Raw genomic sequence first — 57671 nt, 5'->3', positions numbered from 1 at the left:
TGAATCTGCATTTGCATCAGCGATTTCCTTGTTCAAAAACACGAAAGACTTTTTCGAGCAGGATGGCAAAGCGAAAATGCGTGAAGAACTGGAAAAGCGCATGCAAGAACCAGTGAGCGGGTATGTAGAAATCGGAAACAAGCAGTTGGATGAGCAGTTTTCTACGCTGTTCCAAGAGCTGGTGGCAAGTGAGCGCAATCGCGTCATCGACCAGATCAACGAGTACTTCACAGGTCTGTTTGCGGCTCTTGAGATGAACGTCGATCTCGATGAGTTGGCGGCGAAAGTAAGTCGTGTGGCGGCTGAGTTGGAATAGAGAGGTTTGAGGGTAACAAATGAAAAGGGCAGTTCCCGGATCTTGTAAAGACCAGGGGATTGCCTTTTTCATTTGTTAGATAGAGCATGTCACACTTGCCGTTCCATTAAAAAATGCCCCAAAGAACTTTCAGCTCTTTGGGACATTTGATTAATGACAATTATTCAATTCTCCTTACTGGTCACCTTATCGAATCTGCCGCATGCTAAAGACTGCTTCGAGGGAGAATAGGATGCGCCCTGCTCAGAACAGTGAATTGACTTGTAAGCGCCATTTTGCAAAAGGGGCTGTAGGGGTGGAACAGGAAGTTGTTCTGGTGCAATGACCAGGAAGCTCATTTTTCCCCTCATAGCTGATCGTCTAAATGAATGACGGTTGATTTTGTGCGAATATCCACGTGTCTGGTGAAAAAACCTATGAGCCAAACTGCGATCCAAACGAGTATCGTACCGGCCACGGTGATTATAAAATGACCACCTGTATGAATGAACAAAACGACAAGACCAATAAAGCTTAGGGACGAATGTATTTTTCTCATGATCTGCGTGCGAACACGTCGGATAAGCCAACCATAGACAGCCAATACAAGTAAAATAAGGAAATAGGCAATTCCATTCAACATTCCTTTATGTGTGAGTTGTTCCGTTAACAGATAATAACTGCCATGTAATATACCAAATACTAATGCTGTCCATCCTGTAAATAGATGAAGATGGTAGATTGCTTTTGACATATGTTTGACGAGCGGGGATGGAGAAGAAAGAAACTTTTTAAAGCGAATCCAGGAAAAACTGATCACACCGGCAATATACGAGAAAGTTCCAAGTAAATGAAAGATTTCTCGATAACCATCGCTCGCCATATTCGGATGACCACCACCAGCAGCAGGAACTTGGTGCATTTTTTGTGGTGTGGTATAGAGTGAATAAAGAATAAGCATTGCAATAACCATTAGGAAAAGGATCGCGGGTAGCCAAGGTTTTAATTTTTTCACAAAAGTCACCTCTGTATTTAAGTTAGATAAATAGTAGCGAAGAAAACTTAACAAATCCTTAAGTTACGAGGATGTGAATTTTAAGGAAGAGTTAAGGGTTGTAAGACATAATTGAAGCAGTATGAAAACAGATGTATAGATGTGGGGTGAAGCGGATGTTGCGGTTGTTAGTTGTAGAAGATAATCTCCCGTTGAAAGAATCGATTATTCAAATATTAGTGGATGAGTTTAAAGTAGATGGAGTATCTGAAGGGGAGGAAGCACTCTTTCTAGCAATGCAAAATATTTATGATGCTATTGTGCTAGATGTGATGATACCAGGAATGGATGGCTTTCAAATTATAGAAAGCATGCGCATGGAGGGAATTAAAACGCCAGTATTATTCTTAACAGCGAGGGATTCATTGGAGGATAGAGTGCAAGGTCTGGAGTTGGGAGGAGATGATTACCTGACCAAGCCTTTTCAAATGGCTGAATTAAAAGCACGCATTCGAGCGCTGTTAAGAAGGAGCGGCAGTTTGACGACTGATCATACCTTAAAGTACCGGGGCATCGAGTTAGTTGGTAAAGAACAGGAAATCCTGGTAGATCAGGCGCCTGTAAAATTGACAATAAAACAATACGAATTATTGGAATACCTCGTACAAAACAAGGGCACCATTCTGACAAAAGAGCAGATTTACGATCGCATATGGGGATTCGAGTCAGATACAACAATATTAGTTGTTGAGGTTTTTGTGCATCATCTTCGAAAAAAGCTGGAGCCCTTCGGATACCATAAAGATATTCAAACCATTAGAGGCGTTGGGTATATGTTAAAAGAACAGTAAGGGGAAGAATATGTTCAGACGAACGCATATGCGGCTTACCATTATGAATTCAGTTGTTTTCATAATGCTTATCGGTTTGCTAGCTACTGTGATCTATTTTTTCACCTATGTACAATTGTATAAGGATGTTGATCGATCCTTGCTAAAAACAGCTGAGAAGTTAAACCCGCAGCTTAGGCCTGGAAGAAGCGATGAGCCTAGGAGTAAGCCCGAGGGTGGGCCTGGAGCTGGCGCAAAGAAAGGACCTGAAAAAGGACCCGCTCTCGAGGAATTCTTGTTTGAAAATGATCCGCGTGTCATTACGCTTGTCTGGAATGATAAAAATGAACTGATTAATACGGGCCCAGGAGTAGATTTCTTTCAAAAAGCGAATTTCGTCAAGAAGCCAAGGCATTTTGATGGTGGAGAGATTCAGGAAATTCATGTTGATCGCTTTGCTTTTCACGTGAAAACCATGAAAGTTCATTCCTCGAGTGGGGTAATAACGGTACAGTATCTCCGCAATGTAAATTCAGAGAAGGAGCTTCTGGACAGATTGCTCGTCATTATTATCATCGGAAGCTGTATCGGGGTCATATCGGCTGTGATTGCCGGTTATTTTCTTGCAGGTCGAGCATTGGTCCCAATACAAAATTCCTGGACAAAACAACAACAGTTTGTTTCAGATGCTTCTCATGAATTAAGAACACCACTTGCTGTCATACAAGCAAAAACAGATTTATTATTTCGCTCACCTGCTGCAACGATTCAAGAAAAAAGTATTGATATTTCCATGATTTCAAATGAGTCTAGAAGATTATCCAAACTGGTCACCAATTTACTTACCTTAGCGAGATCTGATTCCAATCAGATGGAAATGAAGAAACAGCCCTTTTTGCTTGATGAAGTTCTGCGAGATATTGTAGCTAACTATGAAGAAATTGCTATATATCAAGAGAAAGCGATCACTCTTCATACGCCAGTAAATATCAGTTTCACAGGAGATAAAGAAAGGGTCCATCAGTTGATTCTTATTTTCTTGGACAATGCGATGAAATATACAGAAGCAGGAGGCGAAATCTCACTTATATGTGAACAAACTGCCTCCACAATTAAACTGAAGGTGAAAGATAACGGGATTGGAATGGACGAGAAAGAAATTCCAAACATTTTTGAGCGGTTTTACCAAAGCGACAAAGCACGGACGATGGCAGAAGGTTATGGTTTGGGGCTTTCTATTGCCAAGTGGATTATTGACAAGCATCATGGAAAAATTACGGTCAGCAGCAAAGCAGGGGAAGGAACCTGCTTTGAAATTACGTTCCCTAAGAATCAAAAATAACAAAGCATTGGGTACCGATTCCATTGGTACTCTTTTTTCTTTTTTCCGGCTCTTGTTGTTCTTAAGGAAAAGTTAAGACTGGAGGTCCATAATCGTACCTGTAAACAAAACATCTCATCATCGAAAAAGGAGGAGAATGGATGGAAGAAAAAAAAAAGAAGCGGAAAATCTGGAGGTGGCTGATCGTTGCTACCGTTTCCGCTGTCATTCTTGCTGTTGGATTCCGGGCTTTACATGCAACAGGCTGGATGAATAAGGAGATGCTCGCTTTTCCACATGTTCATCAAATCTTTGTAAGCATGCAAGACAGAGGCGAGAAGGAATTGGTAGGACAAAGAGAACATTCGGAGCGATTTCAACCCAAATCTGAAGGAAGGCGATTCCACAAAGAGGATATCAAACGAGAACACGGTGAGCGAAGACATCAAGCAGATGGTTGGATATTCTTCCTGATTGCAGCAGGTCTTGTCATCAGTGGTTGGTTTGTTCGCAAACATGCAAATGAGAGTATCTGGAGAAAATGGACAGGCTGGCTTCTGATCTTTGTTGGGGTTCTTCCCATCCTGCCATTACTTGTCATCGGATTCGTCATTTACTGGTTATGTATACGAATCAGAACGCGTAAAGGGAATATCGTTTTTGTTGAAGTACCACTTCACTCCCCATATGCAGGAGAGAATAGGAATTCAGCCATTTTAGATAACTGGGAAAAACAGATGTCAAAGGAGGAAAAGTAAGATGGGTATTTTTAAACGGGTAAGAGATATTGTTGTGGCAGATGTGCATGAGGTATTAAATAAAGTAGAGAATCCAATCACTTTGTTAGATCAATATATAAGAGACATGGACAATCAAATCGAAAAAGCCAACCAGGCACTTTCCTATCAACTCTTTCTTGAGAAAAGGTATGATCTTCTCATCGCAGAAGAAGAAGCAAACATAGAAAAGCGCGCGAAACAAGCCAGCCTTGCTGTTGATTGTAATGAAGATAACATGGCAAAGCTCGCTCTACAGGAAAAAGTAATTCATGAAAATAAGCGCAATCTGTACCAGGATCAATATGACGCGACAAAAAAACAGACTGCGATCCTGTATGAACAAATAGATAAACTTAAAAACACCTATCAAGAGTTCCAATTCAAAAAGCTGGTGTTAACATCCAGAGCCCACGCTGCAAAATCTATCAAGCAAGGACAGGAAATGTTGTCAGGGTTTCATAGCGACTATGCAATGAAAGGATTTGCGAGGGTAGAAGAGTTTGTCCAGAAGCTGGAAGCTGAAGTAGCTGCGAGTTCATACGTTTACGGTACGAAAGCTGTCGACAGGAAGCCATATATTGATCATCTTCTGGCAGAAACAGTGGAGGCGCAATTAGCAGAGCTGAAAAAAACGAAAGAAGTGAAATAAGAGGATGTGAAACGCAGACAAACTCCCTTTTTTGTTCAGATAGAAGGGAGTTTGTTTTTTGCGGTACCCGACAACCGACTGAACAGACTTCCGCTGCTGCATGATAAATGGCACCAACAAACACATAGCTCTTTCGTTCTGCATTCGACTTTTGGACGGTGATATCTTCCATATTGGGCATACAGTTTCCTCGTATAGGGAGTTCCCTATACAGATGGAAGATGCTCATGTTAAAAACAACCGTTATTCAAAAGTCTTATTTCCGATCTCCCATTCCTCCCGCAATATCCCCATCTTAATCGCATCGTAATATTCACCGCGAACAATCCTTGCTTTGCGTACCCGCGCTTCTTCCACCATTCCCATGTGAGCAGCCAGCTTGATCATCCGTTCGTTGCCGGACCACGTACCAATCCCTAAACGTACCGTATCCATGTGGGTAAACAAGTAGTCGATCCACATCCGAAACGCTTCTCGGCCATAGCCATTTTGCCAATAGCGGGAGTCGTAAATCACGATTCCGATTTCGCACCAGTTCGTCTCTTCGGATACCCAATAGCGACCGACACTGCCTTTTAGCTCCCCGTCAATCTCAATCATCAGCTCGGTTCTTGGTGCATTTGTCCCGACGAGAGCGAGAGACTCCTGATGGCGCGGGAGGGCACGATACTCTTCTCTTGTGTAAGGATCAAGCGGTTTGTAGGGGCCATTCCAATTGAGATGTTCACGATCTTCTGCTTCGTATTTCCAATAGTAGATGGTATCTATATCTTCTGCTCGAATATCACGTAGAATGACCTTTTCTCCTTGCAAATGAATACGCATGATTGGTTCTCCTTTCGTGTGGGTAAATCTGGTACAATCATTGTAAAAGAGAACTGCTCCTGTACATAGTGACAGTTTGGTAGAATTGGATGGGTACAGAATGGGGGCCGCTGATGGAGTACATGCCGATCGTGGATGCACAGAGCAAAGAACCTTTATATCAGCAGCTATACAAGCAATTGAGCAAATGGATTGCATCAGGAGAGATACCGTCTGGAACGAAGCTGCCGTCGATCCGTCAGTTGATGAAAGCAAGCGGCGTCGGAAAAAATACGATTGAGGCAGCCTATCAGCAACTGCTCGCAGAAGGCTACATCGTGAGCCGGGAGCGAAGCGGATTTTTTGCTGCCGAGATCGAGAGATGGTCAGAGCCAGTAGATCAGGATGAGGAGATTGCCCTGTACTCGTCCATCTTGAAAAAGAAAAAAGGAGAGCACCTCTCTTGTCGATACAATTTCCACGGTTCTGTCATTGATACGGAGCACTTTCCTTACGCTGCATGGCGCTCGTGCATGTTGGAGGCGCTGGATGTCTATCCCGAGGATTTTGCCTTTTACGGGGATGATCAAGGCGAATGGGAGCTGAGAGAAGAGCTTAGCGGATATTTACGCAGAGCCCGTACGCTCATTTGTCGGCCTGAGCAAATCATTATTGGGACCGGATTACAGCAGGCTCTCAGCTTTCTATGTCTGCTCTTGGCGGATCGGCATCATGTGGTTGCGATTGAGGAACCTGGGTATGCAGATGCTCGAATCGTTTTTTCGCATCACGGGTACGAGGTCGTGTCGATACCGTTGGAAGAAGAGGGGCTGTCCATTGAAGCCTTGGAGAAAAGCAACGCAACTGTCGTATACACAACTCCGGCCCATCAATATCCGTATGGGATGGTCATGCCAGTCGGTCAGCGCCAACAATTGCTGCAATGGGCAAAGAGAAAGAACGCAATCATCATCGAAAATGATTACGATGGCGAATTCCGCTACGATGTACACCCTACGCCATCTCTGCAAGGAATGGATCGGGATGGATGTGTTGTTTATATCGGCAATTTTTCCAAAGCATTTTCTCCAGCACTTCGCTTGGATTATACGGTACTTCCGAGGCAATTGCTCGGGCGATATTTGGAAGCATTTCAGGCGTATCCTTCTCCGGTTTCCCGCCATTTGCAGCGGAGCATGCAGTTGTTCATGCAAAAGGGCTACTGGGAAAAGCATGTCCGAAAAATGCGTACCGTCTATCACCGCAAGCACGATGCTCTGCTTCGTGCGATACAGACGTACATGCCACGGGAAGTACGAGTATTGGGGCAGTCAGCAGGGCTGCATATTTTGCTGGAGGTGGATACTTCCCGAATGGAGAAGGAGCTGATCGAGCTGGCGCGTGGGGTCGATGTCTGCGTTTATCCGAGCGGCCATAACTGGGCCAATGATCCAACGAATGCACGGCCGCGAATCATTGTTGGATTTGGTGGAGTGGAGGAACAAGACATTGCGGTAGGAATCAGGCGTTTGGCAGAAGCTTGGTTTTCGTTATGATCTGCGCTTTTGCCGAATCTTCTCGTTCTTATCCTTGTCGTCACCTTCCTCTTCCTTCGATTCTTTTTTCTCGATCTTTTGCTCATGGAATTCGACTGGTGTTTGCCCGAGCACGCGATCTAGCGGGGTGTAGTAGTGCTCGACCGGTTTCTTTTGGATAAAAAAGCGGTAGCAAGCCATCCCGAGCATGCCAAAAATCAAAAGGGATACGCCAATAATCAAGCCAGACATCATCATCATCTATTTTTTGTCCCTCCTTTTTATGAGGTTATGGATGATTTACGATGAGGGTTCCAAATAGTTTCAACAGAAAAAAGCAGCCTATGGCGTGGGACAGGGCAGTTGTCCAGCGCATAGGCTGCTTGGCTTTTTCAGCAAGGATTATTTCATGCTTTTTTGGTACTCATCAAACTGAGCGGTTACCTCATTCGAAGGCTTGCTGGTCAAATGGCTGACAACCACGATGGCGAGCAGGCTAATGGCAAAGCCGGGAACCATCTCGTAGAGGAAGTCCTTCAGCACATCAAAACGAGTCCAGATGATAACGGTAAGTGCGCCAGCGACCATACCCGCGAGAGCGCCCCATTTGTTCATACGCTTCCAATAGAGGGAGAGCAGGATGACAGGCCCAAACGAAGCACCAAATCCGGCCCACGCATATCCAACGAGATCGAGGATCGTGTCATTTTTATTCAAGGCGAGCAAAAAGGCAACGACAGATACAAGCAATACGGACAAGCGGCCAAAGGTGACCAGCTCTTTGTCGGTTGCAGAACGCTTGAAAAAGGTTTTGTAAATATCTTCGGTCAAGGAGCTGGAGGTGACGAGCAGCTGAGAGGAAATCGTACTCATGATCGCTGCCAAAATCGCCGCAAGCAAAAAGCCGGTAATGATCGGATGGAACAGAATCGTTCCCAGCTGGATGAAGATCGTCTCAGGATCGCTCAACGTCCATCCTTGCTTGGAGAACAGGGCGATACCGACCAGACCTGTCAGCATGGCGCCAGCGACGGAGAAAATCATCCAGCCCATACCGATGCTGCGTGCTTTTTTGATCTCACTCGTGGACGTAATCGCCATAAAGCGAACGATAATGTGCGGTTGTCCGAAATAGCCGAGTCCCCATGCAAACAAGGAAATGATGCCGAGCAGGCTCGTCCCTTTAAAAATATCGAGCAAAGAGGGATCAACAGCGTGAATCTCGGTAAATGTTTCTCCCAATCCTCCTGCTGTAAGAACGGTCACGAGCGGGACGAGAATGAGCGCAATAACCATGATGAGTCCTTGCACAGCATCCGTCCAGCTTACAGCGAGGAAGCCGCCAAACAATGTGTAGGCAATGGTGACCAATCCGACAATCCATAGTCCCGTTTGATAGCTCAAGTGGAAGGTGTTTTCAAACAGCACGCCTCCAGAGACGAGACCGGATGAGACGTAAAAGGTAAAAAAGATCATAATAACAAGGGCCGAGACAAGACGAAGCATCCGAGATCCATCCCCGAAACGATTTTCCAAAAAAGCAGGAATCGTAATCGAGTTGTTGGCAACCTCTGTATACGAACGAAGGCGGGGAGCGACATACAGCCAGTTGGCATAAGCCCCGAGAGTCAGACCGATGGCAATCCAGGATGCGCTAAGACCTTGGGCAAACATGGCGCCAGGCAGGCCCATCATCAGCCAGCCACTCATGTCGGATGCACCCGCGCTGAGAGCGGTTACAGTTGGACCCAGCGATCGACCACCAAGCATATAGTCGGTCAGACTGGAGGTACGCTTGTAGGCGTAATATCCGATTAAAAGCATACCTGCCATGTACACAATAATAGACGCGAGCAGCATATTCATTATTGGCAGCACCTCTTGTTATGTTTAGTATTTATGAACTTTATATGAACACTTTACACATTATCATGCCCATATATAAAAATCTATAAGTAAAAACAGAAAATTTTGTAGAGACTCAATAAAAAGTTTTTTATAACGCGAAAAAGCCCGCGAGGATTGATCGCAGGCTTTTCCTGAAATGTTTTCCAAATTACTGAACTTGAACCTGACCGTTTCCGTCGAGTGTTACTTTGAATTCCTTTACAACAGTAGGCTCCGCACCTTGGTTGTTCAAATCGTGCTTAAGCACTTTGAAAGTACCATCGGCAGAGAGCGTGCCTGTATATTCAACACCGAACATGTCAGATTTGTAAAAGCTGAAGTTCGCGAGCTCGGTTTTTTGCAATTCTTCTGCGAGCAGCTGACCATCTCCACTGAACATGGCATTACGCAATGCCTCAGAGGATTCGTATTTTTGCTGGAGATATGTTTGCAGCTGTTTGGCGACCTCAGACTCAGCCAGTTGCTTGCCGGCTTCCAGAACTTGTTGGCCAGCTTCGACAGCCTGTTTGCCTGTCTCAATCGCTTGCTGTCCTGTTTCTACTGCTTGCTGGGCGGTTTGGACTCCTTCGGATATATCGGAGCAGGCAGTGAGCAGCAGCGCGCACGCAACCATCCATACTTTTTTCATGTAGTTCACTCCTTTCTGGCGTGACGATTCTTACTTTATTTATTTTACCGTATATCCACTGACTTCGCATCCGCATATGATGGGGTAAGCGTAAGAGCTGCACTGATTACAGGGAGGAAACACAATGATTCAAGGGAAAGTAAAATGGTTCAGCAAAGAAAAGGGCTATGGGTTTATTGAGCGCGATGGCGGACCTGATGTATTCGTACACTATTCTGCGATCACGGGGTCAGGTTACCGGAACTTGGAGGAAGGCGAGCAGGTGGTTTTTGAGATCGTGAATGGACAGCGTGGGCTGCAAGCCGCCAATGTGGCGAGGCAAAGCGTGTAAAGCTGGTAACATCCCCTAAAAACACATGACGAAGGACTTCCTTCGATTCAAAAACGCCGTCATACCTGTAAAAGGCAGACGGCGTCTTATTTATGTCACGTAGCGCTCGGGATGGATTAAAGGTTGTTGTAGAGGAAGACTGACAATGCAATGACCAGGGCGATCGTAATGATGCCGTAAATGATCAACAGATTTCGGGAGCGTTGTTTAAAGTCCCGAACTTTGGATTCGGATGGGTTTATTCCGATTTTTATGGTAACGACGAGACCTATAAGAACAAGTACAATAATAGCAATAATGAAAGGCAAAATACTCATAACAGCCAGTCCTTTCTGTATGGCCCAGTCATCCTGCTGGATATACACGAGGATGCATACGGTAGCTTACTTCGATCATATACCGACCACACAAAAATGTTGCCATCCACTTTGGGATTATTTTGCCCATCCACTTGCTATGAACGCATCCGCTAAGCGCGAGACTGCCTCGGGGATCTGATCCAGAGTAGCTCTGCCAAAGGTGAAGCGGACATATCCTTGCTCTGCACCGAAAAGATGTCCCGGAACGAAGACAACTCCCCGTTTGACTGATTCTGTGAGAAGTCGCTCGCCGCTCCATTCCCCATTAAATTTACACCACAGGTGAATGCCTCCCTCTGAACCGATTATTTCTACTTGATCACCGAATTTGTCTTGGAGCGAGGAGACAAGCTGATCATGCCGTAAGGACAGCTCTGTTCGTAAAAGATCGATATGACTCGCGAACTGCGGCGATCCGAGAAAGCGATTCGCCAGCCATTGCGGAAAAATGCTGTGTCCAAAATCAAACTGCTGTTTCGCATCTGCCAGTCTTTCCATGACAGTAGCGGGTCCTACGATCCAGCCGATTCGCAGACCTGAGGCTACGATTTTGGTCAAAGAGCTGATGTAGAGTACTGTTCCATGTTGATCCAGCGATTTTAAGGTTGGGACGTGCTCTCTTGAAAAACTGGTCAAGCTGTATGGATCATCCTCGATGATTGGAATCCCGTTTTCATAGGAGAATGCGAGCAGTTCCTGGCGCCGCTCCAATGAAAGCAGTGTCCCGGTCGGGTTTTGATAATTCGGATTGAGAAAAACCATTTTGATGCGGTGCTGGCGGTGGAGCTGGGCCAAGTGCTTGGGGTAGATTCCGTCCCGGTCGACCGGCAGAGAGAACGTACGCAAGCCAGCAGAATGAAAAAGCGGCAGGGAATAACAATAAGACGGCTTCTCAATGGCAACCGCATCTCCTGGCTTTAACAAGCATTGAACGACGAGATGAAGAGCTTGCTGCGCGCCTGACGTAATCATGATCGAGGTAGCGGGTGCTTCGATGCTTCGCCATGTTTTCATATGGAGACTCAATGTCTCTCGCAAAGCCCAATTGCCCTGCGGGTGTTCATAGCCGAGATGAGCCGGGAAGTCATCGAGGGTCATGAGCTGCTTAAGTGCTTGATTAGGAACGAGATCGGTCGAGAGCTCGCCACTCGCCAAATCGATCAAGTCATTTTCCTGTGTTTCACGACGGATTTTCCGGATCAACGGTAAATTCGGGCGAAACGAACCTGATTCCGTCAAATGACGCCAGTTCGGAACGCGGGTCCGTGCCAGTCCCCAAATATCTTGGCTGACGATGGTGCCACTTCCTTGTATGCGTTCGATTATACCCGCTGCTTGCAGCTCATCGTACGCAGCGACGACGGTCGATCGGTTGACGCTCAGTTCTTTGGCCAGCGTGCGCTCCGAGGGCAAATAGCTGCCAGGACCGAATTCACCACTGCTGATTCTTTGCTCGATTTGTTCTGCTATTTGTTTATATAAGGGCTTTGTAGCTCCAGAAGATTTGCCATCCATCAGGAATCCCGCTTTCTACATTTATCCATTTATTATATCATGACATTCCGATCTTTCCTTTTCGTCTGGGTCAGGTAAAATAGATGAGATGGAAGGAGAGATGGACGATGAAACAATACCTGGATTTGTGCCAGCGCATTTTGAATGAGGGTGTCACAAAAGAGGATCGGACAGGCACCGGAACGACCAGTGTTTTTGGGCATCAGATGCGTTTTGACTTGAGTGAAGGCTTTCCTATGGTCACGACGAAAAAGCTGCATATGAAATCGATCATCCACGAATTGCTCTGGTTTTTATCAGGCGATACCAATGTCCGCTACTTGCAGGAAAACGGCGTGCGGATCTGGAACGAATGGGCCGATGAAAATGGAGATTTGGGACCGGTATACGGAAGCCAATGGCGTTCCTTTACTGGACGCGACGGCAAAACAGTGGACCAGATTCAATGGGTCATTGATGAGATCAAACGCAATCCGGACTCTCGCCGCTTGATCGTTAGCGCATGGAACCCGGCTGAATTGGACAAGATGGCATTGCCGCCTTGTCACCTGCTGTTCCAGTTTTACGTAGCGAATGGCAAGTTGTCCTGCCAATTGTATCAGCGCAGTGGCGACACATTTTTGGGTGTGCCGTTTAATATCGCTTCCTACGCGTTGCTGACCCATATGGTGGCGCATGTCACCGGGCTTGAAGTAGGCGATTTTGTTCATACGATTGGAGATGCACATCTGTATCTCAACCATATTGAGCAGGTCAAGCTGCAGCTCACTCGCGAGCCGAAGCCACTGCCAAAGCTCGTGCTCAATCCAGAAGTGACTTCGATTTTTGACTTCAAATACGAAGATATTGAAATCGTCGGCTACGAATCTCACCCGCATATCAAAGGCGAGGTGGCCGTATGATTAGCCTGATTGTTGCCTATGCCCGCAACCAAGTCATCGGAAAAGATGGCGACATGCCGTGGCACCTTCCTGCCGACTTGAAAAATGTGAAGGAATTAACGACAGGCAAAACGATTGTAATGGGACGCAAAACGTTCGAATCGATCGGCAAGCCGCTGCCTAACCGAAAGAATGTCGTCCTGACACGCAGCCAGGACTTTCACCCTGAAGGCGTAGATGTCGTCCATACGAAGGAAGAAGTGCTCGCCATGGGTGATGTCATCATCTTTGGCGGCTCGGAAATTTATCGCCAGTTTCTCGATGTCGTTGATCGTCTGTACATTACGGAGATCGATTTGGAAACAGAGGGCGATACGTTTTTCCCAGCATGGGATCGCGATGCTTACACCTTGGTGGACAAGCGTGAGGGTATCGTGGATGAGAAGAACGTTCATCCGCATGCGTTTTATGTGTATGAGCGAAAAAATAGCTGATAAGCAAAAATGCCTCGTTGCTGAGGCATTTTTTTTGTTCTTTTTTTCCCCCCTTTTGCTAGGTCGTTCGTCATGTGAATACTCGACATATGTATGGAACCAAACGCATATATAACGATAGAAAATAGCAGGGACGAACCCAAGGAGGTGATCGGGTGAAGGTAGATTTTCACGTCCATCTGGAGGAAGGGCCGTATTCGCTGGACTGGTTGCTCAAGCAAGCGGAATCATTGCGCCCCCTCGTGGAGCATGCCGAAGTGAAGGGGAGCCGAAAATGGGCAAGTATGCTGACCAATGGGTTGGCAGAGCGCCTACAACAAGGCCCGTATTCACGGGATTGGCTTGAATTGTATCGATTGCGTGCCAAGCAGGCTGGGATTCAGCAAGTTTGCGTGGTCGAGCACTTATACCGTTTTCTTGAGTATCGGTCGTACTACGAACAGCATGTGCACATCGGCTCTGATCGTTTGGGGACCGCGCAGCGAAAGTGGCTGAGTCAGGTCGCAAACGATTCACTGGACAGCTTTGTTGTTTTCCTGCAAAAAGAGCGGCTTCGTTGGGCGGAGGATGGAATTGAGCTTCGTGTCGGGATTGAACTGGATTATTTTTCAGGTGGAGAAGAAACACTCCGGCATGTCATCAATCAATATCCTTGGGATGTGTGCATAGGAGCCGTGCATTTTCTGGAAGGCTGGGGCTATCCGATCCAGGATGCACGAGAACGCTTTGGAAGGCAGGAGCTAATCGGATTGTACAGCCTTTATTTTGATAAGCTGGAGCAGGCGATCGAATCGCAATTATTCGATGTCATCGCCCATATCGATGGCATCAAAGCGTTTGGTGTACGACCGGATGAAACTGCACTATTGCCGTATTATCAGCGTGTGGCCCGGGCGCTTGGGCGCATGGGGATTGCGACGGAAATCAATACAGGCTACGGTCTGGCGAGTCAACTCCGTGAATTTTCGCCCAGCTATCGTTTTCTGGAGATTTTGTTCCAGAATGAAGTGCCCATCACCTTGGCATCTAGCGCTACTGCGCCTGATCAAGTCGGTCAGCAGCTGGACGAGGCTCGAGCCCAGTTGAAACGGGTAGGCTATACGAGCTTTGCGGTTTATGAAAAGCGAAAACGGAGCATGCTCGCTCTGGATTAATCAAGCTCCCCATTTGACCCATGATTCTGCTATGATGGGACAAGAATGGTGAATCAAGGGGGAGGAGTAAGAACAATGGGCTTGCAGGAACAATTAAAAGAGCTGCTCAAAGAGATGGAGCCGCAAATGATTAGCTGGAGGCGTCATCTGCACCAGCATCCCGAGCTTTCTTTTCAAGAGGAGAAGACCCCAGCTCTTATTGCCGAAATATTGAGAGGACTTCGCTTCGATGAGGTTCGTACAGGAGTTGGCGGTAGGGGAGTCATCGGCGTTTTGCGCGGAGGGCGCCCGGGTAAGGTCGTCGCGTTGCGGGCGGATTTTGACGCGCTGCCGATTCAAGATCAAAAAGAAGTGCCGTATAAATCCACTGTACCTGGCGTCATGCATGCTTGTGGACATGATGCGCACACTTCCCAGCTATTAGGACTTGCCTCTGTTTTGGCAGCACATCGCGAGCAGTTTGCCGGGGAAATTCGCTTTATCTTTCAGCATGCGGAAGAGGAAAATCCGGGCGGAGCTACCCAAATGGTTCAGGATGGTGCTGTAGATGGCGTCGATGCGATCTTTGGCGTTCATCTCTGGTCGATGTTCCCTGTGGGGAAGGTGTACATTAGCGCAGGTCCGCTGATGGCGAATACGGACGACTTTTCCATCGAGATCAAAGGAAGAGGGGGACACGGTGCTGTTCCAGAAGAAACCGTCGACTCCATTGTGATCGGTTCCCAAATTGTCGGGCATCTGCAAACGATTGCCAGCCGCAACGTCAGCCCGTTGGAGAGTGTAGTCGTGACCGTGGGGACGTTCCACGGCGGAGACAGTACGAATATCATCGCAGATAGCTGTCGGTTGACAGGGACTGTCCGCACCTTTTTGCCAGACGTCCGCGATCGTGCGGAGCAGCGCCTGACAGAAATTGCGGAGGGGACAGCTGCCATGATGGGAGGCAGCGCTACGGTTGTCTACGATCGAGGGTATCCAGCCGTCATTAACCATGAAAAAGAAACAATGATCGCACAGGAAGCAGCCATTGCCGCATTTGGAGCTGGTCGTGTGGAATCGATGAAGCCGTTGATGGGTGGCGAGGACTTTTCGTACTACTTGGAAAAAGTGCCGGGTGCTTATTTGTTTGTAGGGGCAGGCAATCCAGAAAAACTGGCGACATATCCTCACCATCATCCCCGCTTTGATATCGACGAGGATGCCATGCTGATCGCAGGCGAGCTCTTGGGACGAACAGCACTGCACTATTTGGAAACACATCAACGATAAGAAAACCCATGAAAGATGCGCTTTTGCCTACATAGGACAAAGGCGCTTTTTTTGCTTTCAACCATAAGCTATACGAGGCTAGCTAGAAAATCGAACAAGGGAGGGAGTGGCCTTTCGGTGAGAAAACGGATAGGCGTACTGACCTACCGAGGAGAATCAGGCTTTGTCGAGCCGGGCTATTTGCGAAGGCTGGTTAAGGAAGGAAGAGAAATGGGGGCAGAGGTTTTTTTATTTAGCCCACAAGATGTCCGTTTTGCAGAAAAGCGGATCAACGGTTATGTACCAGATGGCACGAAGTGGAGACGAGAGCGTTTTGCCTGGCCCGATATCGTCATCGATCGTTATCGCTATTATCCATTGCCCAAGCACCGTGCCTATTTGCCATTTCGTAAGCAAAACTGGTTTCGTTATGCGAATAACCGTTTCTCGAACAAATATGTCGTACACCAGATTTTGATACAAGATCCAGAGCTACAGCGCTGGCTTCCCGAAACACTCCCCTACGACAGAAAAACGCTTGCTGCGATGCTTGCCGATCATCGTCTGGTTTATCTCAAGCCGACAAACGGCACAGGTGGCAGAAGCATACTGCGTGTGGAGAAACGAGCAGGTCGCTACCTTTTGCATGGCAGGACCAAGCAGCAAGCCAAAAGCTGCGAAAAACTGGCGACGCTCACAGAGGTGTGCGAGCGGCTGGAGCATTGGATGAAGAATGAGAAGAGCGGAAACGAGCAGTTTTTTCTTCAGCAGGGGCTACGGTTGTCACTGGTTCCCAAGCGAACAGTAGATGCTCGCATGCTTGTGCAAAAGAACGGGAAGGGTCAGTGGTGTTTGACCGGGATGGGTATTCGCGTTGGGCCGATACAATCTTCCACCTCGAATTTGCATGGAGGGGGAACCGCTTTGCCTGCTGTTTCCTTTTTGGTCAAACGATTTGGTCAAGAAATGGCAGAGCGGATTGTGCTGGAATGCAAGGAGCTCGCGATCAAGACTGTCACACGCATTGAAGAACATTTCGGTCTGATGATGGAGTTTGGCTTTGACCTGGGAATTGATGTTAACGGGAAGGTTTGGATTATCGAAATCAATCCGAAGCCAGGCAGAGAAATTTTCAAGCAGATGCGTCAGTACGAGCGATATGCGATGGCGGTTCGTCGGCCGTTGGAGTATGCGTTGTATCTTGTTAATAAGAGCAATCTGACCGACTAAGGGGTCTTCCGTTGAGGAAGGCTCTTTTTTGAGGTTATTCATTTCAATTCAATCTGCTGTCACTTTCCTAGTTTGACTCTTTTACATTGCTAGTTGATAATGTAGAAAAATAGGGAAAATAAGGGAAAAGTGCGGTTGTTACTGGTATAGCATATTTCATGGTTTTAAAGGAGCGATTTTAGTGAAATTCTACGCTCACTCTAGAGATGATCAACAATTTCAATTGTTGAAGGTCCATCTTGAAGGTGTTGCTGAGAAAAGTATGCATGCAGCCGAAGTTTTTGGTGCAGGGTATTTGGGCTATCTAGTCGGAATATTGCATGACATTGGTAAATACTCATCTGAGTTTCAAAAACGTATTCGTGGTGCCAATATTCGGGTCGATCATTCAACAGCAGGAGCGAAATGGATTGTACAGAGTGGAGTGATACGCAGTTATTTGGGGGAGACCAAATTTGATCATTGGATGGCTAGGTTACTCGCACATATTATTGCTGGACATCATGGTGGATTACAAAACTATGGGACAATGGATGAAGCAGGAACCTTAAAGTACCGTTTGGGAATAGAGACGATTCCGGACTGGTCTTGCTCATGGAGGGAAATAAAAATTAATGCGCGGGATTGGTCTAATGAAAAAGTTAATCTTGTTTCCGGGTGGAGTAAAGAGGATTTGGCATGGAATTACAGTTTTTTAGGAAGAATGCTTTATTCTTGTTTAGTTGACGCCGATTCGATTGACACCAGAGACTACTGTAATCCGGAAGACCGTGAATTGCTTAGTATGAGAAAAGCAATTTCTATGACCGAGATGAACGGAAGATTTGAAAAATATATGTCCGAAAAACTTCAAAATATCCAGAATACAAGAATCAACCAAATGAGACAGCGAATATTAGCTACATGTACGCGTCAGGCAGAAACTGTCCCAAAATTATTTTCACTAACGGTCCCCACAGGAGGCGGTAAAACGCTATCATCACTTGCCTTCGCTCTGCGGCATGCGGTTACATACGACAAGCGTAGAATCATATACGTTATCCCCTTTACAAGTATCATTGAACAAAACGCAGAGCAATTTCGAACAGTTCTTGGCAAGGATTCTGTGTTGGAGCATCATAGCAACTTTAACCAAGAAGAATATGAGGAAAACTATGGAAGAGATGAAGCACAGAGATTGAAAATTAGTTCGGAAAATTGGGATGCACCTGTCGTTGTAACCACTTCTGTACAATTTTTTGAATCACTGTTTTCCAATAAACGCAGTAAGTTGCGAAAACTTCACAATATCGCGGACTCTGTAATTATCATTGATGAAGCTCAGAGTCTCCCACGGGGTTACATGAGGCCTTGCATGAAGGCTTTACAAGAATTGATAGCGGTGTATGGTTGTTCTGTAGTTCTCTGTACAGCCACTCAGCCTTCTTGGTCTGGGTTAGGAATACAAGCAACAGAAATAATGGATACGCCAACACCTGCTGAGTTAGTGGAAGTATTTAAACGCGTTGAGGTTGAAGTAAGCGGTAGCGATAATCAGGTGACTTCTGATGGCAAAATTGTAGAGTGGATGTTAGAAGCAGAGCAAGCACTTTGTATAGTGAATACGCGCAAACATGCCAAGGTATTGTTTGAACAACTATCGGAACGCAATGTAGAAGGACTCTATCATTTGAGCGGGAGACTTTGTGCAAGACATCGTTCCGCACTCATTGCAGAAGTCTCTGAACGCTTGAAAAATCAGGAGCCTTGTCGATTAGTATCCACACAGTTGATAGAGGCGGGAGTCGATCTTGATTTTCCTAAAGTACTACGTGCCTATGCTGGATTGGATTCCATTGCGCAGGCGGCTGGTCGCTGTAATCGAGAAGGTCGTCGTGAGTCTGGAAGAGTAATCGTATTTTATCCTGAAAAACACGGCATGCCGTCAAGAGGATGGCTGAAAGAAACGGTAACAGAAGCACAGAATACGATCAAATTCCATAAGGGATCACCACTGTCTTTATCCAGTATCCGGAATTATTTTGAACGAATTCACGGAATATGTGATGGTAGAGTGGAGCAGGTAACGGATTCGAAACACATTATACAGTTGCTGAGAAGTAAAAATACCAATTTGGAAATTCCATTCGAGAACATTGCAGAAGATTTTACGTTCATTGACGGACAAATGAAAGCAATAGTCGTTCCTTATGATTCCCATGCTCTGCAATTGATTGAGCAGTTAAGGACTAGTCCCTATCCGTTGCAGGTGATGCGTCAATTACAGTCTTATACGGTTCAAATTTATCAACATGAATACAGAGAGTTCCTAAACAAACAATTGCTTATGAACGTGGAAGGTGTTTTGGTTCTGTTAGAAAATGGGTATTACCATCCCCAGACGGGACTGCTGGCAGCCACTGATGAACCAGAAATGGACGTCTTGCTATTTTAGTTAGGAGTGGATTCAATGGGCTATGGCATAAGATTACGGGTTTGGGGAGAGTACGCATGCTTTACGCGTCCGGAGATGAAGGTGGAGCGTGTAAGTTATGACGTGATAACGCCCTCTGCTGCTCGTGGAATTTTGGAAGCGATTCACTGGAAGCCGGCGATTCGTTGGGTAATTGATCGCATTCATGTGGTTAATCCAATCTGTTTTGAAAATATTCGCAGGAATGAAGTTGAGTCGAAAGCTTCTGTAAAAAAAGCGTCCATCTATGTAACAGAAGAGCGTCAACAGCGTGCTTCCATGGTATTGAAGAATGTGGAGTACATTATCGAAGCTCACTTTGAAATGACGGAGCAAAGAGGTGCAGAAGATACACCAGAAAAACATTATAACGTTTTCTTGCGAAGGGCGAGACAAGGACAATGTTTCCACCGTCCCTATTTAGGATGCAGGGAATTTCAGGCACATTTTGAATTGTTGGAAGGCGGTCTGGTTTCATACGAAAATGTGCATCCAGGTGTGAAAGACTTGGGATATATGTTGCTCGACCAAGTCTTTCACGTTGATACAAAAGGAGTGACAAAAGAAGTAGTTCCGCATTTCTTCCGTGCACGTATGGTAGACAGTGTCATTGAAGTACCGAAATTGGAAGAGAGGTGATTCGATGATCTTACAGGCGTTGCATCGATATTATCAATTGCTGCTGGAAAGAGAAGGAGACAGTATGCCGCAAGATGAGTATACGTCTGCGGCTGTATCATTCGAGATTCAGTTGGACGAGCGGGGGCATTTTGTTTCGATCATTCCATATGTAAATGAAAAAGGGAAGCTAGACAAACAGATATACAACGTACCAAAACAGGATAAAAGGTCTGGCTCTGGAGTAAATCCCTACTTTTTGTGTGAGAAGGCTGAGTATTTGTTTGGCTCTGCTATATCTTTACGGGAAGTGTGTCGGGATGGCCTGAGGCAATTATGGAGTGAAGTATTGGTGAATGCTGGGACACAATCAGATGAGGTTCTAGCATTGCATGCTTTTTTGGAACTATCTACCGAACAACTAGTGGAGCAACTTCAGCTAATATCTGACCTGGAATTACAAGATTCTTTGAAGACTGGCGGCTTGTGTGTGTTGAAGTTTGCTCCAACGGGGAAATTCTTTCACGATGATCCAGTGATTCAACAGGCGTGGGAAAACTATTACAAACGGTTGCGCGCAAATGACGATAGTGCAAGAATTCAGATGTGTTTACTGACTGGAGAACAAATTTCTACAGACCAAATTGCTCGCCTTCACCCAAGCATAAAAAACGTTACAGGTGCTCAATCGTCTGGTGCAGCCATTGTTTCATTCAATATTCCGTCATTTTGCTCCTTTGGACGAGAACAATCATATAACGCCCCTACCTCTCAAAAGGCAGCAGACGCATACGGATATGTGCTCAATCGATTTTTGGCAGACCCAAACCATAAAGTCCGGATCAATGATACGACAGTTGTCTTTTGGACGGAATCAGCAAAAATGAATGAGCAGGATTTGCTATCCAGTTTATTTCAGGAATTCAAAGAGAAAGCAGACCATTCACAAACAGATGAAGAAAGTATCAGGGAAAGGGTAAAAAGCGCAGTTGTTCGAATACGACAAGGTCAACAATTTCGAGATACATTTCATGATCTAGATGTAAACACGACTTTTTATGTGTTAGGACTTTCTCCAAATGCGGCCAGATTATCGGTTCGTTTTTGGTACACAGGATCTCTTGGGGAAATTGGTGAAAGAATGTGGCGGCATTATCATGATTTGTCCATTGATGGATTAGATCGTAGTCCAACTATTAAAGAACTTCTAAGAGAAATTGCTGTCGGTCACGAGTGGGGTAATATTCCTCCAAACATGGAAGGCCAAATGTTTCGAGCGATTATCCTTGGTCAACCTTATTCACGATCAATATTTGCTCAATTAATGAATCGTATTCGTTCCGAATCCGATGATCCCAAAAAAGGATTATACAAAATTGGTACTGTTCGCGCAGCCATGATCAAGGCGTACTTAATTCGCTATTATCGCGCTCGTAAAATTAATTGGGAAGGGGAACTGACAATGACTCTGAATCCACAATCAACGAGTGTCCCATATCATTTGGGCAGGTTATTCGCATGTCTGGAGAAAACACAGGTGAGTGCTTTGGGGCAGGGGATCAATGCTACCATTCGTGACCGATATTGGGGAGCAGCAACAGCTACCCCGGCAAACGTTTTTCCGCGATTACTTAAATTGTCTCAGCACCATATAACCAAAGACGAAAAATGGGGGAGAAATAATGACCAGCGCATTGCAGAAGTAATGAACGCATTACCTGAACAATTTCCGAAGCGATTGACACTCGAGGAACAAGGAATGTTTGCGCTTGGTTATTATCATCAACGACAAGAAATGTACACCGCAAAAGCAGATCAATAATCCTAAATATAAGGAAAGTAGGACGATAAAATGACTGAAAAAAAAGCACTGACAAAACGCTATGAATTTGTATTGCTGTTTGATGTTGAGAATGGGAATCCAAATGGTGATCCAGATGCTGGGAATATGCCGCGGTTGGATGCTGAAACGGGTTGCGGTCTGGTCACGGATGTGTGTTTGAAAAGAAAAGTCAGAAATTATATAGAGTTAGCCAAAGGTGGAGAACCGTCATTTGAAATTTATGTAAAGGAATCAGCCGTATTAAACAATTTAAATAAAGAAGCATTTTTAAACAATCCGGATATCGAGTTGAAAGAAAATAAACAAGATAAAATGGAAGCGAAGAAAAAGAGTGACCAGCTTACACTTACACGTTGGATGTGCGACAAATATTATGATATCCGAACGTTTGGAGCCGTTATGACTACAGGAGTGAACTGCGGCCAAGTACGTGGACCTGTCCAGTTTAGTTTTTCGAAAAGCATCGATCCAATTTCTCCGCAAGAAGTAACAATTACCCGGATGGCTGTCACAAACGAAAAAGATGCGGATAAAGAGCGCACGATGGGAAGGAAGAGCATCGTTCCCTATGGGCTTTATCGTATGGAAGGGTATGTATCTGCGCCATTGGCAAATCAGACCAATTTTACCGAGGAAGATTTAAATGAACTGTGGATCGCGCTTGTGAATATGTTTGATCATGATCGATCTGCCTCCAGGGGCAAAATGGCAGCGCAAAAGCTGATTGTCTTTGAACATGCGACTGCTTTAGGAAATGCTCCGGCACACAAACTGTTTCAATTGGTGAAGGTTTCTCGCAAACCTGGCGTTGATCTTGCCCGTTCTTTTGACGATTATGAGGTTGTAATCGGACAAGCTCCTTCTGGAGTAACGATTGACGAAAAGCTGTAGATTGCTGGGGTAAGGTAAATGTGGAAGGCTGAAGACGATTTCTTAATGATTTCCGGTATACAACATTTTGCTTTTTGTCAGCGGCAATGGGCATTGATTCACATTGAACAGCAATGGCAGGAAAATGTATTGACTACACAAGGACAACATGTACATCGACGCGTCGATGAGGATGGCTTTGACGAAACGAGAGGGAACTTACGGATTGTCCGTTCTATGCCAGTCCTGTCGGAGCAATTGAAAATCCGAGGCATCGCGGATATGGTAGAGTTCAGGCGTGTCAATGAGGAATCAGAAGAGACTGTTGTATTAGACGGACGAGAAGGATATTGGAAAGTTGTTCCCATTGAATATAAAAGAGGTAAGCCCAAGTCTGAGGATTGGGATATTGTCCAATTATGTGCGCAAGCGATCTGTTTGGAAGAAATGCTTCATGTAAAGATTCCAGTTGGAAATATTTATTACGCGGAGAAACGAAGAAGAGAGAGTATCGAGCTAACTAACCAGCATCGTCAACGTGTAGAGGAGCTCGTTACGGAAATGCGCCATTATTTCGATAAAACGATTACGCCTCGCGCTGTGTACAAGAAACACTGCCAACAGTGCTCGCTTTTAACCATTTGTCAACCAAAGTTAAGTACTTCTGGGGCAAAATCAGCCGCTGCCTATATCAGCCAGCACATTGGAGGGGATGAAAAATAAGACGTCTATTAAACACATTATACGTGACTTTGCAGGATGCGAGTATCGGCGCAAAAGGTGAAACACTGGTTGTACGGGCAAATGGTGTGAAAGAGCTACAAGTGCCGATTTTAAATCTGGAATCTGTTATCGTATTCGGATACAAGGGGTTAGTCCAGATGCGATGCAACTTTGCATGGATAACAATGTCTCTCTTGTATTTTTGACACCTTATGGTCAGTTTAAAGCTCGTGTGACAGGAGAAACAAAAGGTAATGTACACTTGCGACGTACACAGTATCGATGGAGTGATCAGGATGACAAAACGTTATTGCTGGCCCAACGTTTCTTGTACGCGAAAATAGCAAATGCAAAAACATCTATTCAGAGGACGTTACGAGATTACCCGGATCGTATAGACAAGGAAAAATGTACAGCGGTAATCGGTAGCCTTGAACGACAAATGAAAGAGGTCAGGAAAAGTAAAACGCTTGATCAATTACGTGGAGCTGAGGGGCTTGCGGCTCGAGATTATTTCTCAATCATTTCAGAACAGGTTCTGGTAAATAAAGAGTTCTTCCCGTTTCCGGGCCGAGTAAAGAGACCGCCAACTGATCGGATGAATGCGTTACTTTCATTCTTGTACACGTTACTTGCCAATGATGTAACACATGCTATTGAATCAGTAGGGTTAGACCCCCAAGTTGGTTTTTTACATCGAGATCGCTCAGGAAGAAATAGTTTAGCCTTAGACCTTATGGAGGAATTTCGGGTATATTTGGCTGATCGAATAGCCTTAACGCTAATTAATCGGCAGCAATTGTCACCTGACAGCTTCATTGAAAAGGAATCAGGAGCTATTCTTTTAACCGATGATGCGCGAAAAACCGTCCTGACTGAATGGCAACAGCGTAAAAGAGATGAGATACGTCATCCTTTTTTTGAAGAGAGGATTCCGATAGGACTATTGCCGTATTCTCAAGCAATGTTATTAGCCAGATATTTACGAGGTGATTTGGATGATTATCCTCCGTTTTTTTGGAAGTAGTAGGTGATGATTCATGATGGTCCTAATAACCTATGATGTGAGTACAAAGACAGCATCGGGTCAGAAAAGGCTACGCCAAGTTGCTCGTTTGTGCGAAAATTATGGACAACGGGTACAAAATTCTGTCTTTGAATGTCTGATCGATCCTCAACAATTCACAGAATTACAATTTGAATTGCAAAGAACTATTGATCCTGCAACAGATAGTTTGCGATTTTATCATTTGGGAGCAAAATGGAAAGGCAAAGTAGAGCATATTGGTGCAAATCAAAATTACGATCCAGAGGGCTTTATTATGATTTAAGGACTGCGAACCCCAAGTGAACATTTGATCCCAGTGTGGTTCGCAAACGTGATCCCACCAGTTTTACGATAGGATGAGCTTGAAAATTTGAAGATATGTAAGCGCATATTTATTAGGTTCGCGGATTCAATAGAAAAAACACAAGTGTGGTAAGCATTTATTGGTTGTGCAGTCACTCGCTACGCGCGAGTGTGGATTGAAACGTATTTTGCGAAAGACTCCAGGAGGCGAAAGAACGGTCACTCGCTACGCGCGAGTGTGGATTGAAACATTAACGTAGGTTCTCCGTCAATGTGGTTGTTTGCGTCACTCGCTACGCGCGAGTGTGGATTGAAACTCGACCTGTTGCAAGAGGAAGAAGCGGCCTTCGCACGTCACTCGCTACGCGCGAGTGTGGATTGAAACATTCATTTCACGCGACAACTCTTTCAAACGGAGTTGTCACTCGCTACGCGCGAGTGTGGATTGAAACTCGCTCGGGTCCGTAAAGAACTTGGCGACGCAGGTCACTCGCTACGCGCGAGTGTGGATTGAAACTCTTGATAATCTCAGCAGCTACTTGCTTCCCGCGTCACTCGCTACGCGCGAGTGTGGATTGAAACTAGCGTTGGTGCGTACGTCATTCATCGTCCTCCCAGTCACTCGCTACGCGCGAGTGTGGATTGAAACGATGATATCGCGCTCTTGTTGTTCGGAGAGCCCGGTCACTCGCTACGCGCGAGTGTGGATTGAAACGAATCGTGAACGACCTTGGCGTGGCGCTTGCACAGTCACTCGCTACGCGCGAGTGTGGATTGAAACGATAACCTAATCGCGGACAGACAAGCGAGAATTGGTCACTCGCTACGCGCGAGTGTGGATTGAAACCTTTTTGGCGGTCTTTTTCTTCGTGAGGAGCGCGTCACTCGCTACGCGCGAGTGTGGATTGAAACTCAAAGGCAAAGACGAAATGTTAGTAGCACCAAGTCACTCGCTACGCGCGAGTGTGGATTGAAACATATAACAATTTGAATGTGAGGTCATGATATGAGTCACTCGCTACGCGCGAGTGTGGATTGAAACACACGTTAGCGTATGAAATTATTAGTCCTTGTCCGTCACTCGCTACGCGCGAGTGTGGATTGAAACTTCAAGATGCTTCCACTCCTGATCCAGATTGCTCGTCACTCGCTACGCGCGAGTGTGGATTGAAACCCGAAAAACAAGATCGCGTTGTTCGATCGCAGCGTCGTCACTCGCTACGCGCGAGTGTGGATTGAAACTGTCGGGTATGCCTGTAATTGATTATGCGCAAAAGGTCACTCGCTACGCGCGAGTGTGGATTGAAACACAACAGACCTAAACATATGAAACACCCCTTAGGTCACTCGCTACGCGCGAGTGTGGATTGAAACAAAAATGAGATTCAACATTTCTCGCGACGGTTTGTCACTCGCTACGCGCGAGTGTGGATTGAAACTCATCATATCGCACTAGGGAGGGAATCGCATGAAGTCACTCGCTACGCGCGAGTGTGGATTGAAACAAGGTAGGGGAGGAGGCAGATTCGATGCGTAAAAGTCACTCGCTACGCGCGAGTGTGGATTGAAACTCTAATCCAACAATAACGCTAAACAGAATCATGTCCGTCACTCGCTACGCGCGAGTGTGGATTGAAACCCTCAAAGGAGCGACTCAGCTTAATAGCTCATTGTCACTCGCTACGCGCGAGTGTGGATTGAAACTTTTTCCGAAACACTTGCCGCTCAGAAACAAGACCGTCACTCGCTACGCGCGAGTGTGGATTGAAACAAAAGAGAACGTACTTTCTTATCAAGGTGTTAATGTCACTCGCTACGCGCGAGTGTGGATTGAAACCCGTTGTCGGTAGGCATGGAGTAAATCTCCGATTGTCACTCGCTACGCGCGAGTGTGGATTGAAACAGTGAAAGGATTTCATATGGCACTTTTTTGACATTGTCACTCGCTATGCGCGAGTGTGGATTGAAACGACAAATGGTCATTTCGCGGTGTCCAGCATGTCGGGCACTCGCTACACGCGAGTGTGGGTTGAAACACCTATGAGGCAAATATCGAATTTTATGATGGTGTCACTCGCTACGTACGAGTGTGGATTGAAACGACGGAAAGTAAGCGGAAATCCTCGAACGCGCGGTCACTCGCTACGCCCGAGTACGAATTGAAACTACGATTACAAAACAAGCCAAACAACACTCAGGGAATCACTCGTAACATGCGAATGTTTTTAGACTTAGGCTAATGAATGGAAAAGACACGGCATAATAATAAAAAAATGCACAAGAGGTGAAACGCACATGCAAAAGCAATCATTTTCCATCGCACTCGATGAGGAGTTAACGCTGCGGGGCGACATTCATACGGAGGAATCGGCAGGCTCAGCACAGCCACTGCTGCTGTTTTGCCACGGCTTTAAAGGCTTCAAGGATTGGGGAAGTTTTCCCTACGTAGCCGATGAACTGGCCAAGCAAGGCATTACCACGATTCGCTTTAATTTTAGCTGCAATGGCGTAGGGGAGAGCTTGACGGAGTTCGACGAGCTGGAGAAATTCGGACGCAATACGTATGCGCGTGAACTGGCTGATTTGCAAGCGTTGACGGAACACATTTTGTCAGGCGAGCTACCGTTACCCGATTATGTGGACAAAACGAAGTTGTACGTACTCGGACACAGCAAGGGCGGCGGTGACGCGATTCTATTTGGAGCAAACAACCCGCATGTGGCAGGGATTGTGACCTGGAACGGAATCGCTCATGTCGATTTGTTCGACGAGAAGCTGCGCCGACAAATAGAAGAGACAGGCGTCGGATACATAGCAAATGCCCGGACTGGTCAAGACATGCCAATCACGAGAGTCGTGATCGAGGACGTGGACAACAATCGCCAGCAATACGATATTTTGGAACTTGTTTCTACGATGGAGCAACCATTGTGCATCATCACAGGAGAAAAAGATTATGTCCGTCTGGTAGAGGGTGCAAAAAGAATTCATCAGGCCGCTAAAAACAGCGAGCTGCACTGGATAGAAGGCGGAGATCATACATTTAACACGCGTCATCCGTTTGCGGGTACATCGGCTCCGCTGGAAGCTGCGATCAAGCAAACCGTCGCATTTGTCCGCACCCCACGGACATAGAAAAAACCTCTATTTTCCCGCGTTTTCTTTCCATTTGGGCTGTGGTATACTGGGAATCGTCTAACGATTTGAATGATGTGATTATTCAGAAAAATAACAGAACAGGTGGAGAAGAAACATGAATAGCAAGGTGTATCTGTATGATACGACCCTGCGAGATGGAACGCAGGGAGAGGGGATCAGCCTGTCGGTAGAAGACAAGATAAAGATCGCACTGCGGCTGGATCAGTTTGGTATCGATTTTATTGAAGGCGGTTGGCCGGGCAGCAATCCAAAGGACATGGCTTTTTTTGAGCGTATCCGGGAGATTTCGCTGCAACACGCTAAGGTAACGGCTTTTGGCAGTACCTGTAGACCGAATGTAGCAGCGGCGGATGATGACAATCTGCAAGCGTTGATCTTAAGTGGAGCCTCGGCAGCCGCGATCTTCGGGAAATCATGGGACTTGCACGTGACGGATGCTCTGAAGACAACATTGGAAGAAAACGTGCGGATGGTCGCTGACTCGGTCGCATTTTTAAAAGAAAACGGACTGACGACTCTCTTTTTGGCAGAGCATTTCTTCGATGGGTACAAGGCGAATCCGCGCTACGCATTGCGGGTGTTGGAAGCAGCAGAAGAGGCTGGGGCTGACTGGATTGTTCTCTGTGATACAAATGGCGGGACACTGCCGCATGAAGTTTATGATATTGTCAAAACGACTGTGGTCCATCTGCGGACGCCTGTAGGCATTCATCCGCATAATGACAGCGGAGTGGCGGTTGCCAATGCACTAGCTGCGATTCAGGCTGGTGCACAGCAAGTCCAAGGAACGATTAACGGCATCGGTGAGCGCTGCGGGAACGTCAACCTGATCTCAGTGGTTCCGAATTTGCAGCTCAAGCTGGGCTATCAATGTGTGAGCAGCGATCAATTGCAGGAGCTGACACAGCTGTCTCGCTATGTAGCGGAAATTGCCAACATGACGATGCCGAACAACCAGCCGTTTGTCGGGTACAGTGCTTTTGCTCACAAGGGCGGTATTCACGTAAGCGCCGTTATGCGCGATCCGAAAACGTACGAGCACATCGAGCCGGAAAACATCGGCAACAAACGTCGCGTACTCGTCTCAGAGCTTGCAGGACAAAGCAATTTGCTCGCCAAAATGGAAGAGCTCGAGATCGACCTCTCGCTGGACCGGGAAAAGGCGCGAGAAATCATTACACACATCAAAGAGCGCGAATTCCAAGGCTATCAATACGAAGGAGCAGAGGCTTCGCTAACGCTGATGCTGCTGGAAGCCTCCGGCAAGCTGAAAAACCTGTTCAAGCTGGACTCCTTCAAGATCATGCTGGAAAAGGCAGCCGTCCAATCGATCACGTCGGAGGCGACTGTAAAGCTTCGTGTGAATGGGGAGTCTGTCCATACGGCCGCAGACGGTAATGGTCCAGTTAATGCGCTGGACAATGCGATGCGAAAAGCATTGGAAGGCTACTATCCATGCATTGCAAAAATGCAGCTGGAAGATTACAAGGTGCGCGTCCTGGACGAAAACGGCGCGACTGCCGCAAAAGTACGTGTCCTGATCGAATCCTCGAGCAACGGCGAAAAGTGGAGCACAGTCGGCGTCTCCACCAACGTCATCGAGGCGAGCTGGGAAGCGCTGGCAGACAGTATCCGTTACTTGCTGTGGAAAGAAGGCTGCGAGGAAGTCGGAAGCCTTGCTTCCTCTGGGACGCGCGTAGGAATTGTGAATCATTAGCAAAGTGACCAGCCCTGGCAGATGCCGTCGGGCTGGTTTTCCTATTTCTCACGGAGTATTTATGAAATGAAATTTTTAAAAGGTACCGATCAACGTACAAGGCTAGTGAGAAGAAAAAGCACAGAGCTCGTAGACCTTGACAACGCCTACCCAGTCGGAACTTCCAAAAGGGGACCACGTTTGTCGAACACTTCTTCCTTGAGAAACATCCGCCCGTAGGGTGGATTTGGCTCGACGGTCCCCTTTTTGAAATGGAGACGGACAGTCAATCCCCCATGCTGGCGTGTCAGAGTCGAAGAGAACTGTGCTTTTTCTTCTCCTCCACCATGTTGACTCAAACCACATAGAACTTCGGTCAAGGTTTGCCAGAAGTAACAGGCCGATCAATCAGCTGCCGCAGCTTTGTCTCCGTGGCAGAATTCGGGTCAGGCGTGTAAATGCTGCATCGCAAATCCGCGCTCCCGGAAACTTGTAGCGAAGTCAGATGAAAGAGCATTTTCCCTGCCTTCGCATGACGGAATTCCAGTAAAACCTCCGGGGCTGAGCTGACGCGGCTCTGCTCCCACAGGTCGTGAAAGTCGGGATGAACCTGCCGCATTTCGCTTAAAAACTGCTCGTACCATTCGTCCTCTACATACTGACCGTAGTTGGCGCGAAAAATCGCGAGAAAGCCGCTGACGAAATGCTCCCAGTTGACGGCCAGCCGCCGTAATTCCTTTCGTGTAAACACCAAGCGGATCAAATTGCGCTCTTCATAAGGGATTTGTTCAAAATCGAGAAAGACATGTGCGGCTGCCTCGTTCCAGCCGACAATATGACTGCGTCGATCTGTAATGATGGCGGGACACGAGCGCAATTCTTTCAAGATTCGTTTCAGGGCAGGATTGATCTGCGGCGGTTCATCTTTTTGCACACCTTGCCCGACTCCCGTTCCTGTCTCTAGTGCCAGCGCATACAAATATTTGCGCTCATCGACGGTAAGCTGCAAGGCTCTTGCTACCGCATCCAGAACAGAAGGCGAGACCTTGATATCGCGGCCTTGTTCCAGCCATGTATACCAGGTGGAGCTAACCCCCGCGAGCTGAGCAACTTCTTCTCTTCGAAGCCCAGGCGTTCTTCTGCGCGTCCCAGGAGCCAGCCCGATCGATTGTGGCAAGATTTTGGCGCGCTGTGCCTTCAAAAAAGTAGACAGTGCCTGCAAACGCGTTTGCTGATTCATGGTACACTCTCCATTTCTCGATTTCCTCAACTGGTTAAGTTTGTTAGACTAGTACTCATTATACTAGGATAAACAACAACTTGTAATAGGATAACTCGTGTGACAAGATGATTTCCATAAGGCACTCGAATAGGAGGCTAATCATGGAAAAAGTCGTTGTCACAGGTATGGGAGTAATCTCCCCGATAGGGAATACAGTGAATCAGTTTTGGAACAGTCTCGTGCAAGGGAAGTCTGGTATCTCGCCTATTGATACTTTTGATACAGCACGCAATAAAACGAAAATCGCAGGTTTGGTGCGAGATTTTGATCCGGCAGAGCGTTTTGGGCGCAAAGAAGCGCGGCGAATGGATCGCTTTTGCCAGTTTGCCCTTGCTGCTGTAGAAGAAGCGCTAGAGGATGCAGAACTTCGGCTGGACGAGTTGGACCGCGAGCGAATCGGGGTATATGTAGGCTCTGGCATCGGTGGAGTAGGGACGCTCCTTGAGCAGCATAACGTTCTTCGTGAACGAGGTCCTGAGCGGGTCAGTCCGACGCTTGTTCCCATGCTCATCTCCAACATGGCAGCAGCGATGATCAGCATCAAGTACGGTCTGTACGGGCCGACGATGTCACCTGTTACTGCTTGCTCGATTGGGAATACGTCCATCGGTGAGGCTTTCCGGCTCATTCGGTCGGGCGGGGCGGATGTCGTCATCGCAGGTGGGTCTGAGGCCGCAGTGACGGACATATCTCTCGCCAGCTTTAGCAATGCGACGGCATTATCAACGAGAAATGATGATCCAGCAGGAGCGAGTCGGCCATTTGATTCCCGGCGGGATGGGTTTGTCATGGCAGAGGGTGCCGGGATTGTGATTTTGGAATCAGAATCTCACGCCAAGAAAAGAAACGCCCGCATGTATGCCGAGGTGATCGGCTACGGGGCAAGCTCTGATGCCTATCATATGGTGGCGACACATCCAGAAGGAATCGGTCCCTACCGTGCGATGAAATGGGCCCTCCAGGAAGCAGGGGTGCAAACGACAGACGTGGATGTCATCAGTGCGCACGCAACCAGCACAGAAATCGGAGACCGTTCCGAGACATTGGCGATCAAAAAGCTGTTTGAGGAGCATGCGTACCGTGTGCCGATCACCGCCAACAAATCGATGACGGGTCATATGTTTGGTGCAGCAGGAGGGGCGGAGGCGATCGCTCTGATTAAGAGCTTGCAGGAAGGGATTATTCCTCCGACGATTAATCAGGAGGAGCGTGACCCTGAATGCGATCTGGACTATGTGCCAAATACAGCACGCAGAGCCACGCTCGACATCGGCATGTCCAATTCCTTTGGCTTTGGCGGTCATAACGCAGTCATTGTGCTGAAAAAAATGTAGCGGATAGAGCCTGTTCTCGTAGTCTCAGGTAGACTGTGAGAGCAGGCTTTTTTTATTTCGATAGAAAAAAATGAAACGTTTTGTCGCCCTGATTTCTCTAACAGGGGAGAAAAGGAGGGGGGAACTGATTGAATAAAAATCTTGGTCTCGTTGCTCGTGCCAAGGCTGGTGATGCTGACGCGTTCCAAATGCTCATTCATCAGGAAAAAGCCAATCTGTACAAGATGGCTTTCGTGTATACGCGCAACGAAGAGGATGCGCTTGAGGTTTTTCAGGAAACGGTCTATAAGGCGTTGCTCTCCATTTCAACCTTAAAGGAAGAGCAGTATTTTACCACATGGTTGACACGCATTTTGATCAACTCCGCGCTTGCCTATTTGGCGAAGAAACGCAAGGTAATCTCGCTTAGCAAAGACATGATTGAAAATGTGCGGGATACAGGAAACGTAAGGCTTGAGGAACGGATCGATCTGCTGGAGGCAATGGAAGAGCTGGAAGAAAAGTATGTAACGGTGCTGATGTTAAGGTTTTACAAGGACTACTCCGTCAAGCAAATCGCGGAAACGCTGGATTGTCCAGAAGGCACTGTGAAAACGAATATTCACAGAGGGTTGACTCTATTAAAGAAGAAGTTGAAAGGGGAGTACTTCGATGAGAGAAAAAATTCATGCCTATAAAGAGCAAGTAGATCGCATTCCGGTCCCGACAGAGAAGCTGGACGCCATTATCGCCCAAACGGTTCAGCAGGCTACACCGAAAAGAAAACGCCTGAGCAAACGAAAGCTGGTGTACAGTACAGGGGCAGCGGTCGTAGCTTTAGGGGTCTTGTTTAGCTCAGCAGCAGTTTCCCCGGCAATGGCAAACCTAGTGTCCAAGGTGCCTTTGATTGGATCGATTTTCGCGGCATACGGAGACAATGGATTGAAGCAAGTGAGTGAAAAAGGCTTAACAACTGTCATTGGCGAGTCGCAGGACGTGGGTGGCCATGCGATTACTGTCAATGAAGTGTACTATGACGGCACGCGATTCACGATTGGTTACACATTGGAAACGAAGCAGGCAGTTGGAGAGCATTATTTAGGCTCCTCGCCAGAGCTGACGGTAAATGAGAAAGCATTTGGATACACAGGAAGCAGCAAGCATACACAAATCACGCCAACGCTTGCGACCGGGATTGTTGATATTGACGCGGTCAATGGCTTGCCTGAGGAGTTCAAGCTCGGATTGAGCTTCCATGGGGAGGACGGCAAGCAGTGGAACTTCTCCTTGCCAATCAGTTCCCGCACAGATACGAAACGCATTGCGATCAATCACCAGCAAAAAGCTGGAGGCATTGACCTAACTGTTTCGGATATAACAATGGCTCCAGCAGGACTGTTTGTCAGTTTTCAGGCGGTAACGGAGGAAATCGGCTATTTATCGAGCTATTTGGAATTCAAGGTCGTTGATGATAAAGGAAATGAGCTAGGAGCCTACTCAGGCGGTAGCCAAGGTAAAAAATTAGACGGTAAAGAATACCTTGCAGGTACTCGCCGTTTTGACCCGGTGACAGCAGATGTAAAAGAAATAAGGATCACTCCGTATCTGTCATTGCCATCTCAAAGCGGTGGTGTCAAGATAGATGAAAACGGAAAAGAAACGGTCATCCAAAGCGAAATCGAAACGATAAATAAACACGGGAAAGACATCGAGTTCAAAACATTTACCGTTACGTTGAAAAAATAAAGTCCACGCAAAAAAGCGTCACTCCATGTGCAGGAGCGACGCTTTTTTCTGTGTTGGGGCAAAAACTAGGATTGTTTTCTCATCGCACCCAGCTCTTCAACGATGGCGGTCATTTCATTGATGCCAAACGCGGCTTTTTTCTGCACCATGTTGTACAGGTACAGCAAATCCTCGTAATGAACCAGATCAAAATCCTCCGGGCGCATCACCGCTGTATTCGCCATGTTCAGCTTTGCTTTGATGCCTTCAATGATAATAGCGAGGTTTTCAACAGAAGGTTGATTCAGGTCAGCCATACTTTCTCGCTCCTCTCTGCAAATATGGTAGTTATTTCGTCAGTTGCCCACGTGTGACGCCCAACTGGTTGGTTGCCTTCAGGGTACGCCATACGTGTGTACCGCTAACTTCTCCACGCAATGCCTTGCGATACAGACTGATTACCTCTTTCACGCGCTCTGGCTCTTCTTCCAAAAACTCGATGCGATAGCTGCCGACATTCAGGGAGCGGAACTCGCTCAAGTACTCAGCACCGGACTGGTCAATCGCATTATAAACGGTATTGCGGCAACCGGTATCCACACGTACAGGGTGAGAGAAACCGACGCGGTCTTTCAAAGAAATGCGGGAGGTCTCACATGGAGTTCCGCAGTTTGTATGGTCAGTACCTTCACTCATGAATGTGCAATATACGCAATGCTCCGTGTGGAACATCGGCATATGCTGGTGGATGACCAGCTCCATGTTCGCAGCGTTCGAGCGGCTGAGCAGATCGACCATCTGCTGGATGTTCAGATCGTACGATGGCGTGACGCGCTCAAGACCTGTTGCGAGGAACAGCTCAACTGCCTTGTGGTTCGCGACATTCAAGGAGAAATCGCCAATCAGCGGAATGTCGATTTCATCACGACGGGACAAGTAGTAATAGAGTGCTCCCGTATTGCGCACCAAAATAGCGTCTGGCTTGCTTTTCGCGATCAGGGCAAGCACACCGTTTTCATCCGGCATATGAATGCGCATCGTAGCAATCCCGATCTTTTTCCCGTACTTATGAGCCAGCTTGACACCCTCTGGATACTGCTTGACGAATTCAAAGTCAGCGTAGAGGAAGTCCACATCTGTTTGCGCAGCTGCTTCCAATTGCTCAAGGGAGCGGCACAGCGCTGTCAGGAGCGGCTTTTCCACTGGCTGGCTCTTCGGAACATCCGCATATACGTTGATATCGTGATGGTGGTAAATCGGCGGCTTGGAGCGCAGGAACACGAGCTGTTCGACCGCGTCACGGCGCATCCGGTTCAACGCACTGACAGGAACGATAAGATCCCCTTCGAGATCGACAGTCAGATCGTGAGCTTCCAGGTGGAAAATGGTTCCGCCCAGACGGCTGAGTTGATCGTGCAGCAACTCTTTCGTCAGCGGACGCTTCAAAGCAGTTTCAAGCAGTACCTCGGAAGGAACACTGACAGCGTGATTCGCCTGTTTATCCACCCAAGTGACGCTGAGCTTTTCACCCAGCTTTCCGCTCACGTGAACAGACAGTGGGAAGGTGCGATAAGGCTTTTCGGTCTCGAACGTTTTGCGCAGGCGACGATCCAGCTCAGGATCGCTCGTCTTCCATACGCGGTCACCGACGTGAAGACGCTTCAGATTCACGTCATTGCGTCCCATGACGATTTCGTACAAGCCTTTGGAAACTTCGCCTTCTACCTTTTTGCTGCGGCTCAAAATATCGTAGATGCGACCGCCTTCTTCTTTTTGCGTAGGGTCCCCCGCGTCGAACACGATTCCGTCTCCGCGTTTGACAGGAGCAGTGATCTCCACCAAAACGCCTGTAGGAAGCAGTTTTTTCACGGTTCCCAAAAACACACCGCGGCTTTTCGGGAACGAACCATCTACGAGCTGCTTGTTGTTTGTCCCGGTCAAAAATCCGTGTGTAAACCCGCGGGAGAAGCTTTGTTGCAGCTCGCGTACTTCTACCTCGGTTGGTCCCGTATCTTGTCCCGCAAAATAGCGCTCGATGGCGGCATTGTATTTGCTCACGACGTTTGCCACGTATTCAGGTGTTTTCAGACGGCCTTCAATTTTAAAGGAAGTCACGCCAGCCTCGATCAGCTCAGGAACCAAATCGATGGCAGCCAAGTCCTTCGGGGACAGCACGTAAGCGATGTTCCCCATGTCCTTTTGCACACCGTCTACCATCAGGTCATACGGCAAGCGACAGGCTTGGGCACACTCCCCGCGGTTTGCCGAGCGTCCACCCCACATTTCTGAGGTCAGACATTGTCCCGAATAAGAAACGCACAAGGCGCCGTGGACGAATACTTCCATCGGCAGCTTTGCTTTTTCTCCGATTTTTTTGATCTCTTTTAATGAATTTTCACGACCGAGGACGACGCGTTCCATATCAAACGGCTTTGTGAACTCCACCGCTTCCGGCGAAGTGATCGTCATCTGTGTAGAGCCGTGAATCGGGAAGTCTGGAGAAATCTCGCGGATCATCTTTACAAGACCGAGGTCTTGCACGATCACAGCGTCTACTCCAGCGTGAATACAGGCGTCAATCAGCTCGCGTGCATCCTCTAGTTCATTTTCAAATACGAGAATATTAAAGGTAAGGAAGCCCTTTACCCCGTACATGTGCAAATAAGCCATAATCTCAGGCAGTTCCGCCATTTGGAAGTTCTCAGCACGAGCACGCGCGTTGAACTTTTCTACCCCAAAAAAGATGGCATTGGCTCCGTTGGCCACGGCTGCCTTCAAACAGTCCCAGTTACCAGCAGGTGCCAACAGCTCGATATCTTCACGCTTTATACCATTTCGCATGTGTATGTCTTACCTCCAAGGTCTTCAAACAAGCTCTTCTTCATCATAGGGAAATGTGCTGGTCACCGCAACAAAAACATCCTATCTGCCAGATGTTGAAAATGTGCCTTCCAGAAAGACACCTAGTGATGGTATTCTGTAAGAAAAATCGAAATATTCTACGAACCAGGGGAACCGATATATGTTAATCATCAAAGACATTTTGCTGCAGTTGCTGTTCGTTATCGTCCCTGTTTTGCTGTATAGGAACGTTTGGCTGGGGCGATCAACCTCGAACAAGATGAGCGTCAAGTCATCCATGGTTATCGTTTGTAGCTCAATCAGTGTCATTCTTTCTATGAGCTTTCCAGTACAACTCAGTAATGGTATGGAGTACGATTTACACTCGATACCGATCATTATTACCATTTTATACGCTGGGTATATCCCGGGCATTTTGACGATTTTGGTGATGCTTGTCGTACGGATCGTTCTGGGTGGCGATGGCGTCCAGATGACCATACTCGAAACGATGGTTTATGTGATCATCCCGTTTTTGTTAGTCAATCGATGGTATGGCTACTCTTTACGAAAAAAACTAGCGGTCGTTCTCTTGATCGGATGCTTGAAGCAGCTATCCATCATCGGTGGAGGGATGGTTGTTTTGATCTGGAGAGGGTTTCCGCTGTCCATCATTAACAATTATCTGGAGCCGCTGGTGGAAATCGGCTACCTCGCCTTGATCGTACAAGGTGGAGCCGTTTATTTCATCGAGTTTATTCGTGAATCTCATATTATCCGCAAGCAGGTCGAACGCTCGGAAAAGCTGAACCTGATCAGCGAGCTGGCAGCCAGCGTTGCCCATGAAGTGCGCAATCCACTCACGGTGGTACGAGGCTTTGTCCAGTTGTTGCGCGAGGAGTCGAATCCGAAAAACGTTGAATACATCCGATTGGTCTTGAATGAACTCGATCGGGCTGAATTTATTATTTCCGACTATTTAAATCTGGCCAAGCCTCATTCTGAGACACTCGAGCGACTGGAGATTGCGCATACCGTGAAAGAAATAACCGCCATTATGTCCTCTTACAGCGTCATGAACCGAGTGGAAATCTCCTGTGAGACCGAGCCGGGCCTATTCATTGAGAGCAACGCCGTTAAGCTCAAGCAAGCATTGATGAATCTGATGAAAAACGGTATCGAATCGATGGGACAAGGTGGCATACTGCATGTCACCGTACGAGCAGCCGGGAACTATCATGTGATTTCCATCAAGGATGAGGGAGAGGGGATGACGCCGGAGCAGATTGAACAGATTGGGCTGCCTTTTTATTCTACAAAGGAAAAAGGGACAGGTCTCGGCTTGATGGTAACCTGCCGGATCATCGAGGCGATGCAAGGGACGATCCACTTTCAGAGTGAACGAGGGCACGGAACGCAGGTGACGATTCAACTGCCTGCTGTGTATACGTCCGAGAAAGGAGGCGAACATGGACAAAGATCAAGAGGTGTGGGAGCGACTCTTTCATGAGTTGGCTGTCATCAGAAGTGAATTAAAAGCGTTCAAGCTCGAAACACGTGCAGAGCTCTATCAAATCAAAAGCGAGCTAAAAGAATGGCAACAGCATGAAGAACAGCGAAGGCTCTCAAACGAAGGGGAATAGACCATGAGAAGTTCCGCAAACCGATGGTGGCAAAAAACAGGAAAAGCTGTTTTCGCAGCAGGCTTGGCTTTATCGCTTGCTGCATGCGGACAACCACAGGAAGCAGCAAAGCCTGCCACACAACCAACGACAGAGGCTACACCAGCTAATGCATCCGCGCAACCCGAACAAGTACTCAGACTGAATAACTTTACAGAACCGCTTTCTCTTCATCCCGGACTCATTTCGGATGTTTGGTCATCCAATGTCATTTTTCAGACGTTTGAGGGGCTGACTCGCATTGACGACAAGGGCGTTCCACAGCCCGCGATGGCCGAGGAAATCAAGGCATCAGATGATTTGTTGACGTACACCTTCACGATGCGTGACAATGCGAAGTGGTCGAACGGCGATCCCGTAACCGCACACGATTTTGAAAACGCCTGGAAATGGGCACTCGATTCCAAAAACGGTTCCCAGTATGCCTACCAGCTGTTTTATATAAAAAATGCAGAGGCAGCCTTTGCTGGCAAAGTGAAGCCCGAAGAGATCGGGGTTAAGGCAACAGATGACAAGACACTGGTCGTCCAATTAGAAAACCCGACTCCGTTTTTTCTGGAGCTGACGGCTTTTTACAGCTACTTTCCGCTAAATACCAAAGTGGTGAAAGACAATCCGGACTGGGCGAAGGAAGCAGGACCAGCCTACACCTCGAATGGACCGTTCAAACTCGCTGCGTGGGAGCATAAAAACAAGCTGACGCTCACGAAAAACGAGCATTATTGGGACGCAGACGCTGTCAAGCTGACCAAAATCGAAATGAACATGATCAATGACGCGAATACAGAGCTGTCGATGCTGGAGGGTGGCGATCTCGATTGGGCAGGTGCCCCGACTGGCAATCTTCCGCTCGACGCGATGCCGACCTTGAAGGAAAAAGGCTTGCTGGTGATCACGCCAAAAGCCGGGACGTATTGGTATGAATTCAACACAGAGCAAAAGCCTTTCCACAACAAAAAAATTCGCCAAGCCTTTTCCTACGCGATCAACCGGAAAGACATTGTGGAGAACATCACCCAGGGAGGGGAATTGGTTGCGACAGCTGTAGTGCCGCCTACGATGTTTGCTGAGAACGAGCAAGGCTTGTTTACAGACAACGACATGGAAAAAGCCAAGCAGCTGTTGGCGGAAGGCATGAAGGAAGAAGGGTACGCCAACGTCGATCAGCTCCCGCCGATTACGCTGTCCTATAATACAGAAGAAGCACAGACGAAAATCGCCCAAGCCGTACAGGACATGTGGCAAAAAAACTTGGGTGTGCACGTCAAGCTGGAGAATCAGGAATGGAATGTCTACTATGAAAACGTGAAAAACGGGAAGTTTCAAGTAGCGCGGATGGGGTGGACGGGGGATTTCAACGATCCGATCAATTTCCTGGAGATATTCCGAACGAAGGAAGGCAACAACCATACTCGTTGGGAGAATCGTCAATATGCCGATCTATTGGCGGCTTCTGCCAAGGAGAAGGATGCTGCCAAGCGAAAAGCGATCTTGCAAGAGGCTGAGAAAATCTTGGTGGACGAAATGCCAGTCATTCCGTTTTACTTTAAGTCTACAGTGTATGCGCAAAACCCCAAGTTGAAGGGCGTAGTCATTTCAGGTCTGGGAAACGCGCAGTACAAATGGGCCTATTTCGAATAAATCATAAGTAGTCACATTCGAAGGGCTGGTCAGTCGGATTATTCCACGACCAGCCCTTCGAATACGATAGAGACCTTCTCTTCCATGATTTCTTCGAGTGCCCAAGCGCCCTCGCTGCGTACCCAATCATAAAGAGCATTATAGTAAATGTTTTCTAACATATTCGCAGCGACAAGAGGGTTGAATTTGCTTTTCAGTTGATTCTTTTCTTGCGCTTCTTCAATCAGGTCAGCGAACAGTTGGCGCAATTCAAAGTACATGTTCTTTTCGTTCTCAAGCACTTTCCGATGTTTCATCGAGGATTCTACGACGACTTTGATGAAATCGAAATTGGTGATGGTGACTTCATTCATGATCTTGTAGATTCGCAGCACCTTCGACTTGCAGTCGTTACCGTAATCCCACTCTTCCCGGCGCTCCTCGATTTCATGCAGACGCTCATAACCCCAGTTGGCGAGAATGGCTTCCTTTGAAGTGAAATGCAAAAAGATCGTACCGCGTGCAACATCCGCTTCTTCGGAAATCATGTCGATTGTGGTTGCTTCAAAGCCGTGCGTTTTGAAAAGCTTGATGGCAGCATTGAAGATTTTTTCGCGTGTTTCGCGCTTTTTCCGTTCCCGTCTCGTCGTCAAGTATGTAGCACCTCCTTATGAACTCGTACGCTTGATTATAACACAACCGTTACCTAACAAAAGAATAGTTCATACAATTACGCATAAATTAGGTGAAAAAAGGATAGACTTCTGCACAATACGAATGTATATTTATATACTATAATGAATAAATATTAAATCATACCAGGCTCGTTATGCATGGAGTGGAGGAGAGTAAAATGGGTGTTGCAAAGGCTTTGGCAGTACGTCAGGCTACGATGAAAGACGTGGATGCCATGTTGGAAATTGTTAATGAATATGCACAACAAGGCTTGATGCTGCCACGTACGAAGCTGTCTTTCCTGGAAAACTTGCAATCCTTTATTGTCGCTCATGATGGGGATTCGGTCGTAGGTGTAGCAGGCCTGCATATTTTGTGGGAGGACCTGGCGGAGATCCGCTCCTTGGCTATCTCGGAAAAAGCAAAGGGGATGGGCGTTGGGAAACATCTGGTTCTTCATTTGGTTGAGCAATGCCGCCTTTTGGGAATTAAGCGTGTACTCGCGCTGACCTATCAACAGGTGTTTTTTGAAAAGTGCGGATTTTGGGTCGTTGCCAAGGAAACACTGCCGCAAAAAGCTTGGAAGGATTGCATTAACTGCTCCAAGCTGCCGATGTGCGACGAAATAGCTATGATTTTTGAGACGGCCTGATACATTTGGTCTAGCCTTCCTTTTTCCTTTTCTGGTACTATATTCATATAAATAGTAGAAATATAAACAATATTCTATTAGTATAACAGAAAAAGGTATTGGAAAAAATAGGGGGCTTTTCCATGAAACTAGGCGCTCGTATATTGCTCGTACTACTACTGGCAGGAAGTGTACCGCTGACGGCAGCGGGATTGTTTGCGTATCAGGAATCCAAGCAGGAATTGTTGAAAGGCAGTGCCGCTACACTGGAAGCGTTGCGTCAAAGCAACAAGGAACAGGTGGAAAATTACTTTCGCGAGCGAGCCAGGAACGTGGATACGTTGGCTGCATCGGGAACAGTAATGTCTGCCCTTTCTTCGTTTGAGGGCGTGTGGCGGCAAGGCCTGGAATCGTCTGCTTATGAAGAAGTGCAAGCGCGATATACGAACGAATTGAAGATGGAGGTCGCTCGCTACGGCTTCGTAAATGCCTTTTTGTTAAATGCACAAGGGGACATCGTGTACGAGACAAAGCCTCAGGCCGATTTTGGTACCAATCTCATGACTGGCCCACACGCTGACTCTGTACTTGGCCAGACTGTGCAGCAAGTCCAGAAAACCCAAAGCGCAGAAATGTCAGATCTAGGCATTTACGAACCATCTGGAGGGGCGCCAGGGGTATACATTGCAGCGCCGATCTACGAACGAGGCTACATCATCGGGCAAATAGCAGTCGAAGTATCTATGGATTATATTTCAAGAATATTCAACCAACGGGAAGGGCTGGGGGAAACCGGGAAGATTTACCTGGTAGGTAGTCCGGACAAGCTCATGCGCTCGCAACTGGGTAGTGGACCAAATACGTTGTTACAGCAAAAAGTAGATACGCCCATCGTCGACCAAGTCTTGCTCACCCAACAATCCGAAGGAACGGTCGAAAGCATGGATTACTTGGGACAGCAAGTGCTCGTGTCCTACGATCAGGTCAAAGTGGGGAAGAAGACGTGGGCGATTTTGGCAGAGATGAATATGACCGAAATACTGGAGGGCCCAAACCGCATTCGGGATGCCATGATTGCTTTTAATGGTGCCGTCCTCTTGCTTATCGTCATCATCTCGTTATTTACAGCGAACTGGCTTCGTCGATCGTTTCACGGCATGCTTGCTGTCGCTGAGCGAATCGGGCACGGTGATTTCTCGCGTGAGATTCCTGACAAGCTATTAAAAAGAAAAGATGAACTAGGAGAGCTGGCAGGGTCTCTCGTTACCATGCAGAAGCAGTTGCGCAAAATCTTGTTTCAGATTCAGCAGGCAGCTGCTTCCGTTTCCGGTGCGGTGCGAAATATTCAGGGAAACACCAGTGAGATTGCTGCTTCCAGCCAACAAATTGTCCTCGTCGTCGACCAAGTGGCCGCTTCTGCTGACAGCCAGGTGGAAAAAATGGGACAAACCTTGAATCTGGCTGTTGATTTGACGAGGGATGTGGCGGTGGTAACGGAAAATGTAGAGCGAGTGACCGTATCTGCGGAGGAAATGAAGCAGCATGCACACGCAGGCAGACGCGCGATCGCAGATGTGATGGACAGCATGGACGAAATCAATCGTTCAGTAGAAGCTGCGACGGACGTCATTCATGTATTGGAGGGGCGCTCGAAGGACATTTCGAGAATTATCTCGGTCATTACAGAAATAGCCCGCCAGACCAATCTGCTAGCCTTGAATGCTGCGATTGAAGCGGCCAGAGCAGGAGAGCATGGGAAGGGATTTGCCGTCGTCGCAGGGGAAGTGCGCAAGCTGGCGGAGGATACCAATAATGCTGCCCAGCAGATCGTAGGCATGATTGGAGACGTACAAAAGGATACAAAGGAAGCAGTATCCAGAATGGTCGAGGGTGCCCAAACGACCGCCCGTGGCATGAAGACAGCACACCAATCCCAAGAGATGTTCCGGCACATCGAGGAAAACATCCTCGGGGTGTCGCAAGAAATTAACGGTGTCAGTGAAGCCTTCAAGCGTATGGCCCCAGATGCCCAACAGGTAGCTGTAGTTGCTGGAGAAGTATCGTCTGCATCGATGCAAGCGGCTGCTGGTGTCCAAAGCATCTCGGCTGCGGTAGAGGAGCAGAGTGCAGCGATGGAGCTCATCGCAGATGCTGCGAATCAGTTGGCTATTCTGGCAGAAGAGCTGAGAAGCTCCCTTGCAACCTTTGTTTCGCGCGAAAATTAAGAAAAAAGGGACGGAGCAAAAGCCGGTGACAACTGCCTTTTCTCCCGTCTCTTTTTGTATTTTGGAAGGATATCTCACACAAAATGTTGAATGATAAGGACGATGGAGAGTTTCAGGCCGGAGGGACGTAAGCGTGCACAAACTAGATTGGGAACTATATCTGCTACCGTTCGAGCAAGCTGTAGAAGAAATCAAAGTCAAAATTAAAAATATCCGTAACGAGCTGCGCAAACGCAAGGAGCATTCACCGATTGAGTTTGCGGTGGGCAGGGTCAAATCGATCCCGAGTATTTACAACAAGGCAAACCGCTTGCAGTTTCCGATTGATGAGAATATCTGCTGGGAAATTCGCGATATCGCGGGCATCCGCGTCATTTGCCAGTTTATTGATGATATACCGGCAGTCGTAGAGATGATCCGCAACCGCGGAGATATGCGTGTGTATTTGGAAAAGGATTATGTCTCTACCCCAAAAGAAAGCGGATATCGCGGCTATCACCTTGCTGTGGAGTATCCGATCATGATGGCGGGTGGGCAAGTGACCATTCCGGTAGAAATTCAGATTCGCACATTGGGAATGAATTTTTGGGCGACGATTGAGCACTCGCTGAATTATAAATACGAGGGAATTATCCCATCTGATATACGGCAAAGATTGTTCGAGGCAGCCAAGGCGTCCTACAAGCTGGATAGCGAAATGAACAATATCCGGGACGAAATTAAAGACGCCCAAGCAGAGTTTACGAAAAAAGAAGTTCCGATGGAGTCATTATTATCGCTGGTTGAGCTGGATCTCGATGTCGATGTCGATGCGGCAATGGACGAAGGAATTATGAATGAGGGGACTGGGGAAGAGGATGACAAGCGTTAATTGGCTGGAGGAAACAAATAAGCGCAAGGAAGAACTGATTGCGACGACGCAACAATTTTTGCAAATTAAAAGCGTATTGGACCCCGAGTCCGCGCGGGAAGGGGCCCCTTTTGGAGAAGGGATTCGGCAAGCGCTTGACTTTGCATTAGGCGTGTGTGAAAAAGCAGGTATGACAACCAAAGACGTCCGCGGATATGCAGGGCATGCTGAATTCGGGCAGGGCGAGGAATTGATCGGCATTCTGAGCCATGTTGATGTCGTACCGGAAGGCGATGGCTGGAGTACGCCACCGTATGCAGCCGAGATCGTGGATGGACGCATCGTGGCTCGTGGAGCGATTGATGACAAGGGACCGACGATGGCTGCCATTTTCGCCGCAAAGATCGTGATGGAGCTGGGGTTGCCGCTCTCGAAGCGCGTGCGCTTTATTTTCGGAACGGATGAAGAATCGAGCTGGCAGTGTGTGAACACGTATTTTGAAACGGAAGAAATGCCGACGATGGGCTTTACACCAGATGCAGACTTCCCGCTGATCTATGCGGAAAAAGGCTTGACTGATCTGTCATTGCGCCAGACGCTAGAATCCTTCCAAAGCCTCGGAATGCCTGCTGCGGAAAACGTGGAGGCAAAGCTCGTTTCCTTACAGGCTGGCTTGCGGATGAACATGGTTCCAGACAAGGCTGTAGCAACGCTTGCGCCAATTGGCTTGAATAGTGAGGCGATTGCACAAAGTTATCGTCAGCACTTGGACGCGACTGGCTTGAAAGGCAAGACGGAGGAGCAGGATGGTCTCGTAGTGCTGCACATGGAGGGCGTCTCGGTTCACGGAATGGACCCGAGCAAAGGTGTCAACGCGGGTACCGAGCTCATTCACTTTTTGCGCACCTTGTCCTTGGATGAACGCGGAGCTGTATTTGTAAGCTTGACTGATCGTTATTTGCACAAGCAGCACTACGGGGAAGCGCTTGGCATCGCGCATGATGATGAAGAAATGGGGGCACTCACACTGAACACAGGTGTGATCGAGTATGACGAAAAGCAGGATGCGCTTTTCCGACTGAATATCCGTTACCCACATTCTGTTGCCTTCGAAAAATGGTCGGCCGTTCTTGCTGAACGCTTCAGCGAAGGGGCATTTTCACTCGAAGTGGCAGAGCATCTGACACCGCACCGCGTTGATCCGAATCATCCTTTGGTGACGACACTGCAACGAGTGTATACGGAGCAAACAGGGGAGGAAGCTGGCATCATCGCAATTGGCGGAGCTACCTACGGCCGTTCGTTGGATGTAGGGGTAGCATTTGGACCGCTTTTCCCAGGGCGTCCTGACAGTGCCCACCAGCGAGATGAATATATTTTTGTGGATGATCTAATTAAAGCGACAGCGATTTACGCGCAAGCGATCTATGAATTAGCGAAGTAGAAATAGCAAACGGCTGGGCACAAGCTCCAGCCGTTTTTATTTTTACTGAATCAGACGAGACAAAATTCTTTGCAAATGCTGGAAGTCAGTACTATAATGCATGTAACGATTGATCGATTAATCATTCATTGGCAAGGAGCCTGTAAAGCATGCCACTTTCAGAAGAACAAGTGCTAAAAATGAAGCAAAAGCGGGAAACGATTCTCCAGCAGGCAGTTCTCTTGTTTGCTGAGCGCGGCTATGATGATACCACCATTGCAAAAGTCGCGAAGGCATCGGGAGTGAGCTTTGGCAGTGTTTTCACGTACTTTGAAAACAAGGATCAGCTCTTTCATGCAGCTGTCACGGAGCCATTGCAAGAGCATTCCGTCAAACTGCTGGACTTTGATCCCCAAGCATCTGAGCCATTACTGGAATTAGAGAGAATGGTGACCAATCACATTAAGATGTTCGCAGCGTTCGATTCGTACTTGCGTCTGGTCGTACAAGTAGTCGGCTACTATAATCGTTTTGCCCATTCTTTTGCCGAGCTAGATGCGTTTCACAACAGCTTTCGTACGAAAATTGCGGAGCTCTTGATCAATGGGCAAGAGAAAGGACTCTTGCATGTCCAAGACCCCAAATACGTGGCGACAGCCTACATGAGCCTGCTAATTGGTCTGCGTGTGAATTTGACTGATGAGCCACAAAGCAACATGTGGGAAAAATTCGTCCCGTTTGCCATGCAGCTTTTTGGACCGAAGAATCGCTAGCATTCTCCATCGGTCTATTTTTTTGGATTATAAATGATTGATTAATCAATCGTTCTAAAAAGAGGAGTGGTCACAATGCGTTTTTGGAAGTTCGACAGCAACATCCAGATCAGACTGATGTTACAATTTTTGACGACGATGGCGACCATGACTGTGACCCCGTACTTGATTGTTTTTTTCTCGAAGCAATTGGGGACGGTTGTAACGGGTTTTATGTTTTTAGGCGTGATGGCAGCGAGTGTGGCAGGTTCTTTTGCAGGGGGATATGTGGCAGACAGGATCGGGCGAAAAAAAGTCATCGTTGTGTGTGAGGCCGTCATCTTCCTCAGTTTTCTTGGTGTGGCCTTCGTTAACTCACCATGGATTCAGCTGCCCTATGTGACATTTATTTTGTTTCTGTTCAATAACATTTGTTTGGGGGCGTCGGGTCCTGCATACCAAGCACTCATCATTGATGTGAGTCAGTCCGAGAACAGGCGAGAGATTTTTACTGCTTCCTATTGGTTGAATAATCTGGCGGTAGCGATAGGAGGATTGGTGGGGGCTTTTTTGTTCGACAAGCATTACTTTGCTCTATTTCTCGGTGTGGCTGTAAGCATTGCGATTTCGCTCGCCATTACAATCCTGTTTATCAAGGAAACGTATGTGCCAGAAAAACGTGCACGCTCGGCGACTTGCAAACAAAGACAAAAAGATTCGAGTTTTATGGCAGATGTCATGGGAGCTTATAAAGAAGTGCTCAAGCATCGGATTTTTCTGCTGTTTACCATAGCGAATTTGCTCATTATAGCTGTGGAGGAACAATTGACCAATGTCATAGGCCTTCGTTTAGTGAAAGAAATCCCAGAGCCTGAGCAGTTATTTTCGTTTCTTGGCATTCAGGTGGACGGGATGAACTTGTTAGGTCTATTAAAAACAGAAAATACGTTGCTCGTTGTTTGCTTGACTGTTGTTGTTTCCTACGTGATGAAGAGCATGAGAGATAGGGCTGTGCTCCTATTAGGCTTGGTTCTGTACTTTTGCGGGTATGCATGGATTAGCTTCAGCAACTCTCCCGCAGTCTTGCTCATTGCCATGTTCTTCGCGACGTTGGGTGAAGTGATGCACATTCCGGTAAAGCAAGCGTTACTCGCCAATATGGTGCCGGATCATGCGCGGAGCACGTATATGGCTGTCCATTCTTTGTTTAGTATCGTAGGGATCAGCAGTGCAGGTGTGTTTATTCTTGTCAGTGCGTGGGTTCCCAACGTTGCGATCACCGGAATTTTTGTAGGGATGGGACTGATTTGTCTCGTGCTATTTCATCGGATTACGAAAAAGATTGAGCAAGAACAAGAAACCACTACGAAGGCCACCCAATCAAATGCGACAGCATGAAGAAGTAATCTAGCGCATTCGGGACATTTGTTAGGGAAACAATAACAAATAGAATGTAGGCAATTTGGAAATGAAAGGATTATGTAAACGATTTCTCGAAATCATAATGGAATATGTCAGTATCGAAAAGGAGATAAATGATGGACGATCTTACGAAATTGATCAAGGATTTGACGGAAGCGGACGGAGTACCAGGGCACGAGCGCGAAGTCAGGGTGAAGATGGAGGAGTACTTGCAGCCTCTCAGCGACGAACTGGTAAAGGATCGGCTGGGTGGAGTACTCGGTAAGAAAACGGGTGCAGAAAACGGTCCGAAAATTTTGCTCGCGGGACATTTGGATGAAGTAGGGTTCATGGTGACGCATATCACGCCAAAAGGGTACTTGCGTTTCATCCAGCTTGGCGGATGGTGGACGCACAATATCCTCTCACAGCGCGTGAAGGTCAAGACACGCAAAGGTGAGTATTTGGGGCTCATTGGTTCGAAGGCGCCACACGCGCTGGAAAAAGAAGAGCGGGAAAAAGTCATGAAGCTCAAGGATTTGTACATTGACATCGGGGCGAAAGATGAAGCAGATGCGAAGGAAATGGGGGTTCGCCCTGGTGATTGGATTGTCCCTGACAGTGATTTTACGACGATGCGAGGCGGAGAGCTGTGGGTAGCAAAGGCCCTCGATAATCGAGCGGGGTGTGCACTGGCTATCGAGGTACTGAGACGATTGCAGAAGGAAGAGCATCCGAATGTGGTATACGCGGGTGCAACCGTGCAGGAAGAAGTTGGGACTCGCGGTGCTGGCACAGTAGCGAATCTGGTTGAACCGGATATTGCTTTTGCTGTTGATGTTGGACTCGCATATGACACGCCTGGTAATGAATCGTATCCAATGACCTGCAATGTGGGGGACGGTCCGCTCGTCATGTTATTTGATGCCACGATGATTCCGCATACCGGATTGCGCGATCTCGTATTCGACACAGCAGAGGAGCTCGACATCAATATCCAGGTGGATGCTCTCGCAGGAGGCGGAACAGACGCAGCCAAATTCCATACAAGCGGCATTGGCTGCCCGTCGATTGTCGTCGGTTTTGCGACACGGTATATTCACAGCCATAATGCGATTATGTCCAAAAGTGATTTCGAGCAGGCTGCTCAGCTGCTGACAGCTGTTATCAAGAAGCTCGATAAACAAACGGTTCAACAACTGATCGACAGATAAGGTAAGGAAAGGAAATCAAAGCAATACCCTCCCCATGCAAGATGGAATGCATTGGGGAGGGTTTTCGTTTTGTTACTTGTTCTGCTCGGGGAGGTCTACCTTTATTTCCAGCCCCTTAATAAACTGATCGTCTGCGACAGTTTCAGCGGAATTATCTTTTACGACAAAAGGCTTGATTATGAAATACTTCGGCTTTCCTTGTGCAGAAGCATAGCGGGCGTCAAATGTGAGAGTGTTATCCTTACGTTCTCCTTCTCCGTGGAGGGACGTCAGTTGACGACCTTTGTCGTCAAACAGGGCAGCTCTGATGAACTGATCTGATGTTTTGCCATCCAGTTTGACCGAATACAACAAGCGCGTCGTCACTGGCGTCACATTGACCTCGGATACTTCGAAAGAAATCCCATCGGTTGATTGAACAGCATTCGGTTTAAGCTGGATGGTGTCGTTCGTCGCTTTTTGGAACGGAATGTCCAGCTTGAAGGCTTGATCAATTCCAGCAAGCTTAACAACCACTTTCGCATGGAAAGAATCTGGAATCTTGCTCGTTGAATTGTGGTCAGGTGTCTTCAAAATTTCTTCGAAGACAAGCAAGTTTGGGTGCGATTCGCCAGCCGAGGAGAAAAAACCACCGCTTGTTACCAAACTACTTGGGTCATCTTGACCTTTTCCATCGATGCTAAAAGTGACATTTTCGATAGCGTCACTGAGTTTGACAACCTCTTTTCCCGTATCAAACATGCCGTCCTTCAGGTTTGGAGCCGTTACACTGAGTAGGTAGACAGCGCGTGTTCCGTCGAAGACCGTCTCCGTTACCTCGAGCTTCATGTCCTGATGAGAAATACTCTTGTTCACCTTGGAAGAAAGACCTTGTTCGCCTGCAGCTCGCAAGCCGAGGTCCGCCTCGATTAAGCTAAAGAGACTCCCCACCACTGGGATCTGTTTAATCGATTGCGCCATGACCGGCGAGATAAATCCGGAGGTGAAAACAGTTGCACCTAGAATAACTGCGGCGGCCGCAACATAGGGTGCTTTACGAAATCGTCGAACTTTTTGTTCACGAGACCTTTCTGGGAGAGCGGCGTATGTTTCATCCAGTCGAGCGCGTACCAATGGTGACATCGTCGTTTCTTTTGTACGTTTGTACTCTTTTAGTTCTACATCCAATTTAGATTGATCCATAATGTATCTTCCCTTCCCGAAATGTGTTTAATTTTTCCATCAAGTTGTTCCGTGCCCGACTGAGTCGCATTTTCGCGGCACTCTCTGAAATTCCCAGTATCTCTGCAACTTGTTTTAAAGGCATGTCTTCAAAATAGTGAAGCACAATAACAAGGCGCTGCTGCTCATCCAATCTCTCAACGGCGTCCCGCAGGTCAAGATGTTCGTCACTATGGGAGAGTGAGAATTGGATAGGGAATTCATCCATTAGAACGTTACGGGAGCGATTTGCAACTATCTTATTGCATTCATTGATCAAAATTCGGAACATCCATGTCTTGAAAAATTGGGGCTCACGAAGTGAATGCAGCGATTTATAAGCTTTCAAAATGGTTTCCTGGAGAGCGTCCGCAATATCTTCCTCTTTTTTCAGAATGGCTTTAGCCGTATGGTACAAGGAGCTCTCGACTTGTTTGACAACAGCGATAAAAGCTTCGCGATCACCTTGCTTTGCCAGAAGAACCTGTTCTCTTAGATTCACCTTTATCACTCCTTTCTGTGTTGGTTTTTCACATTGACAGTAATTAGATCAGCGAAATCGATACATGGTCACATCATGTAGGCAAAAATTTTATCTAGGCTTGCTTCGTGTCACGAGTCTCGAAGAAAAATGAAGGGGAGTTGAACGGTTTAGTTGTTTTTTCGAGAGTACTCCTTTAGTATAGGTAGGATAGGATTTCGCAAGGGCAACAACCTGCCTAGGATGAATTTTGATTGATGAGAGCCGGTTTTATCGCATCCACTGTCCATGCAGTCATGGTGTGGCGAATCGGATCGCTTGTGAAAGGAAGTGGAAGTTATGGCAAAATCGTTTGCGTCTTTTGGTTTTCGTCCGGAGCTGATGCAAGGGATTCAAGACCTGTATTATAAAGAACCAACACAAATTCAAGAGGAAGCCATTCCTCTCATTATGGAAGGCAAAGATCTGATCGGACAAGCTCAGACAGGTACGGGAAAAACAGCGGCATTCATGCTGCCGATCCTCAACGCATTGGAAGAGGGAAAACGCGACATTCAAGCGCTCATTCTCACCCCGACACGTGAGCTTTCCATTCAGATTGCAAAAGAAGTAGAAAAGCTGGGTAAGCACCTGAATGTAAACGTGCTGTCTCTGCACGGTGGAACGGATATCGACAAGCAACTGAGCAAACTGAAGGAAACTGTTCATGTTGTAGTCGGAACACCGGGGCGCGTGCTGGATCATATGAAGCGCGGATCGCTCCATTTCGGACGCATCTCCACATTGGTGCTGGATGAAGCGGATAAAATGATGGAAATGGGCTTCCTGGAAGATGTGGAGCAAGTGATCGTCCACACGCCTTCTCAGCGTCAGGTGCTGTTGTTCTCTGCTACGATGCCTGATTTGGTAAAAAGACTGGCGCACCGCTTCATGAAGCAGCCACCGCATATCAAAATCGAGGGCAAGCAGAAGACTGTGGAGCGCATTGAACAATTTTACTTTGTAGTGAACCAAAGCGATAAGACGGACGCTCTCGTCGATGTGCTGGAGCAAGAGCAGCCGTTCTTGACCATCGTTTTTGCCAATACACAAGTTCGTGTACAGCAGCTTACAGCTCGATTGCAGGAAAATGGCCTGGCTGCGAAAGCGCTGTACGGTGATTTGTCCCAAAACAAGCGGGAACAACTAATGAAGCAATTCCGTGAGATTCGTTTCCAATACTTGATCGCGACAGATATCGCGGCTCGTGGACTTGATGTTGAAGGCGTAACACATGTCATCAACTACGATTTGCCGAATGACGTGGACAGTTACATTCACCGCGTTGGACGTACGGGTCGTGCGGGACAAAAAGGAAAAGCCATCTCCCTCATTTCTCCTCGTCAGAAGAATTTGATGGGGCGTTTTGCCAAAGCCACGAAGGCATCGATCGAGGAGAGAATTTTGCAGGTAGGTCGCCATCTGGATGCGGGTCGCCGTCAGCGCGCAGAAGAACGGGAAGCTCATTTCATTGAGCTGCGGGCGCAACAGGCGAAAGAGCAACAGAGGGAAAAAGACAAAGAGTTCTCTCCAGTACGTGAAGCCTTGAAGAAAAAGACGAAGGTAAAACCGGGCTACAAAAAGAAAATGGCGCGTGAACTGGGTGAATTGCAGACGCAGTACGAGAAAAATCGCAAGAAGGCAGAAGCGATTGCAGCGCGTAAAGCGGGTAAATCAGTGAAGCCTGCCGATGCCAAAAAAGCAGGAAAAGGTGGAGCTGCTCGCTCTGCCAAGGGTGGAAAACCGTTTGGTCAATCTGCCGGGAAATCAAGAGGAAGATAAGAAATGAAGAAGCTGCCCAGATTCGAAAAGGATCTGGGCGGTTTTTTTGTAGAAACGCTTTGGTGTATGAAAGGAAGTTCTTGACTTTATACTCGACTAGAAGGTTTATACTCGGATCGAAGTAATGGGAGAGAAGGTGTGGAATTGTTCAAAATCAGCGAGTTTTCCCGACTGAGTCGAATTCCGTTGCAAACGTTGCGCTACTATGATCAGATTGGGATTCTAAAACCAGCAAAAATCGATGATACGACCGGGTACCGATATTACTGTGCCGAACAACTTCTGCAAATCAATCGAATTGTCATCTTCAAAGAATTGGGGTTCTCATTGCAGCAGATTGCGCAATTGCTTCACGAGAATATACCAGCCGAACAAATTCGGGGGATGTTAAGGCTCAAAGAAAATGAAATCCAATCCCTACTGGAGATGGAAATGTCAAAGCTTGCCCGTATTAAAGAACGGGTGCAGCTCGTTGAACGGGAGGGAAGGATCGAGAAGGAGCAAGAGGTGGTTTTGAAGCAGGTAGATGGTATGCACTTGATTTCCTATTCAGCACGGGGTGTTGCTGAAGATATTCCTTGGCTGTTTCAAGTATTCGACAGCTTGCTTGATGCCAGCCTGAAATCATCCTTGACTGGTCCCAAAACAGTGCTATGGAAGGAAAGCGGAACGAAGGATCAGCTTTTCGAATTTGGGGTGGGCTACGCCAGTAAAACAGAATCTGTCAAACTTTCTGAGCAAATGGAACGAAGCTTCTTGCCTGCCGAGACAATGGCTACGCTACTATTCCGTTCGGATTCGACTTTTAAAGAATCAGCTTGCCTGGATCTGGCTACGTGGATTGAACAGCATGGTTATTGTATTCGAAGCGAGCAGCCCGGCAGAGAAATCTATGTTCCCTTATCAGAAGAACCTGGAGTTGAGCTCATAGAAATCCAGATTCCAATTGAAGCAAGGGGGCAAAAATGAGCATGGACAATAAATGGGTTGTCTATATTCTCGCTTTCGCCGTTTTCTTGATTGGGACAGTGGAGTATCTAGTAAGCGGCATCATTCAAACGGTGGCAGCTGATCTGGCTGTCACGACATCGTCTTCCGGATTGTTTGTCACTGCATTTGCCCTTTCTGCGGCAGTAGGGGCTCCCATAGTCATCGCTGCTACGATCCATCTTGACCGAAAAAAATTATTACTCATGATGCTTGGCATTTTTATGCTGAGCAACTGGCTGGTCTATGTGAGTCCTTCCTTTGAGATGATGCTGGTTACACGCATGATCCAAGGACTCAGTGGAGGAGTTGCTACTGTTGTTGCGATGGCGGTATCTACACGGCTAGTTGAAGAGGGCAATCGTGGGCGAGCAATCGGCATTATTTTGATGGGATTGAGCAGCTCGCTCGTACTTGGCCTCCCAGTTGGCACTTTTTTAAGTGAAGGGATTGGCTGGAGACAGCTGTTTATTTTAATTGGACTGCTGGGCTTGATTCCGCTGCTTGTCATTTATAAAAAAGTCCCGCCTATAAAAGCACAGGAGGCTGTAACACCGCGGGCACAGCTGGCTGTTATAAAAAATAAAAAGATTCTGGCCGCGGTTGTTATCACGCTGTTGTACATCGGCGCTTATTCAACATTGTTTACCTATATTGCGCCTTTCCTGCGAACCCGGGCAGAGCTTTCGGCATCCGAGATTTCCGGGATTCTGTTTCTAGCAGGCATTTGCAGTTTTATGGGATCAAAAATTGGGGGGGTTATCGCAGATCGCAAGGGGCCGAAATTTACGATTTATTTTGGACTCTCCCTTCAGGCAAGTATGCTGCTTTTGCTTTCGGTCATGGATGGAGTGATTACTGCCCATATCGTGATCATCATGCTGTGGATGCTCGCCACTTGGGCAACGTCTCCAGCCCAACAGCTATATCTGGTTACCCAGGTGCCCCATTCGCCCGACATTGCGCTTAGCATCAATACATCCTTTATTCAATTTGGCTTCGCTTTGGGATCATGGATTGGGGGACTGGTGATCAGCAACTCCTCTGTGGAGCATCTAGGCTGGTCCGGATTTGTTATTGCGTCGCTGTCACTGTTGCTCGCGATCCGCTTGTTTTCATTAAAAAAAGAGCAGCTGTCATCGTAGGAAGATGGCGGTATGATGCCTTTTCGTCTCTCTCGGCAGCATTATTTTAGGAAAACGCCCCAAGATAATTCGCGTGGCAGAAAAAACGAAGGTTAAATCCTGTTGTTTCTTTAAAAAATACGGTAATAGTGTCGAACTCCTTTTTATTCTGAATAAATTGGTATAATCATGATAAAAAGGAGGGGCACCACTATGGACCGGATTGATGAACAAATCCTCCGCTTATTGCGGGAAAATGCCCGAATCACCAGCTCAGATATCAGCAAGCAGGTTCATTTGTCCGTGCCTGCGGTCTCCGAGCGAATACGAAAGCTGGAGGATACAGGACTCATCAAGCAATTCACGGTGAAGCTGGATCGGGAGCAGCTAGGGCTTCACCTGATTGCGTTTGTGATGGTGCAAATCGAGAAAACGGAGCATATCGCTGGCTTCCGTGAAACGGTATTGCAGGCAGACTGTGTGCTGGAATGCCATCATATCGCGGGAGCTTACGATTATGTATTGAAGGTTGCCGTAAAAGGGACCGCTGATCTGGAACGATTCATCTCTGAAACATTGAAGCAAGTAGAAGGTGTAAGCAAGACGAATACGATGATTGTCCTGTCGTCCATGAAAGAGGAGATGTGAACCTGATGGCAATCTGGAACGGCTTGTTATTCGGGATGATGCTCCAACTATCGGTTGGTCCGGTTTGTCTGGCGGTGCTGCATCGATCGATGACCGGGCGATTGCGGGATGCGCTTCTCATGGTTCTGGGAGTTGCTTTGGTAGATGCAGCATACATGGCGGGGGCGATGGGAGGATTGTCGCTGTTATTGCAGAGCTATTGGGTCAAACGAATGCTCTTGGTTGCAGGAGCAGTCATTTTGACTTGGTTTGGAATTCAAGCCTTGTATGCGGCAAAAGGAGGGGATGAAGGCGAGCAAGCTCCTGTCAAGCAAGCTCCAACTGGTCGAAACAGCTTTTGGCAAGGGGTGCTTCTGACACTCGCCAATCCTCTTACCATTCTGTTTTGGGCCGGCGTGTTTGGCTCGCTTTTGGCATCTGGCAGTCTTCATCCTTCAATGGAGCTGCTTATGTTTGCCGCAGGCTGTCTGTTATCGACCTTGCTGTTCCTGGGGCTTGTAGCTTTATTGGCCGCGCATTTGTCACGATTTTTTCACCCGCGATGGGTTAAGGCTTTACATGGGTTAAGCGGTGTTTTCCTGATTGGGTTCGGGCTTCTTCTTTTCCAAAAAGGTTGGTCGGTATGAAGGAAGCTTAGTTGCGCTGTCACAAGATGGTGGGTAGCAGGATCAAATATAGCAGAAACGAAAACCTGACCATTTTGTACGGAGTGATCATCATGAAAGCAAGGCTTTTTCAAATGCTATTCCTGTTTACCGGTGTTATTTTGTTGTGGTCGTTCCTCTGGCCAACCGTTGAATATGCAAAAGAAGCACCTCCAACCAAAGCAAAAGGACATGCTCCGGCTGTGCTGACCTATCATCATATCGATGAATCAGATCAGTCATCTGCTACGATTACCCCTGAGCTTCTCAGAAGCCATCTGGTGATGCTGAAAGAGAATGGTTACAATGTCATCGGTATGGAAGCTTTACTGGAAGCACACAAGCAAAATAAGTCACTGCCGTCCAAATCGGTAGTACTTACCTTTGATGACGGATATGAAAGCTTTTATACGCATGCTGCTCCCTTGCTAAAAGAGTTCGGGATGACAGCGACAAACTTTGTGGTCGTGGAATCCACCGACCAGAAGAATCCAAACGAGCTCCCGCATTTAAGCTGGGATCAGATGCGGGAATTGGAGCAGCAGGGAATGACCTTTTATTCGCATACATACGATTCTCATCAGAAGATACCGACGGATACGAACAATCGTAGCGGACCTGCGTTGACGAGTCGTAAGTACTTGAAGGAAGAGGGACGGCTGGAAACGTATAAAGAGTATCACCAACGGATAAAAGCGGATATCTCCCTGGCAAATCAGCGGCTTGTAGAAGAGCTCGGCGAACAGCCTGCTCTGTTGGCATTCCCGTACGGTGCCTATGACGAAACGGTGCTGGACATAAGCAGGAGTCTCGATATTGAGCTGATGTTTGCCGCCAATGAAGGAGAGTACATTCCCGGGAGCAAGCTGCTGTATCGGATGAATGCAGGGACTCCTTCCATGTCAGCAGAGGACTTGGCGATAAAATTGAAAAATCATTTCCGGTAATGTTGGGTATTTTGCCGTATCGCTATAAAAATAGTGTTTTCCTCTAGTGTGATTTGGGTAATAGAATAGGAAGATAGAACCCTTTTTGTGAAAGTACCTTAGTGCAGGGTGTGAGGAGAACCAGTGATGACGACGGATACGTGCTTGAAATGCGGCAGTCCGATGGGCCGGGGAGAGTACAGTTGCCGGGTTTGCGGAGAAAACGAAATACAAGACTACCAGATGATTCGCAATTACGTGAGAGCTTATCCGAATTCGAATGCGATGCAAATTGCCAACGCAACAGGGATATCTGTTTCAAAAATATTGCGCTATATTAGAAATGGCTCTTTGTCCGTAGTAGACAATCCGCCCCGCAGAGGGCGATCATGAGAAAAAGAGAAAAGCCCACAGGCAGTCACGAATGCATTTCGTGTAGCTTTGTGGGCTTTTTTTATTTTTGGTGAAATCTACAACCAACGTAGACCCTTTGGATAATGATTTTTGAGTTGCCCCTCTGATTGCTTGCCCCAACCGAT

54 protein-coding genes, 1 pseudogene and 1 CRISPR repeat array (2 of these 56 cut by a window edge) are annotated in these 57671 nt (G+C 47.3%); of the genes and pseudogenes, 41 read left to right on the top strand and 14 right to left on the bottom strand.

Features of this window, described 5'->3' with window-relative positions; genetic code table 11:
* Positions 1-316, top strand: the end of a protein-coding gene (locus tag C7R91_RS05430) for a dynamin family protein (RefSeq protein ID WP_047071567.1). Its footprint begins 1652 nt before the window's first position; 316 of the gene's 1968 nt are visible here — the last part of the coding sequence; the start codon falls outside the window, past its left edge; the stop codon is at positions 314-316.
* A 346-nt stretch (positions 317-662) separates the two neighbouring features.
* Here C7R91_RS05430 and C7R91_RS05425 read toward each other — a convergent pair whose 3' ends face one another.
* Positions 663-1310 (bottom strand): ferric reductase-like transmembrane domain-containing protein, encoded by a 648-nt coding sequence (locus tag C7R91_RS05425; protein ID WP_047071568.1) that lies wholly within the window; start codon positions 1308-1310, stop codon positions 663-665.
* Between the two features lie 158 nt (positions 1311-1468).
* Here C7R91_RS05425 and C7R91_RS05420 point away from each other — a divergent pair, with 158 nt between their 5' ends.
* The 4 genes from C7R91_RS05420 (at position 1469) to C7R91_RS05405 (ending at position 4868) form a co-directional block, all read left to right on the top strand.
* Positions 1469-2140 carry a response regulator transcription factor gene (locus tag C7R91_RS05420; protein WP_047072030.1) on the top strand — a complete coding sequence of 224 codons (672 nt, stop codon included), beginning with the start codon at positions 1469-1471 and terminating at the stop codon, positions 2138-2140.
* 10 nt (positions 2141-2150) lie between these two features.
* Positions 2151-3461, top strand: coding sequence for a sensor histidine kinase (locus tag C7R91_RS05415; protein WP_047071569.1), 1311 nt, complete (start codon positions 2151-2153; stop codon positions 3459-3461).
* 140 nt (positions 3462-3601) lie between these two features.
* Positions 3602-4198, top strand: a complete 597-nt coding sequence (locus C7R91_RS05410; protein ID WP_047071570.1) for a hypothetical protein — start codon at positions 3602-3604, stop codon at positions 4196-4198.
* A gap of 1 nt (position 4199) precedes the next feature.
* Positions 4200-4868, top strand: a complete 669-nt coding sequence (locus tag C7R91_RS05405; RefSeq protein ID WP_047071571.1) for a PspA/IM30 family protein — start codon at positions 4200-4202, stop codon at positions 4866-4868.
* 243 nt (positions 4869-5111) lie between these two features.
* Here the strand turns inward: C7R91_RS05405 and C7R91_RS05400 are convergent, their stop codons facing one another.
* Positions 5112-5693 carry a GNAT family N-acetyltransferase gene (locus C7R91_RS05400; protein ID WP_047071572.1) on the bottom strand — a complete coding sequence of 194 codons (582 nt, stop codon included), beginning with the start codon at positions 5691-5693 and terminating at the stop codon, positions 5112-5114.
* A gap of 89 nt (positions 5694-5782) precedes the next feature.
* Between C7R91_RS05400 and pdxR (C7R91_RS05395) the strand changes: the two genes are divergently transcribed.
* Positions 5783-7228 carry a MocR-like pyridoxine biosynthesis transcription factor PdxR gene (gene pdxR / locus C7R91_RS05395; protein ID WP_236697917.1) on the top strand — a complete coding sequence of 482 codons (1446 nt, stop codon included), beginning with the start codon at positions 5783-5785 and terminating at the stop codon, positions 7226-7228.
* On the opposite strand, the gene C7R91_RS05390 is transcribed toward pdxR (C7R91_RS05395), so the two are convergent.
* From C7R91_RS05390 to C7R91_RS05380, 3 genes are all read right to left on the bottom strand, one after another.
* Positions 7223-7468 carry a DUF3951 domain-containing protein gene (locus C7R91_RS05390; RefSeq protein ID WP_047071574.1) on the bottom strand — a complete coding sequence of 82 codons (246 nt, stop codon included), beginning with the start codon at positions 7466-7468 and terminating at the stop codon, positions 7223-7225. The two genes, pdxR (C7R91_RS05395) and C7R91_RS05390, sit on opposite strands and share 6 nt — an antisense overlap.
* Before the next feature lie 141 nt (positions 7469-7609).
* The gene (gene putP, locus C7R91_RS05385) at positions 7610-9073 is read right to left on the bottom strand and encodes a sodium/proline symporter PutP (RefSeq protein ID WP_162837756.1); all 1464 of its coding nucleotides are present in this window, start codon (positions 9071-9073) and stop codon (positions 7610-7612) included.
* 190 nt (positions 9074-9263) lie between these two features.
* Positions 9264-9743, bottom strand: coding sequence for a hypothetical protein (locus C7R91_RS05380; RefSeq protein ID WP_047071577.1), 480 nt, complete (start codon positions 9741-9743; stop codon positions 9264-9266).
* A 124-nt stretch (positions 9744-9867) separates the two neighbouring features.
* On the opposite strand from C7R91_RS05380, the gene C7R91_RS05375 reads away from it, so the two are divergent.
* A complete protein-coding gene (locus C7R91_RS05375; RefSeq protein WP_047071579.1) occupies positions 9868-10074 on the top strand; it encodes a cold-shock protein in 207 nt (68 codons plus the stop codon).
* Positions 10075-10190: 116 nt separating this feature from the next.
* Here C7R91_RS05375 and C7R91_RS05370 read toward each other — a convergent pair whose 3' ends face one another.
* Positions 10191-10391 carry a hypothetical protein gene (locus tag C7R91_RS05370; RefSeq protein WP_047071580.1) on the bottom strand — a complete coding sequence of 67 codons (201 nt, stop codon included), beginning with the start codon at positions 10389-10391 and terminating at the stop codon, positions 10191-10193.
* Between the two features lie 117 nt (positions 10392-10508).
* Positions 10509-11948 (bottom strand): MocR-like pyridoxine biosynthesis transcription factor PdxR, encoded by a 1440-nt coding sequence (gene pdxR / locus C7R91_RS05365; RefSeq protein WP_047071582.1) that lies wholly within the window; start codon positions 11946-11948, stop codon positions 10509-10511.
* A 107-nt stretch (positions 11949-12055) separates the two neighbouring features.
* Between pdxR (C7R91_RS05365) and C7R91_RS05360 the strand changes: the two genes are divergently transcribed.
* From C7R91_RS05360 to cimA, 14 genes and pseudogenes are all read left to right on the top strand, one after another.
* A complete protein-coding gene (locus tag C7R91_RS05360; RefSeq protein WP_047071583.1) occupies positions 12056-12850 on the top strand; it encodes a thymidylate synthase in 795 nt (264 codons plus the stop codon).
* Positions 12847-13323, top strand: a complete 477-nt coding sequence (locus tag C7R91_RS05355) for a dihydrofolate reductase (RefSeq protein WP_047071584.1) — start codon at positions 12847-12849, stop codon at positions 13321-13323. The genes C7R91_RS05360 and C7R91_RS05355 overlap by 4 nt, the downstream gene beginning before the upstream one ends.
* 155 nt (positions 13324-13478) lie before the next feature.
* A complete protein-coding gene (locus C7R91_RS05350; RefSeq protein WP_047071585.1) occupies positions 13479-14477 on the top strand; it encodes a histidinol phosphate phosphatase domain-containing protein in 999 nt (332 codons plus the stop codon).
* Positions 14478-14552: 75 nt separating this feature from the next.
* Positions 14553-15746, top strand: coding sequence for a M20 metallopeptidase family protein (locus C7R91_RS05345; protein ID WP_047071586.1), 1194 nt, complete (start codon positions 14553-14555; stop codon positions 15744-15746).
* A 117-nt stretch (positions 15747-15863) separates the two neighbouring features.
* Positions 15864-16955, top strand: a complete 1092-nt coding sequence (locus tag C7R91_RS05340) for a YheC/YheD family endospore coat-associated protein (protein WP_047071587.1) — start codon at positions 15864-15866, stop codon at positions 16953-16955.
* 181 nt (positions 16956-17136) lie between these two features.
* Positions 17137-19389: a CRISPR-associated helicase/endonuclease Cas3 gene (locus C7R91_RS05335; protein ID WP_047071588.1), complete on the top strand. Its 2253-nt coding sequence runs from the start codon at positions 17137-17139 to the stop codon at positions 19387-19389.
* Positions 19390-19404: 15 nt separating this feature from the next.
* Positions 19405-20046, top strand: a complete 642-nt coding sequence (gene cas5c / locus C7R91_RS05330) for a type I-C CRISPR-associated protein Cas5c (protein ID WP_047071590.1) — start codon at positions 19405-19407, stop codon at positions 20044-20046.
* A gap of 4 nt (positions 20047-20050) precedes the next feature.
* A complete protein-coding gene (cas8c, locus tag C7R91_RS05325) occupies positions 20051-21847 on the top strand; it encodes a type I-C CRISPR-associated protein Cas8c/Csd1 (protein ID WP_047071596.1) in 1797 nt (598 codons plus the stop codon).
* 30 nt (positions 21848-21877) lie between these two features.
* Positions 21878-22759, top strand: coding sequence for a type I-C CRISPR-associated protein Cas7/Csd2 (gene cas7c, locus C7R91_RS05320; protein ID WP_047071597.1), 882 nt, complete (start codon positions 21878-21880; stop codon positions 22757-22759).
* A gap of 18 nt (positions 22760-22777) precedes the next feature.
* A complete protein-coding gene (gene cas4, locus C7R91_RS05315; protein WP_047071599.1) occupies positions 22778-23461 on the top strand; it encodes a CRISPR-associated protein Cas4 in 684 nt (227 codons plus the stop codon).
* Positions 23458-24488, top strand: a pseudogene (gene cas1c / locus C7R91_RS05310) (type I-C CRISPR-associated endonuclease Cas1c). Before cas4 ends, cas1c begins: the two are co-directional and overlap by 4 nt.
* 13 nt (positions 24489-24501) lie before the next feature.
* Complete coding sequence (gene cas2, locus C7R91_RS05305; RefSeq protein ID WP_047071600.1) at positions 24502-24792, top strand: CRISPR-associated endonuclease Cas2; 291 nt, start codon at positions 24502-24504, stop codon at positions 24790-24792.
* 171 nt (positions 24793-24963) lie between these two features.
* Positions 24964-26978: a CRISPR direct-repeat array (repeat unit 32 nt; unit sequence GTCACTCGCTACGCGCGAGTGTGGATTGAAAC).
* A gap of 129 nt (positions 26979-27107) precedes the next feature.
* Complete coding sequence (locus tag C7R91_RS05300; RefSeq protein ID WP_047071603.1) at positions 27108-27947, top strand: alpha/beta hydrolase; 840 nt, start codon at positions 27108-27110, stop codon at positions 27945-27947.
* A 118-nt stretch (positions 27948-28065) separates the two neighbouring features.
* Positions 28066-29688 (top strand): citramalate synthase, encoded by a 1623-nt coding sequence (gene cimA / locus C7R91_RS05295; protein WP_047071605.1) that lies wholly within the window; start codon positions 28066-28068, stop codon positions 29686-29688.
* A gap of 355 nt (positions 29689-30043) precedes the next feature.
* On the opposite strand, the gene C7R91_RS05285 is transcribed toward cimA, so the two are convergent.
* On the bottom strand, positions 30044-30907 hold the full coding sequence (locus tag C7R91_RS05285; protein WP_047071607.1) for a helix-turn-helix transcriptional regulator: 864 nt from the start codon (positions 30905-30907) through the stop codon (positions 30044-30046).
* 143 nt (positions 30908-31050) lie between these two features.
* Between C7R91_RS05285 and fabF the strand changes: the two genes are divergently transcribed.
* The 3 genes from fabF to C7R91_RS05270 all read left to right on the top strand — a co-directional run bounded on the left by fabF (position 31051) and on the right by C7R91_RS05270 (position 34008).
* Positions 31051-32283 (top strand): beta-ketoacyl-ACP synthase II, encoded by a 1233-nt coding sequence (fabF, locus tag C7R91_RS05280; RefSeq protein WP_047071608.1) that lies wholly within the window; start codon positions 31051-31053, stop codon positions 32281-32283.
* 128 nt (positions 32284-32411) lie between these two features.
* Positions 32412-32960: a sigma-70 family RNA polymerase sigma factor gene (locus tag C7R91_RS05275; protein ID WP_047071610.1), complete on the top strand. Its 549-nt coding sequence runs from the start codon at positions 32412-32414 to the stop codon at positions 32958-32960.
* The gene (locus tag C7R91_RS05270) at positions 32935-34008 is read left to right on the top strand and encodes a DUF4179 domain-containing protein (RefSeq protein WP_047071611.1); all 1074 of its coding nucleotides are present in this window, start codon (positions 32935-32937) and stop codon (positions 34006-34008) included. Before C7R91_RS05275 ends, C7R91_RS05270 begins: the two co-directional genes overlap by 26 nt.
* Before the next feature lie 65 nt (positions 34009-34073).
* Here the strand turns inward: C7R91_RS05270 and C7R91_RS05265 are convergent, their stop codons facing one another.
* Positions 34074-34304, bottom strand: a complete 231-nt coding sequence (locus tag C7R91_RS05265; RefSeq protein WP_047071613.1) for a DUF1128 domain-containing protein — start codon at positions 34302-34304, stop codon at positions 34074-34076.
* A 31-nt stretch (positions 34305-34335) separates the two neighbouring features.
* Complete coding sequence (locus C7R91_RS05260) at positions 34336-36828, bottom strand: U32 family peptidase (protein ID WP_047071614.1); 2493 nt, start codon at positions 36826-36828, stop codon at positions 34336-34338.
* 181 nt (positions 36829-37009) lie between these two features.
* On the opposite strand from C7R91_RS05260, the gene C7R91_RS05255 reads away from it, so the two are divergent.
* The 3 genes from C7R91_RS05255 to C7R91_RS05250 are packed head-to-tail and all read left to right on the top strand — an operon-like array spanning position 37010 to position 40151.
* A complete protein-coding gene (locus tag C7R91_RS05255; protein ID WP_047071616.1) occupies positions 37010-38338 on the top strand; it encodes a sensor histidine kinase in 1329 nt (442 codons plus the stop codon).
* Entirely contained in the window at positions 38298-38471 is a 174-nt protein-coding gene (locus tag C7R91_RS29285; protein ID WP_162837757.1) for a hypothetical protein, read from the top strand. Before C7R91_RS05255 ends, C7R91_RS29285 begins: the two co-directional genes overlap by 41 nt.
* 3 nt (positions 38472-38474) lie before the next feature.
* Positions 38475-40151: a peptide ABC transporter substrate-binding protein gene (locus C7R91_RS05250; RefSeq protein ID WP_047071618.1), complete on the top strand. Its 1677-nt coding sequence runs from the start codon at positions 38475-38477 to the stop codon at positions 40149-40151.
* Positions 40152-40189: 38 nt separating this feature from the next.
* On the opposite strand, the gene C7R91_RS05245 is transcribed toward C7R91_RS05250, so the two are convergent.
* Positions 40190-40783 (bottom strand): TetR/AcrR family transcriptional regulator, encoded by a 594-nt coding sequence (locus tag C7R91_RS05245; RefSeq protein ID WP_047071619.1) that lies wholly within the window; start codon positions 40781-40783, stop codon positions 40190-40192.
* A 200-nt stretch (positions 40784-40983) separates the two neighbouring features.
* Here C7R91_RS05245 and C7R91_RS05240 point away from each other — a divergent pair, with 200 nt between their 5' ends.
* The 7 genes from C7R91_RS05240 (at position 40984) to C7R91_RS05210 (ending at position 49301) form a co-directional block, all read left to right on the top strand.
* Complete coding sequence (locus C7R91_RS05240; RefSeq protein ID WP_007722846.1) at positions 40984-41457, top strand: N-acetyltransferase; 474 nt, start codon at positions 40984-40986, stop codon at positions 41455-41457.
* 122 nt (positions 41458-41579) lie between these two features.
* Positions 41580-43661, top strand: coding sequence for a methyl-accepting chemotaxis protein (locus C7R91_RS05235; RefSeq protein WP_047071620.1), 2082 nt, complete (start codon positions 41580-41582; stop codon positions 43659-43661).
* A 133-nt stretch (positions 43662-43794) separates the two neighbouring features.
* Complete coding sequence (locus tag C7R91_RS05230; RefSeq protein ID WP_047071621.1) at positions 43795-44532, top strand: GTP pyrophosphokinase; 738 nt, start codon at positions 43795-43797, stop codon at positions 44530-44532.
* Complete coding sequence (gene pepV / locus C7R91_RS05225) at positions 44519-45955, top strand: dipeptidase PepV (RefSeq protein ID WP_047071624.1); 1437 nt, start codon at positions 44519-44521, stop codon at positions 45953-45955. The genes C7R91_RS05230 and pepV overlap by 14 nt, the downstream gene beginning before the upstream one ends.
* 149 nt (positions 45956-46104) lie before the next feature.
* Complete coding sequence (locus C7R91_RS05220) at positions 46105-46707, top strand: TetR/AcrR family transcriptional regulator (protein ID WP_047071626.1); 603 nt, start codon at positions 46105-46107, stop codon at positions 46705-46707.
* Positions 46708-46782: 75 nt separating this feature from the next.
* Positions 46783-48084: an MFS transporter gene (locus C7R91_RS05215; RefSeq protein WP_047071627.1), complete on the top strand. Its 1302-nt coding sequence runs from the start codon at positions 46783-46785 to the stop codon at positions 48082-48084.
* 140 nt (positions 48085-48224) lie between these two features.
* Positions 48225-49301: a M42 family metallopeptidase gene (locus C7R91_RS05210; RefSeq protein ID WP_047071629.1), complete on the top strand. Its 1077-nt coding sequence runs from the start codon at positions 48225-48227 to the stop codon at positions 49299-49301.
* Between the two features lie 72 nt (positions 49302-49373).
* Here C7R91_RS05210 and C7R91_RS05205 read toward each other — a convergent pair whose 3' ends face one another.
* Positions 49374-50483: a DUF4179 domain-containing protein gene (locus C7R91_RS05205; RefSeq protein WP_047071632.1), complete on the bottom strand. Its 1110-nt coding sequence runs from the start codon at positions 50481-50483 to the stop codon at positions 49374-49376.
* The gene (locus C7R91_RS05200; protein WP_047071633.1) at positions 50470-51003 is read right to left on the bottom strand and encodes an RNA polymerase sigma factor; all 534 of its coding nucleotides are present in this window, start codon (positions 51001-51003) and stop codon (positions 50470-50472) included. The genes C7R91_RS05205 and C7R91_RS05200 overlap by 14 nt, the downstream gene beginning before the upstream one ends.
* Before the next feature lie 318 nt (positions 51004-51321).
* On the opposite strand from C7R91_RS05200, the gene C7R91_RS05195 reads away from it, so the two are divergent.
* From C7R91_RS05195 to C7R91_RS05165, 7 genes are all read left to right on the top strand, one after another.
* Positions 51322-52803 carry a DEAD/DEAH box helicase gene (locus tag C7R91_RS05195; protein ID WP_047071634.1) on the top strand — a complete coding sequence of 494 codons (1482 nt, stop codon included), beginning with the start codon at positions 51322-51324 and terminating at the stop codon, positions 52801-52803.
* Between the two features lie 144 nt (positions 52804-52947).
* On the top strand, positions 52948-53772 hold the full coding sequence (locus tag C7R91_RS05190; RefSeq protein WP_047072031.1) for a MerR family transcriptional regulator: 825 nt from the start codon (positions 52948-52950) through the stop codon (positions 53770-53772).
* Positions 53773-53774: 2 nt separating this feature from the next.
* Positions 53775-54935 (top strand): MFS transporter, encoded by a 1161-nt coding sequence (locus C7R91_RS05185; protein WP_047072033.1) that lies wholly within the window; start codon positions 53775-53777, stop codon positions 54933-54935.
* 192 nt (positions 54936-55127) lie between these two features.
* Entirely contained in the window at positions 55128-55562 is a 435-nt protein-coding gene (locus C7R91_RS05180) for an Lrp/AsnC family transcriptional regulator (protein ID WP_047071635.1), read from the top strand.
* Positions 55563-55567: 5 nt separating this feature from the next.
* A complete protein-coding gene (locus tag C7R91_RS05175; protein ID WP_047071637.1) occupies positions 55568-56188 on the top strand; it encodes a LysE family translocator in 621 nt (206 codons plus the stop codon).
* A 92-nt stretch (positions 56189-56280) separates the two neighbouring features.
* Complete coding sequence (locus C7R91_RS05170; protein WP_047072035.1) at positions 56281-57153, top strand: polysaccharide deacetylase family protein; 873 nt, start codon at positions 56281-56283, stop codon at positions 57151-57153.
* Positions 57154-57279: 126 nt separating this feature from the next.
* The gene (locus tag C7R91_RS05165) at positions 57280-57525 is read left to right on the top strand and encodes a hypothetical protein (protein ID WP_047071639.1); all 246 of its coding nucleotides are present in this window, start codon (positions 57280-57282) and stop codon (positions 57523-57525) included.
* 77 nt (positions 57526-57602) lie between these two features.
* On the opposite strand, the gene C7R91_RS05160 is transcribed toward C7R91_RS05165, so the two are convergent.
* Positions 57603-57671: the final stretch of an RsmB/NOP family class I SAM-dependent RNA methyltransferase gene (locus tag C7R91_RS05160; RefSeq protein WP_047071640.1), read on the bottom strand. Its footprint extends 1344 nt past the window's final position; only the last 69 of its 1413 coding nucleotides appear in the window; its start codon lies beyond the right edge, outside the window — the gene reads right to left on this strand; it ends in the stop codon at positions 57603-57605.

Origin of the sequence: Brevibacillus formosus (assembly GCF_003013405.1) — a bacterium.
Classification (GTDB): Bacteria; Bacillota; Bacilli; order Brevibacillales; family Brevibacillaceae; genus Brevibacillus; species Brevibacillus formosus.
This window is presented reverse-complemented; position numbering and strand designations above follow the sequence as displayed.

Coding starts and splice junctions, on each gene's coding strand:
- C7R91_RS05375 (WP_047071579.1), top strand. CDS start 9,868: ATGATTCAAGGGAAAGTAAAATGGTTCAGCAAAGAAAAGGGCTATGGG.
- cas8c (WP_047071596.1), top strand. CDS start 20,051: ATGATCTTACAGGCGTTGCATCGATATTATCAATTGCTGCTGGAAAGA.
- C7R91_RS05355 (WP_047071584.1), top strand. CDS start 12,847: ATGATTAGCCTGATTGTTGCCTATGCCCGCAACCAAGTCATCGGAAAA.
- C7R91_RS05175 (WP_047071637.1), top strand. CDS start 55,568: ATGGCAATCTGGAACGGCTTGTTATTCGGGATGATGCTCCAACTATCG.
- C7R91_RS05210 (WP_047071629.1), top strand. CDS start 48,225: ATGGACGATCTTACGAAATTGATCAAGGATTTGACGGAAGCGGACGGA.
- C7R91_RS05380 (WP_047071577.1), bottom strand. CDS start 9,743: ATGAAAAAAGTATGGATGGTTGCGTGCGCGCTGCTGCTCACTGCCTGC.
- pdxR (WP_047071582.1), bottom strand. CDS start 11,948: ATGGATGGCAAATCTTCTGGAGCTACAAAGCCCTTATATAAACAAATA.
- C7R91_RS05410 (WP_047071570.1), top strand. CDS start 3,602: ATGGAAGAAAAAAAAAAGAAGCGGAAAATCTGGAGGTGGCTGATCGTT.
- C7R91_RS05180 (WP_047071635.1), top strand. CDS start 55,128: ATGGACCGGATTGATGAACAAATCCTCCGCTTATTGCGGGAAAATGCC.
- cas5c (WP_047071590.1), top strand. CDS start 19,405: ATGGGCTATGGCATAAGATTACGGGTTTGGGGAGAGTACGCATGCTTT.
- C7R91_RS05405 (WP_047071571.1), top strand. CDS start 4,200: ATGGGTATTTTTAAACGGGTAAGAGATATTGTTGTGGCAGATGTGCAT.
- C7R91_RS05165 (WP_047071639.1), top strand. CDS start 57,280: ATGACGACGGATACGTGCTTGAAATGCGGCAGTCCGATGGGCCGGGGA.
- C7R91_RS05170 (WP_047072035.1), top strand. CDS start 56,281: ATGAAAGCAAGGCTTTTTCAAATGCTATTCCTGTTTACCGGTGTTATT.
- C7R91_RS29285 (WP_162837757.1), top strand. CDS start 38,298: ATGGACAAAGATCAAGAGGTGTGGGAGCGACTCTTTCATGAGTTGGCT.
- putP (WP_162837756.1), bottom strand. CDS start 9,073: ATGAATATGCTGCTCGCGTCTATTATTGTGTACATGGCAGGTATGCTT.
- C7R91_RS05370 (WP_047071580.1), bottom strand. CDS start 10,391: ATGAGTATTTTGCCTTTCATTATTGCTATTATTGTACTTGTTCTTATA.
- C7R91_RS05240 (WP_007722846.1), top strand. CDS start 40,984: ATGGGTGTTGCAAAGGCTTTGGCAGTACGTCAGGCTACGATGAAAGAC.
- C7R91_RS05300 (WP_047071603.1), top strand. CDS start 27,108: ATGCAAAAGCAATCATTTTCCATCGCACTCGATGAGGAGTTAACGCTG.
- C7R91_RS05265 (WP_047071613.1), bottom strand. CDS start 34,304: ATGGCTGACCTGAATCAACCTTCTGTTGAAAACCTCGCTATTATCATT.
- C7R91_RS05220 (WP_047071626.1), top strand. CDS start 46,105: ATGCCACTTTCAGAAGAACAAGTGCTAAAAATGAAGCAAAAGCGGGAA.
- cas2 (WP_047071600.1), top strand. CDS start 24,502: ATGATGGTCCTAATAACCTATGATGTGAGTACAAAGACAGCATCGGGT.
- C7R91_RS05415 (WP_047071569.1), top strand. CDS start 2,151: ATGTTCAGACGAACGCATATGCGGCTTACCATTATGAATTCAGTTGTT.
- cas7c (WP_047071597.1), top strand. CDS start 21,878: ATGACTGAAAAAAAAGCACTGACAAAACGCTATGAATTTGTATTGCTG.
- C7R91_RS05400 (WP_047071572.1), bottom strand. CDS start 5,693: ATGCGTATTCATTTGCAAGGAGAAAAGGTCATTCTACGTGATATTCGA.
- C7R91_RS05215 (WP_047071627.1), top strand. CDS start 46,783: ATGCGTTTTTGGAAGTTCGACAGCAACATCCAGATCAGACTGATGTTA.
- cimA (WP_047071605.1), top strand. CDS start 28,066: ATGAATAGCAAGGTGTATCTGTATGATACGACCCTGCGAGATGGAACG.
- pepV (WP_047071624.1), top strand. CDS start 44,519: ATGACAAGCGTTAATTGGCTGGAGGAAACAAATAAGCGCAAGGAAGAA.
- fabF (WP_047071608.1), top strand. CDS start 31,051: ATGGAAAAAGTCGTTGTCACAGGTATGGGAGTAATCTCCCCGATAGGG.
- pdxR (WP_236697917.1), top strand. CDS start 5,783: ATGGGTACAGAATGGGGGCCGCTGATGGAGTACATGCCGATCGTGGAT.
- C7R91_RS05185 (WP_047072033.1), top strand. CDS start 53,775: ATGGACAATAAATGGGTTGTCTATATTCTCGCTTTCGCCGTTTTCTTG.
- C7R91_RS05255 (WP_047071616.1), top strand. CDS start 37,010: ATGTTAATCATCAAAGACATTTTGCTGCAGTTGCTGTTCGTTATCGTC.
- C7R91_RS05205 (WP_047071632.1), bottom strand. CDS start 50,483: ATGGATCAATCTAAATTGGATGTAGAACTAAAAGAGTACAAACGTACA.
- C7R91_RS05270 (WP_047071611.1), top strand. CDS start 32,935: ATGAGAGAAAAAATTCATGCCTATAAAGAGCAAGTAGATCGCATTCCG.
- C7R91_RS05345 (WP_047071586.1), top strand. CDS start 14,553: ATGGGCTTGCAGGAACAATTAAAAGAGCTGCTCAAAGAGATGGAGCCG.
- C7R91_RS05235 (WP_047071620.1), top strand. CDS start 41,580: ATGAAACTAGGCGCTCGTATATTGCTCGTACTACTACTGGCAGGAAGT.
- C7R91_RS05195 (WP_047071634.1), top strand. CDS start 51,322: ATGGCAAAATCGTTTGCGTCTTTTGGTTTTCGTCCGGAGCTGATGCAA.
- C7R91_RS05260 (WP_047071614.1), bottom strand. CDS start 36,828: ATGCGAAATGGTATAAAGCGTGAAGATATCGAGCTGTTGGCACCTGCT.
- C7R91_RS05360 (WP_047071583.1), top strand. CDS start 12,056: ATGAAACAATACCTGGATTTGTGCCAGCGCATTTTGAATGAGGGTGTC.
- C7R91_RS05285 (WP_047071607.1), bottom strand. CDS start 30,907: ATGAATCAGCAAACGCGTTTGCAGGCACTGTCTACTTTTTTGAAGGCA.
- C7R91_RS05390 (WP_047071574.1), bottom strand. CDS start 7,468: ATGATGATGATGTCTGGCTTGATTATTGGCGTATCCCTTTTGATTTTT.
- cas4 (WP_047071599.1), top strand. CDS start 22,778: ATGTGGAAGGCTGAAGACGATTTCTTAATGATTTCCGGTATACAACAT.
- C7R91_RS05250 (WP_047071618.1), top strand. CDS start 38,475: ATGAGAAGTTCCGCAAACCGATGGTGGCAAAAAACAGGAAAAGCTGTT.